Origin of the sequence: Cognatiluteimonas lumbrici, assembly GCF_006476065.1 — a bacterium.
In the GTDB taxonomy this organism is placed as follows: domain Bacteria; phylum Pseudomonadota; class Gammaproteobacteria; order Xanthomonadales; family Xanthomonadaceae; genus Cognatiluteimonas; species Cognatiluteimonas lumbrici.
In genome coordinates this window covers 647,444-702,774 of record NZ_ML636798.1, presented here as the reverse complement: position 1 = coordinate 702,774, position 55,331 = coordinate 647,444, and the positions used below count along the sequence as shown (strand labels likewise).

At 71.0% G+C, this 55,331-nt stretch carries 53 protein-coding genes and 1 pseudogene (2 of these 54 running past the window's edge); 30 read left to right on the top strand and 24 right to left on the bottom strand.

What is annotated here, in order from left to right:
- From E4F25_RS03430 to purB, 4 genes are all read right to left on the bottom strand, one after another.
- Positions 1-329, bottom strand: partial view of a 2-oxoglutarate dehydrogenase E1 component gene (locus E4F25_RS03430; protein WP_140908835.1) — the start only. Its footprint begins 2,497 nt before the window's first position; only the first 329 of its 2,826 coding nucleotides appear in the window; it begins with the start codon at positions 327-329; its stop codon lies beyond the left edge, outside the window.
- A gap of 81 nt (positions 330-410) precedes the next feature.
- Entirely contained in the window at positions 411-908 is a 498-nt protein-coding gene (locus tag E4F25_RS03425; protein WP_140908834.1) for a GNAT family N-acetyltransferase, read from the bottom strand.
- Entirely contained in the window at positions 905-2,131 is a 1,227-nt protein-coding gene (locus E4F25_RS03420; protein WP_407062823.1) for a ribosomal protein uL16 3-hydroxylase, read from the bottom strand. The genes E4F25_RS03425 and E4F25_RS03420 overlap by 4 nt, the downstream gene beginning before the upstream one ends.
- Complete coding sequence (purB, locus tag E4F25_RS03415; protein ID WP_140908833.1) at positions 2,128-3,498, bottom strand: adenylosuccinate lyase; 1,371 nt, start codon at positions 3,496-3,498, stop codon at positions 2,128-2,130. The genes E4F25_RS03420 and purB overlap by 4 nt, the downstream gene beginning before the upstream one ends.
- Before the next feature lie 67 nt (positions 3,499-3,565).
- On the opposite strand from purB, the gene E4F25_RS03410 reads away from it, so the two are divergent.
- Positions 3,566-4,969 carry a class II fumarate hydratase gene (locus E4F25_RS03410; protein WP_140908832.1) on the top strand — a complete coding sequence of 468 codons (1,404 nt, stop codon included), beginning with the start codon at positions 3,566-3,568 and terminating at the stop codon, positions 4,967-4,969.
- 7 nt (positions 4,970-4,976) lie between these two features.
- Here E4F25_RS03410 and E4F25_RS03405 read toward each other — a convergent pair whose 3' ends face one another.
- Genes E4F25_RS03405 through E4F25_RS03380 form a run of 6 tightly spaced genes read right to left on the bottom strand, consistent with a single transcriptional unit; the run spans position 4,977 to position 8,878 of the window.
- Positions 4,977-5,651: a DUF2884 family protein gene (locus tag E4F25_RS03405; RefSeq protein WP_140908831.1), complete on the bottom strand. Its 675-nt coding sequence runs from the start codon at positions 5,649-5,651 to the stop codon at positions 4,977-4,979.
- 12 nt (positions 5,652-5,663) lie between these two features.
- Positions 5,664-6,317 (bottom strand): hypothetical protein, encoded by a 654-nt coding sequence (locus tag E4F25_RS03400; RefSeq protein ID WP_140908829.1) that lies wholly within the window; start codon positions 6,315-6,317, stop codon positions 5,664-5,666.
- Positions 6,318-6,360: 43 nt separating this feature from the next.
- Entirely contained in the window at positions 6,361-7,353 is a 993-nt protein-coding gene (locus E4F25_RS03395) for a hypothetical protein (protein WP_140908828.1), read from the bottom strand.
- A complete protein-coding gene (locus tag E4F25_RS03390; protein WP_140908826.1) occupies positions 7,350-8,228 on the bottom strand; it encodes an ABC transporter ATP-binding protein in 879 nt (292 codons plus the stop codon). Before E4F25_RS03390 ends, E4F25_RS03395 begins: the two co-directional genes overlap by 4 nt.
- On the bottom strand, positions 8,225-8,593 hold the full coding sequence (locus E4F25_RS03385; RefSeq protein ID WP_140908825.1) for a GntR family transcriptional regulator: 369 nt from the start codon (positions 8,591-8,593) through the stop codon (positions 8,225-8,227). Before E4F25_RS03385 ends, E4F25_RS03390 begins: the two co-directional genes overlap by 4 nt.
- Before the next feature lie 3 nt (positions 8,594-8,596).
- A complete protein-coding gene (locus E4F25_RS03380; protein ID WP_140908824.1) occupies positions 8,597-8,878 on the bottom strand; it encodes a hypothetical protein in 282 nt (93 codons plus the stop codon).
- A gap of 211 nt (positions 8,879-9,089) precedes the next feature.
- On the opposite strand from E4F25_RS03380, the gene E4F25_RS03375 reads away from it, so the two are divergent.
- The 5 genes from E4F25_RS03375 to E4F25_RS03355 all read left to right on the top strand — a co-directional run bounded on the left by E4F25_RS03375 (position 9,090) and on the right by E4F25_RS03355 (position 13,044).
- Positions 9,090-10,031, top strand: a complete 942-nt coding sequence (locus E4F25_RS03375) for an FKBP-type peptidyl-prolyl cis-trans isomerase (RefSeq protein ID WP_140908823.1) — start codon at positions 9,090-9,092, stop codon at positions 10,029-10,031.
- Positions 10,032-10,094: 63 nt separating this feature from the next.
- Positions 10,095-10,859, top strand: coding sequence for an FKBP-type peptidyl-prolyl cis-trans isomerase (locus E4F25_RS03370; RefSeq protein ID WP_140908822.1), 765 nt, complete (start codon positions 10,095-10,097; stop codon positions 10,857-10,859).
- Positions 10,860-10,906: 47 nt separating this feature from the next.
- Positions 10,907-12,271 (top strand): UDP-glucose dehydrogenase family protein, encoded by a 1,365-nt coding sequence (locus tag E4F25_RS03365; protein WP_140908821.1) that lies wholly within the window; start codon positions 10,907-10,909, stop codon positions 12,269-12,271.
- A 3-nt stretch (positions 12,272-12,274) separates the two neighbouring features.
- Complete coding sequence (locus E4F25_RS03360; RefSeq protein ID WP_140908820.1) at positions 12,275-12,493, top strand: SlyX family protein; 219 nt, start codon at positions 12,275-12,277, stop codon at positions 12,491-12,493.
- Entirely contained in the window at positions 12,493-13,044 is a 552-nt protein-coding gene (locus E4F25_RS03355) for a DUF2058 family protein (protein ID WP_140908819.1), read from the top strand. The genes E4F25_RS03360 and E4F25_RS03355 overlap by 1 nt, the downstream gene beginning before the upstream one ends.
- A 7-nt stretch (positions 13,045-13,051) precedes the next feature.
- On the opposite strand, the gene metH is transcribed toward E4F25_RS03355, so the two are convergent.
- From metH to E4F25_RS03340, 3 genes and pseudogenes are all read right to left on the bottom strand, one after another.
- The gene (metH, locus tag E4F25_RS03350; RefSeq protein ID WP_140908818.1) at positions 13,052-15,733 is read right to left on the bottom strand and encodes a methionine synthase; all 2,682 of its coding nucleotides are present in this window, start codon (positions 15,731-15,733) and stop codon (positions 13,052-13,054) included.
- On the bottom strand, positions 15,730-16,773 hold the full coding sequence (locus tag E4F25_RS03345; RefSeq protein ID WP_140908817.1) for a homocysteine S-methyltransferase family protein: 1,044 nt from the start codon (positions 16,771-16,773) through the stop codon (positions 15,730-15,732). The genes metH and E4F25_RS03345 overlap by 4 nt, the downstream gene beginning before the upstream one ends.
- A gap of 55 nt (positions 16,774-16,828) precedes the next feature.
- A pseudogene (locus tag E4F25_RS03340) lies at positions 16,829-17,752 on the bottom strand (ArsR/SmtB family transcription factor); the annotation flags it as partial.
- A 105-nt stretch (positions 17,753-17,857) separates the two neighbouring features.
- On the opposite strand from E4F25_RS03340, the gene E4F25_RS03335 reads away from it, so the two are divergent.
- Together E4F25_RS03335 and E4F25_RS03330 are read left to right on the top strand one after the other, a co-directional pair.
- Positions 17,858-19,006 carry an acyl-CoA dehydrogenase family protein gene (locus tag E4F25_RS03335; RefSeq protein ID WP_140908815.1) on the top strand — a complete coding sequence of 383 codons (1,149 nt, stop codon included), beginning with the start codon at positions 17,858-17,860 and terminating at the stop codon, positions 19,004-19,006.
- A 119-nt stretch (positions 19,007-19,125) separates the two neighbouring features.
- Complete coding sequence (locus E4F25_RS03330; protein WP_140908814.1) at positions 19,126-24,165, top strand: NAD-glutamate dehydrogenase; 5,040 nt, start codon at positions 19,126-19,128, stop codon at positions 24,163-24,165.
- Here the strand turns inward: E4F25_RS03330 and E4F25_RS03325 are convergent.
- Positions 24,162-24,632, bottom strand: coding sequence for a BON domain-containing protein (locus tag E4F25_RS03325; protein ID WP_140908813.1), 471 nt, complete (start codon positions 24,630-24,632; stop codon positions 24,162-24,164). The genes E4F25_RS03330 and E4F25_RS03325 overlap by 4 nt on opposite strands.
- Positions 24,633-24,794: 162 nt before the next feature.
- On the bottom strand, positions 24,795-26,657 hold the full coding sequence (locus tag E4F25_RS03320) for an ABC transporter ATP-binding protein (protein ID WP_140908812.1): 1,863 nt from the start codon (positions 26,655-26,657) through the stop codon (positions 24,795-24,797).
- Between the two features lie 107 nt (positions 26,658-26,764).
- Here E4F25_RS03320 and E4F25_RS03315 point away from each other — a divergent pair, with 107 nt between their 5' ends.
- Genes E4F25_RS03315 through E4F25_RS03300 form a run of 4 tightly spaced genes read left to right on the top strand, consistent with a single transcriptional unit; the run spans position 26,765 to position 29,998 of the window.
- A complete protein-coding gene (locus E4F25_RS03315; protein WP_140908811.1) occupies positions 26,765-26,986 on the top strand; it encodes an AbrB/MazE/SpoVT family DNA-binding domain-containing protein in 222 nt (73 codons plus the stop codon).
- Between the two features lie 4 nt (positions 26,987-26,990).
- Positions 26,991-27,422: a type II toxin-antitoxin system death-on-curing family toxin gene (locus tag E4F25_RS03310; protein ID WP_140908810.1), complete on the top strand. Its 432-nt coding sequence runs from the start codon at positions 26,991-26,993 to the stop codon at positions 27,420-27,422.
- 27 nt (positions 27,423-27,449) lie between these two features.
- On the top strand, positions 27,450-29,003 hold the full coding sequence (locus tag E4F25_RS03305; RefSeq protein WP_140908809.1) for a fumarate hydratase: 1,554 nt from the start codon (positions 27,450-27,452) through the stop codon (positions 29,001-29,003).
- A gap of 38 nt (positions 29,004-29,041) precedes the next feature.
- Entirely contained in the window at positions 29,042-29,998 is a 957-nt protein-coding gene (locus E4F25_RS03300; protein WP_140908808.1) for a patatin-like phospholipase family protein, read from the top strand.
- On the opposite strand, the gene E4F25_RS03295 is transcribed toward E4F25_RS03300, so the two are convergent.
- The 6 genes from E4F25_RS03295 to E4F25_RS03270 form a co-directional block, all read right to left on the bottom strand.
- The gene (locus tag E4F25_RS03295; protein WP_407062801.1) at positions 29,995-31,110 is read right to left on the bottom strand and encodes a phospholipase A; all 1,116 of its coding nucleotides are present in this window, start codon (positions 31,108-31,110) and stop codon (positions 29,995-29,997) included. The two genes, E4F25_RS03300 and E4F25_RS03295, sit on opposite strands and share 4 nt — an antisense overlap.
- A 1-nt stretch (position 31,111) precedes the next feature.
- On the bottom strand, positions 31,112-32,494 hold the full coding sequence (locus tag E4F25_RS03290; RefSeq protein WP_140908806.1) for a BON domain-containing protein: 1,383 nt from the start codon (positions 32,492-32,494) through the stop codon (positions 31,112-31,114).
- Positions 32,491-33,756, bottom strand: coding sequence for a phospholipase D-like domain-containing protein (locus E4F25_RS03285; protein WP_140908805.1), 1,266 nt, complete (start codon positions 33,754-33,756; stop codon positions 32,491-32,493). The genes E4F25_RS03290 and E4F25_RS03285 overlap by 4 nt, the downstream gene beginning before the upstream one ends.
- Before the next feature lie 43 nt (positions 33,757-33,799).
- Positions 33,800-34,291 (bottom strand): DUF456 domain-containing protein, encoded by a 492-nt coding sequence (locus E4F25_RS03280; RefSeq protein WP_140908804.1) that lies wholly within the window; start codon positions 34,289-34,291, stop codon positions 33,800-33,802.
- 44 nt (positions 34,292-34,335) lie between these two features.
- A complete protein-coding gene (locus E4F25_RS03275) occupies positions 34,336-34,827 on the bottom strand; it encodes a glycine zipper 2TM domain-containing protein (protein WP_140908803.1) in 492 nt (163 codons plus the stop codon).
- 83 nt (positions 34,828-34,910) lie between these two features.
- Positions 34,911-35,351 carry a cytochrome c gene (locus E4F25_RS03270; RefSeq protein ID WP_246069722.1) on the bottom strand — a complete coding sequence of 147 codons (441 nt, stop codon included), beginning with the start codon at positions 35,349-35,351 and terminating at the stop codon, positions 34,911-34,913.
- Positions 35,352-35,399: 48 nt separating this feature from the next.
- Between E4F25_RS03270 and E4F25_RS03265 the strand changes: the two genes are divergently transcribed.
- Positions 35,400-36,194, top strand: a complete 795-nt coding sequence (locus E4F25_RS03265; RefSeq protein WP_181168190.1) for a tRNA threonylcarbamoyladenosine dehydratase — start codon at positions 35,400-35,402, stop codon at positions 36,192-36,194.
- Here E4F25_RS03265 and E4F25_RS11435 read toward each other — a convergent pair.
- Both E4F25_RS11435 and E4F25_RS03260 read right to left on the bottom strand, forming a co-directional pair.
- Positions 36,175-36,945, bottom strand: a complete 771-nt coding sequence (locus E4F25_RS11435; protein WP_181168189.1) for a TatD family hydrolase — start codon at positions 36,943-36,945, stop codon at positions 36,175-36,177. The genes E4F25_RS03265 and E4F25_RS11435 overlap by 20 nt on opposite strands.
- 5 nt (positions 36,946-36,950) lie before the next feature.
- Positions 36,951-37,145, bottom strand: a complete 195-nt coding sequence (locus E4F25_RS03260) for a DUF6116 family protein (RefSeq protein ID WP_140908802.1) — start codon at positions 37,143-37,145, stop codon at positions 36,951-36,953.
- A 150-nt stretch (positions 37,146-37,295) separates the two neighbouring features.
- On the opposite strand from E4F25_RS03260, the gene E4F25_RS03255 reads away from it, so the two are divergent.
- The 4 genes from E4F25_RS03255 to E4F25_RS03240 all read left to right on the top strand — a co-directional run bounded on the left by E4F25_RS03255 (position 37,296) and on the right by E4F25_RS03240 (position 42,170).
- A complete protein-coding gene (locus tag E4F25_RS03255) occupies positions 37,296-38,045 on the top strand; it encodes a glycine zipper 2TM domain-containing protein (protein WP_140908801.1) in 750 nt (249 codons plus the stop codon).
- A gap of 134 nt (positions 38,046-38,179) precedes the next feature.
- A complete protein-coding gene (locus E4F25_RS03250; protein WP_140908800.1) occupies positions 38,180-39,343 on the top strand; it encodes an acyl-CoA dehydrogenase family protein in 1,164 nt (387 codons plus the stop codon).
- A 2-nt stretch (positions 39,344-39,345) separates the two neighbouring features.
- On the top strand, positions 39,346-39,879 hold the full coding sequence (locus E4F25_RS03245; RefSeq protein ID WP_246069721.1) for a GNAT family N-acetyltransferase: 534 nt from the start codon (positions 39,346-39,348) through the stop codon (positions 39,877-39,879).
- An 8-nt stretch (positions 39,880-39,887) separates the two neighbouring features.
- Positions 39,888-42,170, top strand: coding sequence for a thiamine pyrophosphate-dependent enzyme (locus tag E4F25_RS03240; protein WP_140908799.1), 2,283 nt, complete (start codon positions 39,888-39,890; stop codon positions 42,168-42,170).
- A gap of 24 nt (positions 42,171-42,194) precedes the next feature.
- Here the strand turns inward: E4F25_RS03240 and ygfZ are convergent, their stop codons facing one another.
- Positions 42,195-43,070, bottom strand: coding sequence for a CAF17-like 4Fe-4S cluster assembly/insertion protein YgfZ (ygfZ, locus tag E4F25_RS03235; RefSeq protein ID WP_140908798.1), 876 nt, complete (start codon positions 43,068-43,070; stop codon positions 42,195-42,197).
- Positions 43,071-43,110: 40 nt separating this feature from the next.
- Here ygfZ and E4F25_RS03230 point away from each other — a divergent pair, with 40 nt between their 5' ends.
- From E4F25_RS03230 to lpxK, 13 genes are all read left to right on the top strand, one after another.
- Positions 43,111-43,275 (top strand): DUF1674 domain-containing protein, encoded by a 165-nt coding sequence (locus E4F25_RS03230; protein WP_140910299.1) that lies wholly within the window; start codon positions 43,111-43,113, stop codon positions 43,273-43,275.
- 38 nt (positions 43,276-43,313) lie between these two features.
- Positions 43,314-43,703, top strand: coding sequence for a succinate dehydrogenase, cytochrome b556 subunit (sdhC, locus tag E4F25_RS03225; RefSeq protein ID WP_140908797.1), 390 nt, complete (start codon positions 43,314-43,316; stop codon positions 43,701-43,703).
- Positions 43,700-44,155, top strand: coding sequence for a succinate dehydrogenase, hydrophobic membrane anchor protein (sdhD, locus tag E4F25_RS03220; RefSeq protein ID WP_246069720.1), 456 nt, complete (start codon positions 43,700-43,702; stop codon positions 44,153-44,155). The genes sdhC and sdhD overlap by 4 nt, the downstream gene beginning before the upstream one ends.
- A gap of 5 nt (positions 44,156-44,160) precedes the next feature.
- On the top strand, positions 44,161-45,960 hold the full coding sequence (gene sdhA / locus E4F25_RS03215) for a succinate dehydrogenase flavoprotein subunit (protein ID WP_140908796.1): 1,800 nt from the start codon (positions 44,161-44,163) through the stop codon (positions 45,958-45,960).
- Positions 45,961-46,002: 42 nt separating this feature from the next.
- Positions 46,003-46,788, top strand: a complete 786-nt coding sequence (locus tag E4F25_RS03210) for a succinate dehydrogenase iron-sulfur subunit (RefSeq protein ID WP_140908795.1) — start codon at positions 46,003-46,005, stop codon at positions 46,786-46,788.
- Positions 46,789-46,822: 34 nt separating this feature from the next.
- Positions 46,823-47,020, top strand: coding sequence for an FAD assembly factor SdhE (locus E4F25_RS03205; protein ID WP_140910297.1), 198 nt, complete (start codon positions 46,823-46,825; stop codon positions 47,018-47,020).
- 321 nt (positions 47,021-47,341) lie between these two features.
- Positions 47,342-48,583, top strand: coding sequence for a lipoprotein-releasing ABC transporter permease subunit (locus tag E4F25_RS03195; protein WP_140908794.1), 1,242 nt, complete (start codon positions 47,342-47,344; stop codon positions 48,581-48,583).
- A complete protein-coding gene (lolD, locus tag E4F25_RS03190; RefSeq protein ID WP_140908793.1) occupies positions 48,576-49,271 on the top strand; it encodes a lipoprotein-releasing ABC transporter ATP-binding protein LolD in 696 nt (231 codons plus the stop codon). The genes E4F25_RS03195 and lolD overlap by 8 nt, the downstream gene beginning before the upstream one ends.
- A 71-nt stretch (positions 49,272-49,342) precedes the next feature.
- Positions 49,343-51,700, top strand: a complete 2,358-nt coding sequence (locus E4F25_RS03185) for a DNA internalization-related competence protein ComEC/Rec2 (protein ID WP_140908792.1) — start codon at positions 49,343-49,345, stop codon at positions 51,698-51,700.
- 55 nt (positions 51,701-51,755) lie between these two features.
- Positions 51,756-52,361, top strand: coding sequence for a MotA/TolQ/ExbB proton channel family protein (locus E4F25_RS03180; protein WP_140910296.1), 606 nt, complete (start codon positions 51,756-51,758; stop codon positions 52,359-52,361).
- A gap of 13 nt (positions 52,362-52,374) precedes the next feature.
- The gene (locus E4F25_RS03175; protein WP_140908791.1) at positions 52,375-52,827 is read left to right on the top strand and encodes an ExbD/TolR family protein; all 453 of its coding nucleotides are present in this window, start codon (positions 52,375-52,377) and stop codon (positions 52,825-52,827) included.
- Positions 52,824-54,599 carry a lipid A export permease/ATP-binding protein MsbA gene (gene msbA / locus E4F25_RS03170; RefSeq protein WP_140908790.1) on the top strand — a complete coding sequence of 592 codons (1,776 nt, stop codon included), beginning with the start codon at positions 52,824-52,826 and terminating at the stop codon, positions 54,597-54,599. Before E4F25_RS03175 ends, msbA begins: the two co-directional genes overlap by 4 nt.
- A protein-coding gene (gene lpxK / locus E4F25_RS03165; protein ID WP_140908789.1) for a tetraacyldisaccharide 4'-kinase crosses the window boundary here: on the top strand, positions 54,596-55,331 show its 5' portion. The gene runs 263 nt beyond the window's last position; only the first 736 of its 999 coding nucleotides appear in the window; it begins with the start codon at positions 54,596-54,598; its stop codon lies off the right edge, out of view. Before msbA ends, lpxK begins: the two co-directional genes overlap by 4 nt.

Here is a 55,331-nt window from a genome sequence, read left to right as displayed (position 1 = left end):
CCCAGCGGGTCCAGGTCGGCCCCGAGGTGCCCGCGCGAGCGGTAGGCGGTGATCAGCTTGCCGACCGCGCGGTCGCGGTCGTCGCCGGTGCCGGTGGCGACCGGGGCGACCCCGCGGGCGGCCTCGCGCCCGGCGCGGGCCACGGCCTCGGCGATGGCGGAGTGGGGGACGTCGCCCGCTTCGCGGCCCTTGAAGCCGTCGAACCAGGCCTTCCACTTGGGCCCGACGCTGTCGGGGGCGACCAGATACTGCTCGTACAGGTCCTCGATGTACGCGGCGTTGGCGCCGAGCTGCGAGGACTGCGCAAACTGCTTCAGGGGACTGTCCACTATGGGATCGGCAAGCTCGAAGAGTGGGGGACGGAACGGGCGTTGCAACCTGCAATTATAGCCGGAGGGCGCGCCGGTCGGTCAGGGGGCATGAACCGTCCCGGACCGTGCGGTGCGGTCTTCCGCGGGCCCCAGCCGCATGCCCTGGTGTTCGATCCCGGCCTCCATGAAGCGCGGCCCGTCCTCGACGAAGCCGAGGCGTCGATAGAACCCGATCACGGGCGCCTGCGCATGCAGCATCGGCCGCTCCCAGCCGCGGCCGCGTGCCTCCGCCAGCAGGGCCTGCAGCAGCGCCGCGCCGACGCCATGGCCGCGCCACGCCGGCAGCACCGCCATGCGCCCGATCCGCGCCGGAAGCCCTTCGCCGGGCGGGACCAGCCGCCCGGTGCCGATCGCGTCGCCGGCCTGCGTGCGCGCCAGCACGTGCACGCAGGCGGGGTCGAGCGCATCGTGCTCCAGCGCCACCGGCACGCCCTGTTCGCGCACGAACACGGCATCGCGCACTGCGTGCAGCGCGTCGCGCGCCGCGTCGTAGCCGACGGTGTCCACGCGGAAGGACGCGCCCGCGTAGCCGCTCATTCTTCCTCGTCCGCCGGGAAGCGGTAATGGCCGGCCTCGAGCAGCGCGAACACCGCATCGCGCCCGGCGGGGGACAGCGCGGCGTAGAGGGCGCCGTCCACGGTGGCCGCGCCCGCGATGCGGCGCGCGTCGGCGACCGGCAGGGCGAAGCCCTCGCCGTTGGCGAACAGGCGCGCACCCTTGCGCATGCGCCGCCAGGCCATGCGGCTCAGCGGATGGCGATGCAGCGCGATGCCGGCGTGCTCGAGCTGGTACTCGAGCTCGATCCGCGGCGGTACCGGGCCCGGGGCCACCTCGCCCGGGCTGCGATAGCGGGTGATGAAGCCGCCGAACCAGTCGGAGAGCCGGTCGCGGCCGTCCATGCGCAACAGGTTCAGGGCCTCGAGCACGCGCGCCATCGCGGCGTCGTCGATCTCGTGGGGGTCGGCCGCGGGTGCCAGGTCCGGGTCGCGGTAGCGCAGCGCCTCGTCGGCCTCGGCGGCGAGGGTGTCCACGTAGTCGCCCAGCAACTCGGCGGCGGACGGCGCGCGCATGCCGACCGAGAAGGTCAGGCAGGCGTCCTCGGCCACCCCGTGGTGGGGGACGCCGGGCGGCAGGTAGAGCATGTCGCCGGGCCCGAGCACCCAGTCGTGGGTCGGGCGGAACTCGCGTAGCAGCTTCAGTTCGACGTCGTCGCGGAACGCGAGCGGCGGATTGTCTCCGGCATCGATCTGCCAGCGCCGGTGGCCCTGGGCCTGCAGCAGGAACACGTCGTACTGGTCCACGTGCGCGCCGACCGAGCCGCCCGGCGCCGCGAACGACACCATGACGTCGTCGATGCGCCAGCGCGGCAGGAAACCGAATTGCGGCAGCAGCGCGGCAACGTCGGCATCCCACTTGTCCACGTCCTGCACCAGCAGGGTCCAGTCGTGGTGGGGCAGGGTCGGGAACAGTTCCTCGGGGAACGGGCCGGTGCGCAGCTGCCAGCGGTCGCGTTCGCGGTCGTGCATCACGATCCGCGACAGCGCCAGCTCCTCGCAGGCCAGCCCGGCGAGGTCCTCCGGCGACAGCGGCGATTCGAAGCCCGGGAAGGCGTTGCGCACCAGCAGCGGCCGCTTCTGCCAGTAGTCGCGCAGGAAATCCGCGGGCGGCATGCCCAGCGGCGGCAGCTCGCTGCCGTCCACCTCGATCGACGGGACCTTTGCCGGGACCTTGCGCCGCTGCCTGGCCACGGCCGTGCTCAGGCTTCGCGCGCGAGCCGCGCCGCGAGGCCGGTGTAGTCCGCCGGCGACAGCGCCAGCAGCCGCTGCCTGGCGTCCGCCGGCAGGTCGAGGCCTTCGACGAAGGCGCGCATGGATGCGGCGGTGATGCCCTGGCCCCGGGTCAGCGCCTTGAGCTGCTCGTACGGGTTGGGCAGGCCGTGCCGGCGCATCACCGTCTGCACCGCCTCGGCCAGCACTTCCCACGCGGCGTCGAGGTCGGCCGCCAGTCGCTCCGGGTTGGCCGAGAGCTTGCCCAGCCCCTTCCGCAGCGAGGCGAGCCCGACCAGCGCGTGGCCGAAGGCAGTGCCCAGCGCGCGCAGCACGGTGGAATCGGTGAGGTCGCGCTGCCAGCGGCTGATTGGCAGCTTGGCCGCGAAGTGCTCGAACAGCGCATTGGCGATGCCGAAGTTGCCTTCCGCGTTCTCGAAGTCGATCGGGTTGACCTTGTGCGGCATGGTCGAGCTGCCGACCTCGCCGGCCTTCACCGCCTGGCGGAAGTAGCCGAGCGAGATGTAGCCCCAGACGTCGCGGCACAGGTCCACCAGGATGGTGTCCACGCGCTTCATCGCGTCGCACAGTTCGGCGATGCCGTCGTGGGGTTCGATCTGGGTGGTGTACGGCTGCCAGGACAGGCCCAGGCCCTCGACGAAGCGGCGCGAGAACGCCGGCCAGTCCACTTCGGGGTAGGCGACCACGTGGGCGTTGTAGTTGCCGACCGCGCCGTTGATCTTGCCCGGCATCGGCAGGCCCGCCAGCACCTCGCGCTGGCGCTGCAGGCGCGCGACCACGTTGGCGATCTCCTTGCCGACGGTGGTCGGCGAGGCGGTCTGGCCGTGGGTACGCGAGAGCATCGGCAGCGCGGCGTGCTCGTGGGCCATCGCGCGCAGCGTCGCGATGACGCCGTCGAGTTCGGGCAGCATCACCGCGTCGCGCGCCTCGCGCAGCATCAGCGCGTAGGACAGGTTGTTGATGTCCTCGCTGGTGCAGGCGAAGTGCACGAACTCGAGCGCCGGCGCCAGCGCCGCGTCGTCCTGCAGGCGTTCCTTGATGAAGTACTCGACCGCCTTGACGTCGTGGTTGGTGGTGCGCTCGATCTCCTTGACCCGCGCCGAATCGGCGGTGGAGAAGCCTTCCGCGAGGGCGCGGAGGCGGGCGGCGGTGGCCTCGTCGAAGGGCGCCAGCTCGACGATCCCGGGCTCGGCCGCCAGCGCCAGCAGCCATTCCAGTTCCACCCGCACGCGGGCGTGGACCAGGCCGTGCTCGGAGAACACCGGGCGCAGCGCGTCGACCTTGTCCGCGTAGCGGCCGTCGAGCGGGGAAAGAGCGAGCAGGGCGGCGTTTTCGGTCATCCGCGGATTCTATCCCGACCGGCGCATGCCTCCCACGGGGGTATGCTCGGGCGGGAGGAGCGTGCACATGGCCAGGAAAAACGGATCGAGCGGTGGATTCCGCATCGAACACGACAGCATGGGCGAGCTGAGGGTGCCCGCCGATGCGCTGTGGGGGGCGCAGACCCAGCGCGCGGTCGAGAACTTCCCGATCTCGGGACGGCCGATGCCGCGCGGCTTCATCCGCGCGCTCGGGCTGGTCAAGGCCGCGGCCGCCGAGGTCAACGCCGGGCTCGGCCTGCTGCCGAAGACGCGCGCGACGGCGATCCGCCGCGCTGCGCTGCAGGTCGCGGCCGGGGAGCACGACGCGCACTTCCCGATCGACCTCTACCAGACCGGCTCCGGCACCTCGAGCAACATGAACGCCAACGAGGTGATCGCCACCCTGGCCACGCGCGGCGGCCGCGCCAGGATCCACCCCAACGACGACGTCAACCTGGGCCAGAGTTCCAACGACGTGATCCCGACCGCGCTGCGCGTCTCGGCGCAGCTGGCCGTGGTCGAGGACCTGCAGCCCGCGCTCAGGCACCTGCGCAGGACCATCGAGCGGCGCGCGCGGGGCCTGGGCAAGGTCACCAAGACCGGGCGGACCCACCTGATGGACGCGATGCCGCTGACCTTCGCCCAGGAGTTCGGCGCCTGGGCCTCGCAGCTCGGGTCGGCCGAGGGGCGCATCGCCGATGCGCTGAAGCGGTTGCGGCGGCTGCCCATCGGCGGCACCGCGATCGGCACCGGCATCAACGCCCACCCGCGTTTCGGCAGGGCGATGGCGCAGGCGCTGTCGAAACTGGGGGGCACGAAGTTCGAGCCTGCCGCGGACAAGTTCGAAGGCCTGGCCTCGCAGGACGACGCGGTGGAACTGTCCGGCCAGCTCAACGTGCTGGCGGTGGCGCTGATGAAGATCGCCAACGACCTGCGCTGGATGAATTCCGGGCCGCTCGCCGGCCTGGGCGAAGTCGAGCTGCCGGCGCTGCAGCCGGGCTCGTCGATCATGCCGGGCAAGGTCAATCCGGTGGTCCCGGAAGCGGCGTGCATGGTCTGCGCGCAGGTGATGGGGCACCACGCGGCGGTGACGGTCGCGGGCGCGAGCGGCAACTTCCAGCTCAACGTGATGCTGCCGCTGATCGCGGGCAACCTGCTGGACTCGATCGGCCTCCTGTCGAACACCATGCGCCTGCTGGCGGACACGGTGATCGCGGGCCTGAAGGTGCGCCGCGACAACGTATCGGCGGCGCTCGATCGCAACCCGATCCTGGTGACCGCGCTCAATCCGATCATCGGTTACGAGAAGGCGGCGGCGATCGCCAAGCGTGCGTATCGCGAGGGCAGGCCGGTATTCGACGTCGCGGTCGAGGACAGCGGCCTGCCGGCGGCGGAGTTGCGGCGCCTGCTGGACCCCGGGGCGCTGACGCGTGGCGGGATCCAGGGCTGAGCCCGGGCTAGGCGGCTGCTTCCGCCTCGGCCTCCTCGAGTTCCTCGAGGCAGTCGTCGACATCATCCTGGGTCATGGTCGCGTAGGGCGCGAACTCGGGCAGCGACGCGGCGAGCTGCTGCTGGGTCGCCAGCATCGGCGGCAGCCGCCGGCACAGCACCAGCGCCTCGGCCTTCAGCTTGTCGGCCTCGGCCTCGACCCGCTTCTCCAGGTCCTCGGTGTTGCCCGACAGGATCGAGCCGACCGCGTGGGTGAGCGCGACCTCGGCCAGGCCCACGCCCTTGCCGCCGATGGCGATGCCGGCGTCGGCCACCGCGATCACCTGTTCGCGGTACTGCAGCAGCAGCGCGCGCTGGTCGTCGTCGATCGCCACCGCCTTGCCCTCGATCAGCAGGTCGCCCTGCGGGGTGATCTCGGCCTTGGGCAGCCCGCGGTCGTCGGCGCCGGGTCCGTAGCGCTTGCCGTTGACGCTGACCTGGGGACCCTCGGCGCCGAGCGAGAGGTTGCCCTCGCGCAGTTCCTTGCGCGCCTCCTCGAGGCTGCGGTCGATGGTCCTGGCGATGAAGCCGCGCTCGCGGCTGTCGGCATCGGCACCGGCGTCGGCCGCGGGGCGGTTGCAGCCCGCGAGCATCGGCAGGCCGGCGATCGCCAGCGCGAGGATGGTTGTGCGTAGCAGGTTCATGGCTCCTCCGGGTCAGCGTGCGGCGAATTCGGTGCGGACATCCTGCTCGCATTCCTCGATGTCGCGCTGGTCGAGGGTCGCGTAGGGGCGGAACTGCGGCAGGCTGGCGGCGAGTTCCTGCTGCGCGTCCATCACCTCCGGCAGCTGCCGGCAGATGGCCAGCACCGCCGGCTGCACGTGTTCGGCGACCATCCGCTCGACCTTGCGGTCCAGGGTGCCGGTCATGGCGCGGAAGGCGAGGCTGATCCACGAGCCCTGGACCGCGTCGAGGGCGGCTTCGGCGCTCTTCTCGCCGATCTCGATGCCGGCCAGCGCAATGCCGATGACGCGGCCGCGGTAGGCCAGCAGCTGGCGGCGCTGGCGGGCGTCGACCTCCTGCGCCTCGCCCTCGACCAGGAAATCGCCCTCGGGGGTGATTTCGGCCTTGGGGAGGTCCCTGGTCGCCGCGTCGTGGCGGCCGAAGCTCAGGCTGTTGTCCACGCGCAGGTTCCCGGTCTGCAGTTCATGGCGGGCCTTGGCCATCTCGGCGCGCACTTCCTTGCGCGCCTCGGCCAGTTCCTGGCGGATTTCGTTGCCGATGTCGGAGGGCGCGGCCTGCGCGGCGGGGGCGGCGATCGCCGGCAGGGCCAGGCAGGCGCCGAGGACGGCGGTGCGGAGCAAAGTCATGGTGGTGTCCTGTGTGTTGGTCGGGGGACGGGCGGGGAGGTGCTCAGCCCTCGTCCCGCCACCTGCGCAGGCGGATGGCGCCGAAGATCATGGCGGCGCCGGCGACCGCGCCGATCCACAGCTGCGGGGTGAGCAGCGTCCCGTAGCTGGCCTTCAGCAGCGCGGCACCGGCCAGCGAATCCACGTCCTGCAGGCCGTCGGCGACGGTGAACCAGGCGCCGGGCACCGCGCTCAGCAGCGAGCGGCCGACCACGTTGCTCCAGAACCAGCCCGTGGGCAGGTCGAACAGCTGCATCAGGTCGAACCAGCTGACGAAGATGCCGGCGAACAGCGGGATCATGATCGCCCACAGGAACGGCTTGCCCTTGGCCCAGGCCGAGCACAGCAGCAGCCAGCCGACGGTGGGCAGCGCCCACAGCGCGTACACCGGGAGCACCGCCAGGGTCTGTCCGGCGATGGATAGCGGGCTGGCCGGGCCGAGCACCATGGTGAACGGGTTGCCGCCGTGGACCAGCACGAACAGGCTGATCACCAGCAGGAAGCCGAGCATGGTCAGGAGCGCGGCGCCGATCGCCATCAGCGGCGCGACCACGGTCGCGGTCGCGACCTTCGACAGCACGGTCTGCGCGTCGGACAGCGGCAGCGACTTCCAGAACAGCACGCTGCGGTCCTTGCGTTCGTCGTAGAGCGCGCCGAGGCAGTAGAAGAAGACCACGAACGCGAGCACGATGAACGGCCAGCTCGCGGCCATCATCAGCCCGGCGTCGATGCCGTTGCCGAGCTTCTCCAGGTCGCCGGCATCCATGTCCGCGGAGATCTGCGAGAAGTCGATGCCGTTGAACTGGACGCCATCGACCTGCATGCCGTTGCCGGCGCGGCGCATGGCCATCTCGCCGACGCCGAAGCCCATCAGCGACAGCAGCAGGAACACGCCGCCGGCGATCAGCGGGGCGAGCAGGAAGCCGCCCCGGTGCTCCCAGTACTCGCGGCGCAGGAGCAGCGGGAACTTGTTGGTGGAATGCGCGGTGACGTTCATGCGTAGGTTCCCTTCATGGTGGCGACGAACAGGTCGGCCAGGCCCGGGACGCGGGTTTCGCCGAAGCCCGAGAGTTGCGTGCGCGGCACGCCGTCGAACAGCATCACGGTCTTGCCGAAGGGCAGGGCGCGCTCGTCGATCGGCGAGAGCGCACGCGCCGCCTCGAGCTGGCCGGCGTCCACCAGCACTTCGGTGTAACGCTCGCCGACCTCGTCCATCGGCGCCGACAGCACCATGCGGCCGTCGCGGATGAACAGCACGTCGGTCAGGATGTGCTCGACCTCCTCGACCTGGTGGGTGGTGATGAGGATGGTCTTCTCCTCGTCGAAGTAGTCCTCCAGCAGGCGCTGGTAGAACTGCTTGCGGTAGAGGATGTCGAGGCCGAGGGTGGGCTCGTCGAGCACCAGCAGCCTGGCGTCGATCGCCATCACCAGGGCCAGGTGCAGCTGCACGATCATGCCCTTGGACAGCTCGCGGACGCGGGCGTCCATCTTCAGCTGGGTGTTGGCGAGGAAGCGCTCGCAGCGGGCGCGGTCGAAGCGCGGGTGCACGCCGGCGACGAAGTCGATGGCCTGGCCGACCCGGATCCAGCGCGGAAGCACCGCGACGTCGGCGATGAAGCACACGTCGTTCATCAGTTCGTCGCGCTGGCTGCGCGGGTCGCGGCCGAGCACCGCCAGCTCGCCCTGGAACGGGATCAGGCCGAGGATGGCCTTGAGCGCGGTGGTCTTGCCGGCGCCGTTGGGGCCGACCAGGCCGACGATGCGCCCGGGGGCGATGTCGAAGCTGGCGCCGTCGAGGGCGACCTTGTTGCGGTAGGCCTTGCGCAGTCCGCGCGCGCTGACCACGGCGGAGCGGGTGTCGACGGCGTTCATCGGCTGCCTCCCTTGAGCGGCGCGAGCAGGGCCTGCATGTCCAGGCCGAGGCGCTGGATGCGCTCGAGCACGAGCGGCCATTCCTCGGTGAGGAACCGGTCGCGCTCGCTGGAGAGGAGCTTCTTCGATGCTTCTTCGGTCACGTACATGCCAAGTCCCCTGCGTTTCTCCACGAGGGCCTCGTCCGCCAGTTCCTGGTAGGCGCGCGAGACGGTGATCGGATTGAGCTGGTATTCGGCCGCCACCTGCCGCACCGAGGGCAGGGCGTCGCCGGGCTTGAGCACCCCGTCGAGCATCATCGCGATCACCCGCTCCTTGAGCTGGCGGTAGATCGGTGCGCTGTCGTTCCACTGGACCTGGGCCATGGCTCAGCTCCCGGTGACGCGGCGCAGGCCGCCCTGCGCGAACGAGAAGTAGGGCATCGCCAGCGCGGCCCGGTGGTTGCGGCGCACATGGTCGGCGGCCTTGGCTTCCGTCCGGGCACTGTCGCGGTCGGAGTCGAGCGCCGGCACCTGGTCCGCGTTGGCGGCCACGTGCAGACCCGGCGGCGCCGGTTCGGGAATGGCCGGGTTCCCGGCGACGAGGAGGAGACCGAACACGGCGACGGTCGCTGTGAGCGCCTGGACGGTGTGCTGGAGCTTGCGGTTCATGGTGGTCGTCCTGCTCTGGGGGACTGGTGTTGTATGCAACTATAACACCTAGACACAGGCGGTCAACCCCCGGCTACCCCAACTGATGGCAGGGGTCCCGGCTGGGTCCGGGGGCGCGCCGGGGCTGGATTGCCGGGCGCGCCCCGGGCCGCGACAATAGGCGGCGATCCGCACCACGCCGCGACCGCGCGGCCCACAGGAGTGTTCCCCGATGAAGCCTTTCCTGCGCGGCTCCGCCGCGTTGTTGCTGTCCGTGGCCGGGCTGGCCCTTGCCCCGCGGGCCGTCGCCGCCCAGGACGCGCCGCTGGCCACCGATCGCGATCGCGCCAGCTACGCGGTGGGCGTGGACGTGGGCAGCTCGCTGCAGCCGATCGCGGCCGAGCTCGACCAGGCCGCGCTGGAGCGCGAGATCCGCAAGCTGTTCGACGGCGGCGAGCCGAGCCTGGCGCCGGCCGAGGCGCAGCAGGTGGATACCGCGCTGCGCGCCACCCTGGCCGCGCGCAGCGGCGCGCCCGGCGCGCCCGCGTCGCCGCAGGCGGTGGACCGCGCCAAGGTCGGCCAGCTGGTCGGCGGCTACATCGTCGGCCCCTCGCTGCTGCCGATCGCGGACGAACTCGACGTCGCGGTGTTCATGCGCGGACTGGGCGATGCCGCCGACGGCGGCAAGCTGGCGATGCCGGCCGAGCAGGTGCAGCAGGTGCTGGCGGCGTTCGGCGAGCGCGTGCGCGAGCGCGCCCGCCGGGAAGCCGAGGCGCTGGCTTCGAAGAACAAGACCGAAGGCGCCGCCTTCCTGGCCCGGAACCGCGGCGAGAAGGGCGTGTTCGCGACCGCGTCCGGCCTGCAGTACATGGTGCTGCGCCAGGGCAGCGGCCCGCGCCCGAAGCCCACCGACACCGTGCGCGTGAACTACGAGGGCCGGCTGCTGGACGGCACCGTGTTCGACAGCTCCTACGAGCGCGGCGAGCCGGTGGAATTCCCGCTCTCGGGGGTGATCCCGGGCTGGACCGAAGGCCTCGGGCTGATGCCAGTCGGCGCCAAGTACCGCTTCTGGATCCCCGCCGAGCTCGGCTACGGCGCCACCGGCACGCCCGGCGGCCCGATCGGCCCGAACGCGACCCTCGTGTTCGACGTGGAACTGCTCGCCATCCCGTGATGACCGTGCGTTGAGGGCCACTGCGCGACGGTGGCCTACCGACCGCCCCCCTGGAGCATTCCCATGCATGACCTGAAACGACTGGCCGCGGGCCTGCTGCTGGCGACGCTGGTGCTGGCTGGCTGCAACCGCGACGCCGACGGCGAGGCCGCCGCGAAGGACGCCGCGGCCGCCAAGCCGGCGAGCGCCGATGGCGAGGCGATCCCCGGGCTGCCGACGGAGAAGGACCGGGTCAGCTACATGGTCGGCATGGCGCTGGCGCGCCAGTTCGAGCCGATCCGCGACGAGCTCGACGTGGACGTCGTGGTCAAGGCGCTCAAGACCTCGCTGGAAGGCGGCGAACTGCTGATGACCGAGGAACAGGCGCAGCAGGTCGGCGCCGCGTTCGAGCAGAAGGTGCGCGACGCGCAGGTCGAGAAGATGCAGGCAGACGCGCGCGCCAACGCCATCGCCGGCCAGGCGTTCCTGGCGGAGAACGCGGGCAAGCCGGACGTGCAGGTGACCGAGTCCGGGCTGCAGTATCAGGTGCTCGAGCCGGGCACGGGCCCGCGCCCGTCGCGCGACGACACCGTGCGCGTCAACTACACCGGCAAGCTGCTGGACGGCACCGTGTTCGACGGCAACGCGGGGCAGGGCGGCCCGGTGGACTTCCCGCTCGGCCAGGTCGTGCCGGGCTGGCAGGAAGGCATCTCGTTGATGCCGGTCGGCAGCAAGTACCGTTTCTGGATCCCGCCCGAGCTGGCCTACGGCGAGATGGGCACGCCCGGCGGCCCGATCCCGCCGAACGCCACGCTGGTGTTCGAGGTCGAGCTGGTCGGCATCGAGTGAGCCGACCGGATTGACTCGCACCGATTGAACCAAGGGGAAGCGGCAGGATGCGCGTTGCGATCTTCGGAACCGGTTACGTCGGCCTGGTGACCGGCACCTGCCTGGCGGAAGTCGGGCATGACGTGGTCTGCGTGGACGTGGACGAGGCCAAGGTGGAAGGGCTGCGCCGCGGCGAGGTCCCGATCTACGAGCCCGGGCTCGAACCGATGGTCCGTGCCAACCATGCCGAGGGCCGGCTGCACTTCACCACCGACGCCGCCGAAGCGGTCGCGCACGGGCGCCTGGTGTTCATCGCCGTGGGCACGCCGCCGGACGAGGACGGCAGCGCCGACCTGCAGTACGTGCTGGCGGTCGCGCGCACCATCGGCGAGCACATGACGCGGCCGCTGGTGGTGGTCAACAAGTCCACGGTGCCGGTGGGCACCGCCGACAAGGTGCGCGAGACCATCGCCACCACGTTGGCGGAGCGCGGCGTGGACATCGCCTTCGAGGTGGTCTCGAACCCGGAATTCCTGAAGGAGGGTGCCGCGGTCGAGGACTGCATGCGCCCGGACCGGATCGTGATCGGCGCAGACAGCGACGAGGCGGTCGAGCGGCTGCGCCGGCTGTACGCGCCGTTCAACCGCAACCGCGACCGCATCGTGGCGATGGACGTGCGTTCGGCGGAGCTGACCAAGTACGCGGCCAACGCGATGCTGGCGACCAAGATCAGCTTCATGAACGAGATCGCCAACATCGCCGAGAAGGTCGGCGCCGACGTCGAGCACGTGCGTCGCGGCATCGGCTCGGACCAGCGCATCGGCTGGCACTTCATCTATCCGGGCGCCGGCTACGGCGGCTCCTGCTTCCCCAAGGACGTGCAGGCGCTGGCGCGCACCGCGCAGCAGCACGGCCACGCGCCGCGCCTGCTGGAGGCGGTCGAGGCGGTGAACGCGGCCCAGAAGGGGCACCTGTTCGAACTCGTGCAGCGGCATTACGACGCCGGCGAGGACGAGGGCGTGCGCGGCAAGACCTTCGCGGTCTGGGGGCTGGCGTTCAAGCCCGACACCGACGACATGCGCGAAGCGCCCAGCCGCAGGCTGCTGCAGCAACTGTGGGACGCGGGCGCGCGCGTCCGCGCCTACGACCCCGAAGCCGCGCGCGAGGCGCGCCGCGTGTTCGGCCAGCGCGACGGGCTGGTGTTGTGCGAGTCGGCGGCCGAAGCGCTCGAGGGCGCGGATGCGCTGGTGGTGGTCACCGAGTGGAAGCAGTTCCGCAGCCCCGACTTCGAGCAGCTCGCGCTGGCGCTGCGCGACCGCGTGCTGTTCGACGGGCGCAACCTGTACGACCCGGCCGAAGTCGAGGAGGCCGGACTGGCGTACTACGGCGTCGGCCGCGGGCGCTCCGTCGCCGGCGCGCGCGCGGGGCAGTAGGCAATGGCCGGAGACGCGCTCGAACAGCGGCTGGTGGAACTGGAGACGCGGCTCGCGTTCCAGGAACAGGCGCTGCAGGAACTCAGCGACGCCCTCGCCGAGACCCGGCTCGAGGCCGCGCGCACGGCGGAACTGTTGCGCAACGCCGTACAGGAATTGAAACTCGCGCGCGGCGGCCTGGCCGCCGATCCCGCCAGCGAACCACCGCCTCCGCACTACTGATGAGCGACTCCCTACGCGACCAGCTGCTCGGCCTCGGCTTCAAGCCGCAGCCCAAGCCCGTCCGCAAGCCCGAACGCAAGGGCGAGCGCAAGCCGCCGCGCGCGGCAGCGAAGGCGGCCCCGCGCCCGCCGCGCAAGCCGACGCCGCAAGGCGACATCGACCTGGCCAAGGCCTACGCGATCCGTGCGCAGAAGGAGAAGGAGGAGCGGATCGAGGCCGAGCGCCGCAAGCAGGAGGCCGCGCGCGAGCGGCGCGAGGCGCGCGCGAAGCTGGCCGCGTTCCTGCAGGGCAAGGCGCTGAACGACGCGCAGGCGGAGATCGCGCGGCACTTCGAGTACGGCGGCAAGATCAAGCGCATTCACGTCACCGAGGCGCAGCTCAAGGCGCTCAACGCCGGCGAGCTCGGCGTGGTCCAGCTCGACGGGCGCTACCTGCTGGTGGACGTGGCGACGCTGGACGAAGCCGCGGCGATCTTCCCCGCCTGCGTCGCGCTCCGGGTCGACCCGGACGCCCCGGTCGAGGACGACATCCCCCCCGACCTGGTGTGGTGAGGGCCGCCTACTCCGGGTCGTAATCCAGGTTCGAGGCCAGCAGCCGCTCGGCCTGCTGCAGGCTGACGCCCTTGCGCCGCGCGTAGTCGGCGACCTGTTCCTTGGACAGCCGCCCGACCACGAAGTACTGGCTGCGCGGATGGCTGAAGTACCAGCCCGACACCGCCGCCGCCGGGTACATCGCGAAATGGTCGGTCAGGGTGATGCCGGTGTTCGCGGTCGCGTCCAGCAGTCGGAACAGGGTCTGCTTCTCGCTGTGCTCGGGGCAGGCCGGATAGCCCGGGGCCGGGCGGATGCCGCGGTATTTCTCGGCGATCAGGGCGTCGGTGTCGAGCGCCTCGTCGGCGGCATAGCCCCACAGCTCCTTGCGCACGTGTTGGTGGATGCGCTCGGCCAGGGTCTCGGCGAGGCGGTCGGCCAGCGCCTTGAGCAGGATCGCGTTGTAGTCGTCGTGTTCGGCGCGGAAGCGCTCCAGGTGCGGTTCGATGCCGTGCCCCGCGGTGACCGCGAAGCCGCCGATCCAGTCGCGCACGCCGCTGTCCTTCGGCGCGACGAAGTCGGCCAGGCACAGGTTGGGGCGTTCCGGCGGCTTGTCCGCCTGCTGGCGCAGGAAGTGCAGCACGGTGCCGTCGTCGAGCTGGACGTCGTCGCCGATGGAAGCCGCGGGCCAGAAACCGACCACGGCCTTCGCGGTCAGCCACTTCTCCGCCACCAGCCGGTCGAGCATCTCGCGGGCGTCGGCGAACAGCTCGCGCGCCTGCGGCCCGACGACGTCGTCGTCGAGGATCGCCGGGTACCTGCCGGCCAGTTCCCAGGCGTTGAAGAACGGCCCCCAGTCGATCAGCTCCACCAACTCGCCGAGCGGGTAGTCGTCGAAGACGGTGATGCCGGGCTGCTTCGGCTCCGGCGGCACGTACGCGTCCCAGCCGCCGTCGAAGGCGCGGCTGCGCGCGTGCGCCAGGGAAACGAGGCGCTTGCCGCCTTCCTTGTTGCGGTGGCGCTCGCGGATCTCGGCGTAGTCGGCCTCGTTGGCGGCGACGAAGGCGTCGCGCAACTCCTTCGAGACCAGCGACTGGGCGACGTTGACCGCGCGCGAGGCGTCCTTGACCCAGATCGTCGCCGACTTGTAGTGCGGGTCGATCTTCAGCGCGGTGTGCGCGCGCGAGGTGGTGGCGCCCCCGATCAGCAGCGGGATGGTGAAGCCCTGGCGCTGCATCTCCTTCGCGACGTGGCCCATTTCCTCCAGCGACGGCGTGATCAGCCCGGACACGCCGATCATGTCCGCGTTCTCCGCCTTCGCCGTGTCCAGGATCTTCTGCGCCGGCACCATCACTCCCAGGTCCACGACCTCGAAGTTGTTGCAGGCCAGGACCACGCCGACGATGTTCTTGCCGATGTCGTGGACGTCGCCCTTGACGGTCGCCATCACGATCTTGCCGTTCGACTTGCCGGTGTCCCCGGTGCGCGCCTTTTCGGCCTCGATGTAAGGCAGCAGGTGGGCCACGGCCTTCTTCATCACCCGCGCCGACTTGACCACCTGCGGCAGGAACATCTTGCCGGCGCCGAACAGGTCGCCGACCACGTTCATGCCGTCCATCAGCGGGCCCTCGATCACGTCCAGCGGACGTGCCGCCTGCAGCCGCGCCTCCTCGGTGTCATCGACCACGTACTGGTCGATGCCGTGCACCAGCGAATGGGCCAGGCGCGCGCGCACGTCGCTGTCGCGCCAGGCCAGGTCCTCGACCTTTTTTTCGCCCTTCCTGCCCTTGAAGCGGTCCGCGATCTCGAGCAGGCGCTCGGTCGCGTCCTTCCGGCGGTTCAACACCACGTCCTCGACCCGCTCGCGCAGTTCCGGGTCGAGCTCGTCGTACAGGGGCAGGGCGCCCGCGTTGACGATGCCCATGTCCATCCCGGCGCGGATCGCGTGGTACAGGAACACCACGTGGATCGCCTGGCGCACGGGCTCGTTGCCGCGGAACGAGAACGAGACGTTGGAGACGCCGCCGGAGACGTGGCATAGCGGGAAGCGCCGGCGCAGCTCGCGCGCGGCCTCGATGAAAGCGACGCCGTAGTCGTCGTGCTCCTCGATGCCGGTGGCGATCGCGAAGCAGTTGGGGTCGAAGATGATGTCCTCGGGCGGGAACCCGGCCTGCGTGGTCAGCAGTTCGTAGGCCCGCGAGCAGATCGCGACCTTGCGCTCGGCGGTGTCGGCCTGGCCTTCCTCGTCGAAGGCCATCACCACCACCGCGGCGCCGTAGCGGCGCACCAGCCGCGCCTGGCGCAGGAACTCGGCCTCGCCTTCCTTCATCGAGATCGAGTTGACGATGCCCTTGCCCTGGAGGCACTTGAGCCCGGCCTCGATCACGTCCCAGCGCGAGGAGTCCACCATCACCGGCACCCGCGCGATGTCGGGCTCGGCCGCGATCAGGTTGAGGAAGGCGACCATCGCCGCCTTCGAGTCGAGCATGCCCTCGTCCATGTTGACGTCGAGCACCTGGGCGCCGTTCTCCACCTGCTGGCGCGCGACCGCGACCGCCTCGTCGAAGCGGCCCTCGAGGATCAGCTTCTTGAACCTGGCCGAACCGGTGACGTTGGTGCGCTCGCCGACGTTGATGAAGTTCGATTCGGGCGTGATCTGCAGCGGTTCCAGCCCGCTCAGGCGGGTGTTGCGGGCCAGCACCGCGCTCATGCCGCCTCCGCCAGCGCCGGCACCGCGCGGGGCGGCAGCCCGTCGACCGCGGCCGCGATCGCGGCGATGTGCTCCGGGGTGGTGCCGCAGCAGCCGCCCACCAGGTTGAGCAGGCCGGCCTCCGCGAAGCCGCGCAGGTCCGCGGCCATGTCCCCGGGGGTCTCGTCGTAGCCGCCGAACGCGTTCGGCAGGCCGGCGTTGGGATGCGCGCTGACCCGGGTGTCGGCGACCTGCGCGAGCACGTCCACGTGCTGGCGCAGTTCCTTGGCGCCGAGCGCGCAGTTGAGGCCGATGGACAGCGGCCGCGCGTGGCGCAGCGAATACCAGAAGGCTTCCGCGGTCTGCCCCGACAGGGTCCGCCCCGAGGCGTCGGTGATGGTTCCGGAAATCATGACCGGCACCCGGCCGCCGGCCGCCTCGAACACGTCGTCGATCGCGAACAGCGCCGCCTTGGCGTTGAGGGTGTCGAAGATGGTCTCGACCATCAGCAGGTCGGCACCGCCCTCGAGAAGGCCGGTGGCTGCTTCGCGGTAGGCCGCGGCGAGTTCGTCGAAGGAGGTGGCGCGGTAGCCGGGCCGGTTGACGTCCGGGCTCAGCGACGCGGTGCGGCTGGTCGGGCCGAGCACGCCGACCGCGAAGCGCGGCCGCGAGGGGTCGGCCGCCTCGGCGGCGGCGCAGGCCTCGCGCGCCAGCCGCGCGCCCTCGCGGTTGAACTCCCGGGCCAGCTCCTGCATGCCGTAGTCGGCGAGCGAGATCGTGGTGGAGTTGAAGGTGTTGGTCTCGACCAGGTCGGCGCCGGCGTCGAGGTAGGCGGCGTGGATCGCCGAGATGATCTCCGGCCGGGTCAGCGACAGCAGGTCGTTGTTGCCGCGCTGGTCGTGGCCGGCATCGGCGAAGCGCTCGCCGCGGTAGTCGGCCTCCTCCAGCCCGTGGCGCTGGATCATGGTGCCCATGGCGCCGTCGAGCACCAGGATGCGGCGGGAGAGGGCCGATTCGAGCGCGGCGACGCGGTCGGGGTGGAGCCAGGGAAGGGGGTTCATGGGCGTTTCCGGTTCATCGCGCGCAAGGCGCGCTCCCACAAGGGGGTCAGGGGGATTTGCGGGCGATCAGGGAGATCACTTCGAAGTGGGGTGGCCGCCGCTCGCGGGTGACGGTGCCGGCGGACAGCACCTCCAGCCCGGCCTTCTCCACGAACCGGCGCAGCTCCCTGGCGGTGAAGCCGAGGTTGGCGTGGCCGAAGGCCTCGACCACGTTGCGATGGTCGTGGCGCGCGAGGCTGGACAGCACCAGCTGGCCGCCGGGGCGCAGCACGCGCGCGGCCTCGGCCACGGCCTGCGCCGGCTTGCCGGCGTAGGTGAGCGCGTGCATCAGCACCACCAGGTCGAAGCTGGCGTCCTCGCAGGGCAGGGCATGCATGTCGCCTTCGCGCACCTCTACGTTGGGGAAGCGGCGCAGGCGCTCGGCCGCCGCGGCGACGACGCGCGGGCTGGCGTCGATGCACACGTAGCGCGCCGAGTGCGGGGCCAGCAGCTCGGCCAGCACGCCGTCGCCCGAAGCGACGTCGAGCACGTCCCCGGTCTCGAGCAGCGGCAGCACGGTGCGCGCCAGCGCCTCCCAGGTGCGGCCGGGGGAGTAGTGACGCTCCATGTCGCCGGCCACCGAGTCGGCCCAGTTCTGGTCGGCGGCGCGGGTCGCGAGCACCCCCGGCACGCGCGCGGCGTCCTGGCGCAGCAGCGGGTCGTCGCTGCCGGTGCTGATGGACTGCCACAACGCCCGCTGCGCCGGGTCCAGCGCGGACTCGTCGAAACGGTAGTAGGCCGAGACGCCGGCGCGGCGGTCGCGCACCAGCCCGGCTTCCTTCAGCTTCGCCAGGTGGGTGGACACCCGTGGCTGCGCGAGGCGGGTGATCGCCGACAACTCGGCCACGGTGAGCTCCTCGCCCTCGAGCAGCGCGAGCAGGCGCACGCGGGTGGCGTCCGCGAATACCTTGAGCAGGCCCGACCAGCCTTCCAGGTCCATGGGTATCTCATCATCGCGATGTAGAGATACAGTCTCCGCCGCCCTGTCCCGCGGGTCAAGCGCGGCGCTACAATTGCGGTTTCCCGCCTGACCGGAGTGCGCCGAGTGGAGTTTGGTTTCACCGAAGAGCAGCTGATGATCCAGGACGTGGCCCGGCGGATCGCGCAGGAGAAGATCGCGCCGAGCGCCGAGCACTTCGACCGGACCGGCGAGTTCCCGCTCGACAACATGCGCCTGCTGGGCGAGAACGGGCTGATGGGCATCGAGGTCCCGGCCGAGTACGGCGGCGCGGGCATGGACCCGGTGGCCTACGTGCTGGCCATGGTCGAGGTGGCCGCGGCCGATGCCGCGCACTCGACCATCATGTCGGTCAACAACTCGCTGTTCTGCAACGGCATCCTGACCCACGGCACCGAGGCGCAGAAGCAGAAGTACGTCAAGGCCATCGCCGAGGGCCGCGAGATCGGCGCGTTCGCGCTGACCGAGCCCCAGTCCGGCTCCGACGCCACCGCGATGCGCTGCCGCGCGGTGAAGCAGGGCGACGGCAGCTACATCGTCAACGGCAAGAAGAGCTGGATCACCTCCGGCCCGGTGGCCAAGTACATCGTGCTGTTCGCGATGACCGACCCGGCCAAGGGCGCGCGCGGCATCACCGCGTTCCTGGTGGACACCGCGCGCGAAGGCTTCCACCGCGGCAAGACCGAGCCAAAGCTCGGCATCCGCGCCTCGGCCACCTGCGAGATCGAGTTCAGCGACTACGTCGTCCAGCCCGACGAGGTGCTGGGCGAGGAGGGGCAGGGCTTCAAGATCGCCATGGGCGTGCTCGACGCCGGGCGCATCGGCATCGCCTCGCAGGCGATCGGCATCGCCCGCGCCGCCTACGAGGCCAGCCTGGCCTACGTGCGCGAGCGCAAGGCCTTCGGCCAGCCGATCGGCTCGTTCCAGATGATCCAGGCCAAGATCGCGGACATGAAGTGCAAGCTCGACGCGTCGCTGCTGCTGACGCTGCGCGCGGCCTGGCTCAAGGGCCAGGGCAAGCGCTTCACCACCGAGGCCGCGGTCGCCAAGCTGACCGCCTCCGAGGCGGCGATGTGGATCGCGCACCAGGCGGTGCAGATCCACGCCGGCATGGGCTACTCGAAGGAGATGCCGATCGAGCGCTACTTCCGCGACGCCAAGATCACCGAGATCTACGAGGGCACCAGCGAGATCCAGCGGCTGGTCATCGCCCGGCATGAGACCGGGCTGCGCTGAAACAATGGACGTTCCCGACCAGCCGCAGCCCGCCGTGCGCGCTTCACAGGATCATTGACCCCAGACCACGTGGCCCGTGCAGATTGCGCGGGCCTTCTTGCATCCGGACTCCCACGTTCATGACGACTGCACGCAAATCCCCCCGCAACGCCACCCCGGCGCGCAAGACCGCGCGCGCCGCTTCCCGCAAGCTTCCCTCCGGCAAGGCCGCCGCGGCCCGCCTCGAACCGGTGCTCGCCGCGCTGCGCGAGCGCGCCCCGGCCGCCCGCCAGGCACAGGCCGAGGCCTTCGCGCGCGCCTTCTACCGGCGCATGACGGCCGAGGAACTCGAGCAGCACAGCCCCCAGGGTTGGGCCGCGCTCGCGCTGGATTTCTTCGAGATGGTGCGCGCGCGCAAGCCCGGCACCGCCTCGGTGCGCATCTTCAATCCCGGCCTGGAGCGCGATGGCTGGGAGTCGCCGCACACGGTGATCCAGGTCGCCAACGACGACATGCCGTTCCTGGTCGATTCGGTGACCATGGCGCTGGCCGAGCAGGGCATCGGCGTGCACGTGCTCGGGCACCCGGTGGTGCCGGTAAAGCGCGACAAGGCCGGCAAGCCGGTCGCGCTCGGCGCGGAAGCCGGCGAGGGCGCCGGCAACGAGTCGCTGATGCACCTGGAAGTCGACCGCCAGACGCAGGCGGAGATGCCGGCGATCGAGCAGGCGATCCACAAGGTACTCGGCGACGTGCGCGCCGCGGTCAGCGACTGGGAGGCGATGCGCAGCAAGATGCTGGAGATCGCCGACGACCTCGCCAGCCGCCGGATGCCGGTGTCGGCGGCAGGCCGCAGCGAGGCGCAGGAGTTCCTGCGCTGGGCCGCCGACAACCACTTCACCTTCCTCGGCTACCGCGAGTACGACGTGGTCGAGAAGGGCGACAGCGAGCTGCTGTGCCCGGTGCAGGACTCCGGCCTCGGGCTGATGCGCGGCAAGGACAAGAGCAAGCCGCGCGACCTGCGCACGCTGGCCGCGCACTACATGCCGCAGTCGGGCTCGGTGGATGCGCTGATCCTGACCAAGACCAACGCCCGCGCCACCGTGCACCGCCCGGGCTACATGGACTACATCGGCGTGCTCAAGTTCGACGAGGAGGGCAAGCCGACCGCGGAGCAGCGCTTCCTCGGCCTCTACACCTCCAGCGCCTACAGCCGCCGGCCTTGGGAGATCCCGCTGGTGCGCGAGCGCCACGAGCACGTGATGCGCAGCTCCGGCCTCAATCCGCACGGGCACAGCGGCAAGGCCCTGCGCCACATCCTCGAGAGCCTGCCGCGCGACGAGCTGTTCCAGTCCAGCGAGGAGGAACTGCTGCGCACCGCCACCGGCATCCTCGGCCTGCAGGAGCGCGTGCGCAGCCAGCTGTTCCTGCGCCGCGACCGCTACGGGCGCTTCTGGTCGGCGCTGGTGTACATCCCGCGCGACCGCTTCAACACCGAGGTTCGGCGCCGCATCGAGCGGATGCTGCGCGAGGCGCTCAACGGCGACAGCGTGGACACCAACGTGCAGGTCGGCGAATCGCCGCTGGCGCAGCTGCACATGATCGTGCGCCCGCGCAAGGGCGAGAGCGTGCAGGTGGACGGTCCGTCGCTGCAGGCCGAGCTCGAGGGCATCGTGCGCAACTGGCAGGACGAGCTGCGCGAGGCGCTGGTCGCCGCGCACGGCGAGGAGAAGGGGCTCAAGCTCGCGCACCGCTACGGGCGCGCGCTGCCGGCCGGCTACATCGAGCGGGTGACCCCGGCGGTGGCGGCGGCCGACGTGCTGTGCCTGTCCACGCTGAGGGACGAAGAAGACCTGCGCATCAACCTGTACCGCGCCGCCCGCAACGGCGGCGGGCTGCGCCTCAAGTTCTACCGGCTGGGCCACGACATCCCGCTGTCCGACGCGCTGCCGATGATGGAGAACATGGGCCTGCGGGTGATCACCGAGCACCCGTTCCGGATCGAATTCCCGGGCAGGGACGGCGACCAGGTCGCCTGGATCCAGGACTTCGAGGTCGAGTCGCCGCGCGCGGACCTGGACGTCAACGGCATCGACGCCTCGTTCGAGGAGGCGTTCTCGCGCGTGTGGCGCGGCGACGCCGAGAACGACGGCTTCAACCGGCTGATCCTGGGCGCCGGCCTGACCTGGCGCCAGGTCGCGATGCTGCGCGCCTACGGCAAGTACATCCAGCAGGTCGGGGTGCCGTTCTCGCAGAGCTACGTGGAGGAGACCTTCAACCGCTACCCGCTGCTGGCGCGGCTGCTGGTGGAACTGTTCGAGGCGCGCTTCGACCCGCGCACCGGCAACGAGTCGAAGGCGGAGGTCAGGCGCGGCCAGGAGGCGCTGCAGCAGCAGCTGTTCGGACTGGCGGCCGACGAGCCGACCCGCGCCGTGCTGCAGGGCGTGGTGGACGCGCGCGCGGGCAACCGCGAGCGCCAGGTCGAGGCGACCCGCGCCGCGCTGCTGGGACTGCTCGACCGCGTCGCCAGCCTCGACCAGGACCGCATCCTGCGCAGCTTCATCGGCTGCATGGACGCGACCCTGCGCACCAGCTACTACATCGACTACAAGCTCGACGACGCCGGCAACGCGCTGCGCGCCGACGGCGGCCCGGCCGACTACCTGGCGTTCAAGATCGACTCCGGGCGCGTGCCCGACGCGCCCAAGCCGCGCCCGTACCGCGAGATCTGGGTGTGCGGCCCGCGCGTCGAGGGCGTGCACCTGCGCTTCGGACCGGTCGCGCGCGGCGGCCTGCGCTGGTCCGACCGCCGCGAGGACTTCCGCACAGAGGTCCTGGGCCTGGTCAAGGCGCAGATGGTCAAGAACACCGTGATCGTGCCGGTCGGCTCCAAGGGCGGCTTCTTCTGCAAGCAGCTCCCCGACCCGGCGGTGGACCGCGATGCCTGGCTGGCCGAGGGCAAGGAGTGCTACCGGCGTTTCATCAACGGCATGCTCGACATCACCGACAACCTGGTGGACGGCGAGGTCGTGCATCCGGGCAACGTGGTGCGCCACGACGGCGACGATCCCTACCTGGTGGTCGCCGCGGACAAGGGCACGGCCAGCTTCTCCGACATCGCCAACGCGATCTCGCAGGCGCACGGCTTCTGGCTGGACGACGCGTTCGCCTCCGGCGGCTCGGTCGGCTACGACCACAAGGGCATGGGCATCACCGCCCGAGGCGCCTGGGAGTCGGTCAAGCGCCACTTCCGCGCGCTCGGCCGCAACTCGCAGAAGGAGGACTTCACCGCGGTCGGCATCGGCGACATGTCCGGCGACGTGTTCGGCAACGGCATGCTGCTGTCGAAGCACATCCGGCTGGTGGCGGCGTTCGACCACCGCCACGTGTTCATCGACCCGGATCCGGACGCGGCGGTCGGCTTCAAGGAGCGGCAGCGCCTCTTCAAGCTGCCGCGCTCGTCCTGGGCCGACTACGACGCCAAGCTGATCAGCAAGGGCGGCGGCGTGTTCCCGCGCAGCGCCAAGTCGATCAAGCTGTCGCCGGAAGCCAAGGCCGCGCTGGGCATCGACGCGTCGGTCGACGCGATGAGCCCGGCCGAACTGATGAGCGCGGTGCTGAAGGCGCCCGTGGACCTGCTGTGGAACGGCGGCATCGGCACCTACGTCAAGGGCTCGTCGGAGAGCCACGCCGACGTCGGCGACCGCGCCAACAACGCCCTGCGCGTCAACGGCAACGAGTTGCGCTGCAGGATCGTCGGCGAGGGCGGCAACCTCGGCTTCACCCAGCTCGGCCGCATCGAGGCGGCGATGAACGGTGTGCTGCTGAACACCGACTTCATCGACAACTCGGCCGGCGTGGACACCTCCGACCACGAGGTCAACATCAAGATCCTGCTCAACGGCCAGGTGCAGGCGGGCAAGCTCAAGCTGGAGGAGCGCAACAGGCTGCTCGCGTCCATGACCGACGAGGTCGCGGCCCTGGTGCTCAACGACAACTACCGCCAGAACCAGGCGATCAGCCTGATGGAGCGGATGAGCGTGTCGCGGCTGGGCTCCAAGCAGCACTTCATCCGCACCCTGGAGGCCGCAGGCCAGCTCGACCGCGCGATCGAGTACCTGCCCACGGACGCCGAGTTCGCCGAGCGCAGGGCGCGCGGCGTCGGCCTGACCCGGCCGGAGCTGGCGGTGCTGCTGTCCTACTCGAAGCTGGTGGCCTACCAGCAGCTGCTCGACTCCGACGTGCCCGAGGATCCGTACCTGTCCAAGGAGCTGGTGCGCTACTTCCCGGAACCGCTGCAGCAGAAGTACGCGAAGCAGATGCAGGACCTGCGGCTCAAGCGCGAGATCATCGCCACCGCGGTGACCAACTCGACCATCAACCGCATGGGCGCCACCTTCCTGCTGCGCATGCAGGAGGACAGCGGGCGCACCCCGGGCGAGGTCGCCAAGGCGTTCACGATCACCCGCGAGACCCTGGACGCGCGCGAGCTGTGGGCCGGGATCGACGCGCTCGACGGCAAGGTGCACGAGTCGGCGCAGGTGGACGCCCTGCAGGTGATCTGGAACCTGCAGCGCTCGTTCACCCGTTGGCTGCTGTCGCGGCCGGGCGCGATCCCCGACATCACCAGCGCGGTGGAGCGCTACCGCGACGGCTTCCAGGCCATCCGCGCGGGCGAGGGCATCCTGCCCGCGTCCATGCGTCCGGGCTACGAGGACAGCATCCGCGAATGGAAGCAGAAGGGCATGCCGGCCGGCCTCGGCGGGCAGCTCGCGGCGCTTCCGTACATGGAGCCGTGCGCCGACATCATCGAGCTGGCGCGCGAGCGCAAGCTGAAGCCGGTGGAAGTGGCGAAGACCTACTTCCGCCTGGCCGAGGCGCTGAACGCGCCGTGGCTGCAGCGGCAGATCGACGCGCTCAAGGTCGACGGCCGCTGGCACGCGGTCGCGCGCGGCGTGCTGCGCGACGAGCTCGGTGCGCAGCTGCGGGTGCTGACCGGGCAGGTGCTGTCCACGCCGGGGGCGAACGCCGACGCCAAGGTGGAGCGCTGGCTGGCGCGCGACGACGCCTCCCTGCGCTTCACCATGGCCATGCTGGCCGAGCTGGCGGCGCAGAAGTCCATGGACTACCCGACCGCGTCGGTGGCGGTGCAGCGCCTGTCGCAGCTCGCCTCGCGCGGCTAGCGCCAGTTGGGGGTGCGCACCGCCTCGCCGGCCTGGCCGAACGAGGCGGTGCCATCGTCCACCCGGATCGCGTTGCGCACGTCGCTGACTCCGGTGGCGTCGGCGGCGATGTCCTCGGCGCGGTGCTTCATGCGCCGCTCGGGGACGTTGCCGGTGAGCGTGGCGACCCCGCCCTCGACCATCACCAGGATCTCGCTCGCGTCCACGTGGGCGTCGTCGGTGAGCCGTCCGATGATGTCGTCGGCGATGCGTTCGTCGGAACGCACGTAGCCGCGCGGGCCGCGCCCCCGGTAGCCGCGCGGGCGCTCGCCGCCGTGGCGCGGGCGCGGCGGGCCGTTGAAGTCGCCGTAGCCGCCCAGGCCGTCCTGGCCGTAGGTGTAGGCGTTGTTGGAGCGGTCCGGGCCCCATTCGCGGTTGGTCGCGGAGGGCAGGCCGTCGTACAGGCGGGATTTTTCGCGGCGGTTCATTGGCGGGCTCCGGGAGGCATGCGTGGCAAGCCTAGGTGTCGGCGCGTAACGGGGGTGTGGCGGTGGTAAGGCGGCCGCTGCGCGGCCTGGAAAGTCGGCCGCTTCGCGGCCTGTGAGCGGGCGGCGCAGCCGCCGACTCACCAGCGAGCGCAGCGAGCGACTTCACCTGTACCCGGCCGCCTGGAGCTCGAACAGCTCGGCGTAGCGGCCGCCGGCGGCCATGAGCTCGTCGTGGGTGCCGGACGCCTCGAGCCGGCCGTCGGCCAGCACCAGGATGCGGTCGGCCATGCGCACGCTCGAGAAGCGGTGCGAGATCAGCACCGCGGTGCGCTGCTCCGACAGCTCGCGGAAGCGCCGGAACACCTCGAACTCCGCGCGCGCGTCCAACGCCGCGGTCGGCTCGTCCAGGATCATGACCTGCGCGTCGCGCATGTAGCCGCGCGCGATCGCGATCTTCTGCCACTGGCCGCCCGACAGGTCGACGCCGGTGCGGAAACGGCGTCCCACGAGCTGGTCGTACCCCAGCGGCAGCGAGGTCGCGACCGCGTCGGCGCCGCCGCTGTGCGCCGCGCGCTCGACCCGCGCGCGGTCGTGCATGGCCTCGACCTGGCCGACGCCGATGTTCTCGGCCACGGTCAGGTGGTAGCGCACGAAGTCCTGGAAGATCACGCCGATGTTGGCGCGCAGGTCCTCGAGGTCGTAGTCGCGCAGGTCGCGGCCGTCGAGCAGGATCCGGCCCTCGTCGGGGTCGTACAGGCGCGCCAGCAGCTTGACCAGCGTGGTCTTGCCGGCGCCGTTCTCGCCGACCAGCGCCAGCACCTCGCCCGCTCGCAGTTCGAAGTCGAGCCCGCGCAGCGCCCAGCGCGCGGCATCGGGATAGCGGAAGCCGACGTTCTCGAACACGAAGCCGCGGGTGATCGGCCTCGGCACCGGGACCGCGTCGGGGCGGGTGCGGATCTCGGGCTCGATCTCGAAGAACGAGTACAGGTCGTCGAGGTACAAGGCCTGGCCCGCGACCTGCGAAAAGCCGACCAGCAGCCCCTCCAGCAGCTGGCGCAGGCGCCGGAAGCTGCCGGCCAGGAAGGTCAGGTCGCCGATGCTGAAGTCGCCGCGCACGGTGCGCCAGGCGATGTAGGCATAGGCGACGTAGTAGCCGAGCGTGCCCAGCGCCGCCAGCAGCGTCCCCCAGAGCGCGCGCTTTCCCGCGAGCGCCTTGTTGGCCAGGTAGAACTTCTCCGAGAGCTCGCGGAAGCGGGCGATGAAGAAGCGGTTGAGGTCGAAGATCTTGACCTCCTTGGCGGTCTCCACGCTGGCGCCCATCTGCCGCAGGTACTCGAGCTGGCGGCGCTCGGGCGTCCACGCGTGGTTGAGGCTGTAGTTGAGCGTGTTGAAGTGCGATTCGCCGAGGAAGGCGGGCAGCAGCGCGACCGCCAGCAGCACGATCAGCCATGGCGCGTAGAGCAGCAGGCCTGCGGCGAAGCTGGCCACGGTGACCACGTCCTGTGCCTGGCCGAACAACTGGCCCATCAGGCTCATCCGTCCCATGGTCTGGCGGCGGGCGCGCTCGAGCTTGTCCTGCAGCTCGGCGTCCTCGAAGTCCTCGAGGTCGAGCGTGGCCGCGTGCTCCATCAGCCGCATGCTGACCGCGTTGGTGAAGCGCTCCGCGAGCAGCCCGTCGCTGTAGGCGACCAGCCGGCCGGTGAGGTCGGAAGCGATCGCCAGCGCGAACTCCAGCAGCAGCCATCCGAGCAGCGGTTGCAGGGTGCCGCTGGCCCAGGCCGTGGCGAGGTCGGTGGCGACGCCGGCGCCGACCAGGCGCACCGCCTCGTCGATGATCAGCTTGCCGATGTAGAGCATCGCCACCGGCATCAGCGCGCGCAGCAGGCGCAGCCCCAGGCTGGCGAGGGTCAACGGCCGGCTGGTGGCCCAGATGTCGCGCAGGAAGGGCGGCAGGTTGCGCAGCGCGCCGACACGCTCGCGCAGGCTCGGACGGGGCGTGGCGGATGGCGGGGACGCTGGTGGCATGCCGGCACGATCATTCCAGATCGCGCGTGATGCCGCCTGCGGCAGGGCCATTGCGGGCTGCCCGTGGCGGGTATAACATAGGTTATAACCACCTGCCCGGAGCCGCCATGAAGCTCAAGATCACCACCATCGGCAATTCGGCCGGCGTCATCCTGCCCAAGGAACTGCTGGCCCGCCTGCGCCTCGGGAAGGGCGACGAGCTGTACGCGCTGGAAACGCCGGACGGGATCCGGCTGACCGCGTTCGACCCGGAGCTGGCGGCGCAGATGGAAGTGGCCGAGGAGGTCATGCGCAAGCGCCGCACCCTGCTTCGCAAGCTGGCGGAGTAGGGCGATGGTGTCCTGGATCGATCGGGCCCTCGCGTTGGCAATCCATGAGCGCCAGCTCGCGGAGCACGGCGGCGGAAGCGGCATCCGCGACGAGGGAATGCTCGAGTCGGCGCTTGCCCGCCCGCAGCAGCTGCACGCCTACGGCGATCCGCCGCCGGATGTCGCGGACCTTGCTGCCAGCCTCGCTTTCGGCCTGGCGCGAAACCACCCGTTCGTGGACGGCAACAAGCGCACGGCGGCGGTAGCTTGCGAAACCTTCCTGTTGCTCAACGGGTCCACGCTCGAAGCCGACGACCTGGAGCTCTACCCGGTGTACCTCGCGCTCGCCGAAGGCACCCTGTCCGAAGCCGACTTCGCCGCCTGGCTGCGTCCGCGGTTGCAAGCGAAGCCGCGTGGTACCGCGGTGCACGAACCCCGGGCGCGTTACGCGCGATAAAATGCCGTTTTCCGCAGCAAGCCCGCCATGACCGTCCTGCAGACTCCGCAAGCCAGCCGCGTCCCCACTGCCATCCGCCAGGAGGACCTGATCCAGTCCATCGCCGACGCGCTGCAGTACATCTCGTACTACCACCCGGTGGACTACATCCGGGCGCTGTCGGCGGCGTACGAGCGCGAGGAGTCGCCGGCGGCCAAGGACGCGATGGCGCAGATCCTGATCAACTCGCGCATGTGCGCGGAGGGCCACCGGCCGATCTGCCAGGACACCGGCATCGTCACCGTGTTCCTCGCGATCGGCATGGACGTGCGCTGGGACGACGCCACCATGGGCGTCGAGGACATGGTCCACGAGGGCGTCCGCCGCGCCTACAACCACCCGGACAACAAGCTGCGCGCCTCGGTGCTGGCCGACCCGGCCGGCAAGCGCATCAACACCAGGGACAACACGCCGGGCGTGGTCAACGTCAAGATCGTGCCGGGCAACAAGGTCGAGGTGATCGTCGCGGCCAAGGGCGGCGGCTCCGAGGCCAAGTCGAAGTTCGCGATGCTCAACCCGTCCGACTCGATCGTGGACTGGGTGCTGAGGACGGTGCCGACCATGGGCGCGGGCTGGTGCCCGCCGGGCATGCTCGGCATCGGCATCGGCGGCACCGCCGAGAAGGCGATGCTGCTGGCGAAGGAATCGCTGATGGAGGAGATCGACATCCAGGAGCTGCAGGCGCGCGGGCCGCGCAACCGGGTCGAGGAGCTGCGCCTGGAGATCTTCGACAAGGTCAACGCGCTCGGCATCGGCGCCCAGGGCCTGGGCGGCCTGACCACCGTGCTGGACGTCAAGATCAAGGATTACCCGACCCACGCGGCCAACCTGCCGGTGGCGATGATCCCCAACTGCGCGGCCACCCGGCACGCACACTTCACCCTCGACGGCAGCGGCCCGGTGGCGCTGGACCCGCCGTCGCTGGAGGACTGGCCGAAGCTCACCTACAGCCCGCGGAACGCGCGCCGGGTGGACCTGGACACGGTCACCCGCGAGGACGTCGCGGGCTGGAAGCCGGGCGAGACGCTGCTGCTCAACGGCAGGCTGCTGACCGGGCGCGACGCTGCGCACAAGCGCATCGTCGGCATGCTCGACAAGGGCGAGTCGCTGCCGGTGGACCTGCGCGGGCGCTTCATCTACTACGTCGGCCCGGTGGACCCGGTGCACGACGAGGTCGTCGGCCCGGCGGGCCCGACCACGGCCACGCGCATGGACAAGTTCACCGGCCAGGTGCTCGAACAGACCGGCCTGCTGGGCATGGTCGGCAAGGCCGAGCGCGGCCCGGTCGCGCGCGAGGCGATCCGCAAGCACGGGTCGGCCTACCTGATGGCGGTGGGCGGCGCGGCCTACCTGGTGTCGAAGGCGATCCGCGCCGCGCGCGTGGTCGCGTTCGAGGACCTGGGCATGGAGGCGATCTACGAGTTCACGGTGCAGGACATGCCGGTGACCGTGGCGGTGGACGCCAACGGCGACTCGGTGCACGAAACCGGCCCGCACGAGTGGCAGGCGCGCATCGGACGGATCCCGCTGCAGGTGCTGTAGCCGCATAATCGACCCTCCATGGAGCGTGGAGGGGTGCCATGAAGGCGCGACGGATCCTTTCGATGGACGGCGGCGGCATCCGCGGCCTGGTGACCTGCCGCTGGCTGGCGGGCGTCGAGGACGTGCTGCGCGACGCCGGCAAGCCTGGCCTGCTGGCCGGCTTCGACCTGCTGGCCGGAAGCTCCACCGGCGCGATCATCGCCTGCGGCCTCGGCATCGGCCTGTCGCCCACCGACATGGCCGCCCTGTACCGCGAGCACGCCCCGACCATCTTTCCGGGCATCGCCAACCGGCTGTGGTCGCGCGCCGGTCGCCTGCTGACCCAGGGACCTTCTGCCCCGAAGTACGACGCCAGGGGGCTGGAGAAGGTGCTGCGCAAGGTGTTCGGCGACACCACCCTGGGCGAGTCGAAGCTGCCGCTGATGGTCACCAGCTACGACACGATCTCGCGCAAGCCGGTGATCTTCAAGAGCTTCAAGGCCTCGCACGCCGGGCTGCCGATGTGGGAGGTGTGCCGGGCGTCGTCGGCGGCGCCGACCTATTTCCCGGCGCACGCGATGACCGTGGAAGGCCGCAAGCGGGCGCTGATCGACGGCGGCGTGGTCGCCAACAACCCGACCGCCTGCGCGATCGCCGAGGCGCTGCGCAAGGACGCGCGCGCCGACAAACCGCGCGACCTGGTGGTGCTGTCGGTCGGCAGCGGCGAGCACACCCGCAGCATCGACCTCGCCTCGGCGCGCGAGTGGGGCCCGCTGGAGTGGGCGGTGCCGATCATCGACGTGCTGTTCGACGGCAACAGCGAGTCGGTGGACTACATCGCGCGCCACCTGGTCGGCGACGCCTATTTCCGGATGCAGGTGGAACTGCGGATCGGCATGGACGACCTCGACGACGTCAGCGCCACCAACATGGCAGCGCTCGAGGCCACCGCCCGCGACTACCTGCTGCAGCCGGCCACGCGCCGGCAGCTGCGCAAGCTCGCCGCGCTGCTCTAGAACCACTCCATGAGGGAAATGCCGAGTCCGATATACGTCGCCCGGTGGTTGTAATCGATCAGGCTCTCGCCGTAGCCGTCGAAGACCTGCACGTGGCCGCGGAAGTTGTGGTGCAGCGGGAACGCCCAGTCGAACTGGGCGGCGCCATGCGAGCGGTCGCCGGCGCGCAGCGAGTGGCGCAGCGCCAGCGAGAACTGCTGCCCGCTTGGCAGCACCCGCACCAGGGTCAGGTCGCCGCGGCCCATGTAGTCGGAGATGTCCGGGTTGTCGTCGTCGCCGCCCTCCGGCACCCGGATCCACGGCCGCAGCATCAGCGCCCAGCCGTCGCGGTCGAGGCCGACGTTGAAGATGATCCGGTTCCAGCTGCGCGACAGCGGGTCGGCGCGGCCGTTGGACTGGTGGTTGATGCCGACCGCGAACAGCCGTCCCTTCCAGCCGAGCAGGCCGTAGCCGGTGCGGAAGGCGAGCATCACCTCCGGCTCGTAGTCGGTCTCGCGGAACGGGCGCGACTGCTCGCCGTTGAATATCTGCCAGCGCGAGCTCTGGGTATAGGCCATCCACAGGTCGCCGTTGTCGCCGAACAGGTTCTCGACCGCCTTGGTCTTGAAGCTCACCTGGAACTTGGTCTCGAACACGTCCAGCAGCTGGTCGTCGGCGACGCTGTTGTCCGGGGTGGGCGAGAACGGGCGCTCGTTGGGTCCGCTGCTCCAGAACACCGGGAACAGGTACACCGGTTTGTAGGCGCGGAAGTTGAACAGGCCGAGCTTGGAATCGCGCGCCAGTTCCCAGCGGCTGTCCAGCAGCGAGCCGCGGCCGGCGTTGGCGATCGCGGCCTGCACGCCCGGGTCGGCGGCGCCGCGCGCATCGCGCCGGAACAGGCTCGGCGCGCCGGGCGCCTCGCGGGCCGCGGCGGCCTCGGCGTCGGCGCGGGTGGTGGCCTCGGGGCCGCGCTGCATGGCCGCGTCGTAGCAGGCGAGCCGGGTCGCATCCACCTCGATCGCCACGCAGGCCTCGATTCCCGGACGCGCTTCCGACGCCTCCTGCGCCGGCGCGGCGAAGGGCAGCAGGAGCAGGACCAGCATCAGGCGGGCAGGGCGCGTCATCGCGTGCATGCTAGCGCGGCGGGGGCGGCTCGGGCAGCGGCTTCGGGTCGGTCTCCGGCGAGGCCAGGTTGTCCTCGTCGTGCGCGCGCTGCGCCGCGGCGAGCTGCTCGTCGATGTCGGTGTTCACCGAGGTGTCGCCGCAGGGTTCCTGCGGCAGCGGCGGGATCGCGACCGGCCCGGTCTCCTCGCGGTGGTAGCGGACGGTTTCCGGGCCATGCACGCCGGCGGCCCCGAACACCGCCTTGACCGCGCGCAGGGCCTCGCTGCGGGTCTTGCCGAGGTCGTTGCGGCGCTGGTCGATCCAGCCGTAGTAGCGCAGGTCCAGACCCTTGGTGTTGTAGCCGTCGACCACGCACGAGGGCGCCGGGTCGGCGAGCACGCCCTCGACCCGCGCGATCGCCGCGAGCCCCATCTCGCGCGCGTCGCGGATCGACTGCGCCGGGTCGATCGGGAGCACGAAGTCGAAGCGCCGGCGCGCGTTGGCGCTGTAGTTGAGCACCACCGACTTGAACACCAGCGAGTTGGGCAGCGAGAGCTGGTTGCCGTCCAGGGTCATCAGCAGGGTTGCGCGCGAGGTCAGCGCGATCACCTTGCCCTCGTACTTGTCCACCACCAGGTGGTCGTCGGGCGCGAACGGGCGGCGCAGGCTCAGCAGGATGCCGGCCATGTAGTTCTCGGCGATGTCGCGGAAGGCGAAGCCGACCACCAGGCCGATCACGCCGGCCGAGCCGAGCACCGCGCCGACCAGGGCGGTCGCGCCGAGCAGGTTGAGGGCCAGCACCAGACCGAGGATCACCACCAGCGCCTGCACCAGGCGCCGCACCAGCGCTTCGAGGTAGGGGTTGTCGCGGTGCCGCCGCAGCCAGCCCATCGGCCGGTGCGCGAGCGCGCGCCCGAACAGCACCGAGAGCCAGATGATCGCGATCGCCACCACCAGCAGCGGGATCGCCGCCACCAGCCGCACCAGCCGCGCCTGCACCTGTTGCAGGGCGGAGTTGATCCGGGGCGCGAGCGCCGCGCTGAGTTCGATCTCGTTGACCACCTCGGCGACGCCGTCCACCTGGTTCGCGAGGTTGGCGGCGCGCTCGCGGTCGGCGTCCTCCAGGACTTCGCCGCCGAGGGTCACGCTGCCGGCGTTGACCGCGACCGTGACCTGCTGCAGGTCGGGGTGGCGCACCAGGCGCGCGGTCACCGCGGCCGCGATGCGTTCGTCGTCCTCCTCGCCGGCGCGGATCTCGGCCTCGACGCGCCCGGCCTCGGGCACCACCGCGTCCGGCGCCTGCGCCGGCGCGAGCTCGGAGACGGGAGTGCCTTCGACGGCGTCCTGCGCGACTGCGGGCAGCGCGCACAGCAGGAGGAGCGGAAGCAGCAGCCCCGGCAGCCAGGGCCTCACAGCTGCGAACGGATCGGCTGCACGAACCTTTCCTTGAGCTTCTCGGTCCACGGACGGTTCTTCCAGGTCTCGTAGGTGTAGCGCGTGGTCGGCACCAGGTCCTTCTCGAAGACCTCGGTCATGCGCTCGGCGAATTCCCGATCATAGACGTTGAGGCTGGCTTCGTCGTTGAGGCGGAACGAGCGCAGGTCGAAGTTGGTGGAGCCGACCGAGACCAGTTCGCGGTCCACGATCATCATCTTGTTGTGGAACATCGTCGGCTCGTACTCGTAGATCTCGATGCCGGCGAGCAGGAGCGGCCCCCAGCCGGACTTGGACGCCAGCCGCGCGGCGTCGGAGTCGGTGTTCCTGCCCGGCACCAGCACCCGGATCGCCACGCCGCGGTGGCGGGCCGCGACCAGGGCCTTGGTCACCAGTTCGTCGGGGATGAAATAAGCGGCCGCGAGGTCGATGCTGTGCTCGGCGGCGGCGATCGACATCAGGTACATCAGGTGCATGCTCTCGCTGCCGCCGGCGGGCGAGCTGATGAACATGTGCGCGTCCATGTCGCCGGCGCGTTCGAGCGCGGGGAAGTAGGCGGCGCCGTTGAGCAGTTCGCCGGTGGTCTTGATCCAGTTGTCGTTGAACGCCGACTGCACCTGCGCCACCACCGGGCCCTCGATGCGGAAATGGATGTCGCGCCAGTGGTCCGGGTCCTGCGCGTGGCCCTGCCACGGGTCGCCGATGCCGACGCCGCCGGTGAAGCCGACGCGCCCGTCCACCACCAGCAGCTTGCGGTGGGTGCGGTTGTTCATGCGCGCCAGGTTGTACCAGTGCAGCGGCCGGTAGCGGACCACGTGCACCCCCGCGTCCTCCATCTCCTTGAGCTGCGACTGGTCCATGCTGGCACTGCCGACCCAGTCGATGGTGACGTTGACGTTGACCCCGGCGCGCGCGCGCTCGCTGAGCGCGTCGGCGAACCACTGGCCGACCTCGCCCTCCCAGTAGATGTAGGTCTCGAAGGTGATCGTGTGCTGCGCCCCGCGGATCGCCTCCAGCATCGCCGGGAAGATCTCGGCGCCGTTCTGTAGCCCGGTGACGTGGTTGCCGGGCAGGATCGACGGCCCGAGCAGGACCCCCATCTCGCGCCGGAACTGCGGATCGGACACCGGGTAGCGATGCTCGATCTTGCGTTCGAGCTGCTTGGTCGGGGTGGCGAAGTTGAGCGCGATGACCACCAGCAGGCCGGTGACCAGGGCGGTGGCGACGATGGTCCATGTCATGCGCTTGCGACTCCAGCCTTGTGTCCAGCGCCAGGGCATCCGCTCAGTTCCACCACGACCAGGCGAAGAGGCCGAGCATGGCCAGCGCCAGCATCAGCTTGAGCGCGATCCCGAACACGATGCCCAGCCAGGTGCCGAAGCCGACGCGGGTGGCGTGGCCGACCCCGCTCCGGTCCAGCCGGCGACGGTGCACCAGTTCGCCCGCGACCGCGCCGATGAACGGGCCGACGAACAGCCCGAGCGGGCCCATGAACAGCGCGAACGCGGTGCCGACCACCGCGCCGATGACCGCGAGCCGGCTGGCGCCGACGCGCTTGGCGCCCACCGCCGCGGCCCAGAAGTCGACCGCGACCGAGAGCAGCGTCAGCACGCCCAGCGCCACCAGCGTGCCGACGCCAACCTTGGCGAAGCCGCCGGCCCAGGCGGCCAGCAGCATGCCGAAGAACACCAGCGGCAGGCCGGGTAGGGCGGGCAGGATGATGCCCGCCAGCCCGACCAGCACCAGGATGCCCGCGATCACGTACCAGACCGTCATCCATGATCCCCCTAGACCGGCGCTAGACCGGCGCGGGCTTCAGGTTAGCGCAGCCAGGCCCTGCCGTTGTACACGCGGACGTAGGAGCCTTCGCGGATCCCGCCGAGGTCGCTCTGGCTGACCACCGTGGTGCGGCCGTCGGTCAGGCGCACGTGCACGTTGTAGGTGGCGTTGTTGGACTGCACGCGATTCTGGATCGCGTTGCCGGCGACCGCGCCTGCAACCGCGCCGGCAACGGTGGCGGTGTTCTTGCGGCCCTCGCTGTCGGTGCGGTCGTCGGCGATCTCGCGCGCCGCGGCGGCGCCGACGATGCCGCCGAGCACGGCGCCGGTGGCGTTGGGCACGCTGCTGCCGCCGCTGGAGACCATCTCGATGCGGGTCACGGTGCCGCAGTCGTAGCAGGTGCCGCCGGTCGGCGGCGGGCCGTAGCTGTCACCGTAGCCGTAGCCCGGCGAGGTGGTGGCGCAGCCGGTGGCCGCGAGCGCGGCGAGCAGGGCGGAGGCGCCGATCAGGCGAAGGGGAGTGCGCAGGGCCATGGGGGATCTCCTTGGTAGGAACACCCCCATCTTGGAAAGAGCAATGTGAACCCGCTGTTTACCCCTGTGGGAGCGACGGAAGGTCAGTTGCGGAAATCCTGGTGGCAGGCCTTGCAGTCCGCGCCGACCTGCTTGAGCACGTCGCCGACGCCGGCGCAGGACAGGGGCGGCCGCGCCAGCGCGCCGTCGAGCGCGGCGCGCAGGTCGGCGGCGTGGGCCGCGAAGCGCTTGTCCTCGGCCCAGTCGGGGCCGAACGCGGGCTCGATGTCGCCGGCCATGGTGCGCAGGGCCTGCAGGTGCGGCAGCACGTCGGAGGCCGTGCATCGGCTCTGCTCGACGCTGGCGCGGAGCGCGCCGACGTGCGCGCCCATCACGTGCATCACGCTCTCCGGGAAGTGGTCCTTGCGGGCCTCGAGCGCGCGCAGCGTCATCACCGTGGCGACGACGCCGACCGCGAGGCCGACCAGGAACAGGAAGAAGTAGCGGGCGGCGGCGTTGCCCGGGCGCGGTGCCGGTGCGTTCAAGTGCGGTTCCCCGGTGTGGCGATGGCCGGGAACGTTAGCATTGTCGCCATGGATCCGTCATGGCTCGAACGTTTCGCCGGCATCGACCGGCTGTATGGCGCCGGCGCCGTGGCGCGGCTGTCGCGCGCGCGGGTGGCGGTGGTCGGCCTGGGCGGCGTCGGGTCGTGGGCCGCGGAGGCGCTGGCGCGCAGCGCGGTCGGGCACCTCAGCCTGGTGGACGCCGATGACCTGTGCCTGTCCAACACCAGCCGCCAGCTTCCGGCGCTCGCCGGGCAGTACGGACGCAACAAGGCACAGGCGATGGCCGAGCGCTGCCGCGCAATCAATCCGGCGATCGACGCGGTGCCGGTGGAGGCGTTCCTGACCCCGTCCAACCTCGAGGCGCTGCTCGGCGACGGCTTCGACCTGGTGCTGGACGCCTGCGACAGCTTCCGCACCAAGGTCGAGGCGATCGCCTGGTGCCGCCGGCGCAAGCAGCCGATCGTGACCGTGGGCGCGGCCGGCGGCCGCACCGACCCGACCCAGGTGCGGGTCCGCGACCTGTCGCGCACCGAGCACGACGCGATGCTGTCGCTGATCCGCAAGAAGCTGCGCGGGGAGTTCAACTTCCCGAAGAACCGCGACCGTTATTTCGGCGTGCCGGCGGTGTACTCGCTGGAGAACGTGAAGTACCCGCAGGCCGACGGCAGCGTCTGCGGCGTGCGCCCGAACCTGGACAGGGACGCCGCCCTCAAGCTCGACTGCGGCGCCGGCCTCGGCGCCGCAACCCACGTCACCGGCGCCTTCGCCTTCGCCGCCGCCGCCAAGTCCCTCGAGATCCTGCTCAAGCGCCGGGCAGGTTGAAGAGGCGTTCGGCGTTGGCCGTGGTGGCGGCGGCGATGGCTTCGGGGGGTTCGTCGCGGAGTTCGGCGATGGCTTCGAGCACGGCGGTGAGGTGCGCGGGTTCGTTGCGCTGGCCCTGGCGGCGGCAGTCGGGCTGGTCGGGGGAGTCGGTCTCCAGCAGCAGCCATTCGATCGGCATCTCCGCGACCAGGCGGCGCAGGCGCTTGGCGCGGGCATAGGTCACCGGGCCGCCGATGCCGAGCAGGAAGCCGCGCTCCCACAATTGCTCGGCCTGCTGGCGGCTGCCGGAGAAGCTGTGCACCACGCCGCGCAGCCCGTCGAAGCGGCGCAGGGTGAGGATCACCTCCTCGACCGCGCGGCGCGCGTGCACGATCACCGGCAGGCCGGTGTCGGCGGCGATGGCGAGTTGCGCTTCGAAGTAGTCGGCCTGCTGCTTCCGGTCGAGGCCGTCGACGTAGTAGTCGAGCCCGCACTCGCCGACGGCCAGCGGCCGTTCGCGGCGGATCCACTCGCGCAGTTCGTCCAGGTGTTCCGGCCGGTGCTTCGCCAGGAACAGCGGGTGCAGCCCGTAGGCCGGGAACAGGCCCGGGTGCGAGGCGCAGGTCGTGCGCAGCCCGGGCCAGCCCGCCGCGTCGATGCCTGCGACCAGCTGGCGAGTGACGCCGGCCGCGCGCGCCCGCGCCACCACCTCCGCGCGGTCCGCGTCGAAGCCGGCGTCGTCGATGTGGGTGTGGGTGTCGACCAGCAGCACGGCGTTCAGCGCGGCTTGCCGCGGTCCTTGCGGTTGGCGAGCAGCAGGGTGCCGATGCCGAGCAGGATCTCGTCCACGAACGGGAGGGGATCGGGGAAGAACAGGTTGACGACGAACAGGCCCGCAGCCAGCAGGAACAGCTTCGGATAACTGAGCCGCGACAGCCAGCGCATCACCGGGGCAAGCAGGGGACTGGGCATGGGACCTCCGTGGTTGCCGCAACGCTAGCAGACACCGGGGAAGGCGATCGTGTTCACGCTTTGCTCATGCTGCCAGCAGCGGTTCAGGCGGGCGGTGCTGCAATCCGGGCCGAACGATACGTGCGGCCCCGCCGCACCCAGGAGGCGACGATGAAGAACAACACCCTAGCGATTGCCCTGGCCGCGCTGCTGGTCGGCGGCGTGGCCGTCGCGGCCTTCCAGAACAACCGTGGCGACGCCGCGGGTCCCGGCATGTTCGGCGGCGGCCTCGAGTACGCCTCGGTGGTCGCGGTGGAGCCGGTGACCGAGCCGCGCGAGCAGTTCGCGCAGGTGCTCGGCAGCGAGGCCATCCGCGAGACCAGCACGACCTCCACCCCGCGCCAGGTCTGCAACGACGTGGTCGTGGCCGAGCGCCTGCCCGAGCGCGATGGCAACGTCGGCGGCACCGTGGCCGGCGCCGTGATCGGCGGCCTGGTCGGCAACCAGATCGGCGGCGGCAACGGCCGCAAGCTGGCGACCGTCGGCGGCGCCGTGGCCGGCGGCTACATCGGCAACCGGGTCGACCGGCGCCACGTCGGCGGCCAGGTGGTCAACCGTACCGAGACCCGCTGCCACACCGAGACCGCGACCTCGAAGGCCACCCACGTGGTCGGCTACACCGTGACCTACCGCAACCCGGACGGCACCACCGGCACCATGCGCACCGACGAGAAGCCGGGCGAACGCATCTCGCTGGGGACCGAGCAGGTCCCGGTGGCCTACGACGTGACCTACGAGTACGACGGCCGCCAGCGCACCGTGCGCCTGCCCGAGCGCCCGCTCGAGGACCGGCTGCCGGTGGTGGACGGCGAGGTCATGACCCGCGTCGCGGCGACGGAGTCCGGTACCACCAACCTGTAAAACCGGCCTTTGCTGTGGGAGCGGCGGGAGCCGCGATCGGAACCCGGCGTTCCATCGCGGCTTCTGCCTCTCCCACAATGCTTTGGCTGGCTACAATGGCGGTTTCCGCGTCCCAGAAAGGAACCCGCACCGCCATGGCCCTGCACCCGTACGACCTGTTCGACGTCCGCTCCCTGCTCAGCGAGGAGGAGCGCGCAGTGCAGGACTCCGTGGCCCGGTTCACCGACGAGCGCGTGCTGCCGATCATCGGCGACGCCTTCGACCAGGGCCGGTTCCCGAAGGAACTGGTGCCCGAGATCGCGGAGATGGGCCTGCTCGGGTCCTCGCTGCCGGAGGAGTACGGCTGCGCCGGCCTCAACGGCGTCAGCTACGGCCTGATCTGCCAGGAGCTGGAGCGCGGCGACAGCGGCATCCGCAGCTTCGTCAGCGTGCAGTCCTCGCTGTGCATGTACCCGATCTACGCCTACGGCACCGAGGAGCAGCGCAAGCGCTGGCTGCCGGACATGGCCGCGGGCAAGGTGATCGGCTGCTTCGGCCTGACCGAGCCGCACGGCGGCTCCGACCCGGCCAACATGAAGACCCACGCCAGGCGCGACGGCGGCGACTGGGTCCTCAACGGCTCCAAGATGTGGATCACCAACGGCAACCTGGCCGACATCGCCATCGTCTGGGCGCAGACCGACGACGGCATCCAGGGCTTCGTGGTCGAGAAGGGCATGGCCGGCTTCAGCGCCCAGGAGATCAAGCACAAGATGAGCCTGCGCGCCTCGGTGACCAGCGCGCTGTTCTTCGACAACGTGCGCGTGCCGGAGGCCAACCGGTTGCCGAACGTCAAGGGCCTGAAGGGGCCGCTCGGCTGCCTCACCCAGGCCCGCTACGGCATCACCTGGGGCCCGGTCGGCGCCGCCATCGCCTGCCTCGACGAGGCCTTGAACTACAGCAAGGAGCGGATCCTGTTCGGGCGCCCGGTGGCCGCGACCCAGAGCGCGCAGCTCAAGCTGGCCGACATGGCCCGCCGCATCACCGCCGCGCAGCTGCTGGTGCTGCAGCTCGGCCGCCTGAAGGATGCCGGGAAGATGGCCCCGCAGCAGGTGTCGCTGGCGAAGTGGAACAACTGCCGGATGGCGATCGACATCGCGCGCCAGTGCCGCGACCTGCTTGGCGGCGCCGGCATCACCACCGAGCACGCCGCCATCCGCCACGCGCTCAACCTGGAATCGGTCATCACCTACGAGGGCACCGAGACCGTGCACCAGCTGGTGATCGGCCGCGAACTCACCGGCATCAACGCATTCTGATCGTGGAAATCGAAACCGATCGCCTGCTCCTGCGCCTGCCGCAGGCCGGCGATTTCGACCGCTATGCCGAGACCCTCGGCAACGAGGACGCGGCGCGTTACATCGGCGGCACGCAGTCGCGTGCCGGCGCCTGGCGCCGGTTCCTGCAGATGCCCGGCGCCTGGGCGGTGCAGGGCTTCGCGATGTTCTCGGTGGTCGAGAAGGCCAGCGGCCTGTGGGTCGGCCAGTGCGGCCCGTGGCGCCCGGAGGGCTGGCCCGGCAACGAGGTCGGCTGGACCTTCCATCCGGACGCCTGGGGCAAGGGCTACGCCACCGAGGCGGCCACCGCGGCCATCGACCACGCCTTCGACGCGCTCGGCTGGGACCGCGTCATCCACTGCATCGATCCCGCGAACCTCGCATCGCAACGCGTTGCCATGCGCCTGGGTTCGCGCAACCTCGGCCCCGGCAAGCTGCCGGCGCCGTACGAGGATTCACCCACCGACATCTGGGGGCAGTCGCGCGAGGAATGGCAAGCGCGGCGCGCCAACGCCTGAGAGGAACCATGTCCAAGGTCGCCAATCCCATCCCCGCGCGCATGCGCGGCCTCAACCGCGCCGAGATCTGCGACGTCAATTTCCAGGAGTTCGTGCGCGACTGGAACGGGACGCCCGGCGCCTCGCCCGCAGCGGGCGAGGCGGTCCTGGACGGCAGCGCACTGGATGCGCGCGGCTTCCGCGAACTGTTCGAGTCGCAGCTCATCTCGCGCCACCTCGACCTGATGGCGCGGGTGCTGCGGGTGCAGAACAAGGTCTTCTACACCATCGGTTCCAGCGGCCACGAAGGCAACGCGATGGTGGCGCGGCTGACACGGCATACCGACCCCGCGTTCCTGCACTACCGTTCCGGCGGCTTCATGGCCGAGCGCTTCCGCAAGTTGCCGGGCACCGATGGTAAACCGCGTGATCCCATCATGGATTCGGCGCTGTCGTTCGCGGCTTCGAAGGAAGACCCTGCCTCGGGCGGCCGCCACAAGGTGTGGGGCAGCAAGCCGCTGTGGGTGCTGCCGCAGACCTCGACCATCGCCTCGCACCTGCCCAAGGCCTTCGGCACTGCGGTCGCGATCGAGCAGGCCCGGCGCATCGGCCACGCGCTGCCGGTCCCGGGCGACAGCATCGTCGTCTGTTCCTTCGGCGACGCCTCGAGCAACCACGCCACCGCGCAGACCGCCTTCAACGCCGCTGCCTGGACCGCGTACCAGAAGCTGCCGGCACCGGTGCTGTTCGTGTGCGAGGACAACGGCATCGGCATCTCGGTGAAGACCCCTGACGGCTGGGTCGCGCGCAACTTCCGCGACCGCCCGGACCTGGACTACTTCGCCGCCGACGGCCTCGACCTGGCCAGCGGCTACGGCGACGTGCAGCGGGCGGTCGAGCACTGCCGGCGCACGCGCAGGCCGACCTTCCTGCACCTGCGCACCACCCGGATCATGGGCCACGCCGGCACCGACTTCGAGATCGAGTGGCGCTCGATCGAGGAACTGTGCGCGGTCGAGGCCACCGACCCGCTGCTGCGCTCGGCCGCGATCGCGCTCGAGTCCGGGCTGATGTCGAAGGACGAGATCCTGGCGCTGTACGAGGACACCCGGAAGAAGTGCTTCGCCGCCGCCGAGGAGGCCGACCGCCGCCCGCGCCTGTCCACGCTGGAGGAGGTGGTGGCACCGCTGGCGCCGTATAGCCCGGACGCCGTGGCGAAGGAAGCCGCGCGCGCCGACTACGCCAAGCGCCGCGAGGAGGTGTTCGGCGGCAAGGACAAACTGCCCGAGAAGCAGCCGCCGCGGCACCTGGCGATCCAGATCAACAACGCCCTGCACGACCTGTTCGCCAAGTACCCCGAGACGCTGCTGTTCGGCGAGGACGTGGCCCAGAAGGGCGGCGTGTACACCGTCACCAAGGGCCTGCAGAAGGCCTTCGGCCCGCGCCGCGTGTTCAATACGCTGCTCGACGAGACCGTGATCCTCGGCCTCGCCCAGGGCTACGCCAACATGGGCCTGCTGCCGCTGCCCGAGATCCAGTACTTGGCCTATTTCCACAACGCCTGCGACCAGATCCGCGGCGAGGCGGCCAGCCTGCAGTTCTTCAGCAACGGTCAGTACCGCAACCCGATGGTCATGCGGATCGCGTCGCTCGGCTACCAGAAGGGCTTCGGCGGCCACTTCCACAACGACAACTCGATCACCGCGCTGCGCGACATCCCGGGCCTGGTGGTCGGCTGTCCGAGCCGCGGCGACGACGCCGCGACCATGCTGCGCACGCTGGCCGCGCTGGCGAAGGTGGACGGGCGCGTTTGCGCGTTCCTCGAGCCGATCGCGCTGTACATGGCCAAGGACCTGCACGAGCCGGGCGACGGCGGCTGGCTGACCGAGTATCCGTCGCCCGACCAGGCGATGCCGCTGGGCGAGGGCCGCGTCTATGGCGAGGGCAACGACGACCTCGTGGTCTTCACCTTCGGCAACGGCGTGCCGATGAGCCTGCGCGCGGCGAAGCGGATCGAGGAGAAGCACGGCTGGAAGGTGCGGGTCGTGGACCTGCGCTGGCTGGTGCCGCTCAACGAGGCCTTCATCCGCGAACAGGCGGCGAGCGCGAAGCGCATCCTGATCGTGGACGAAGGCCGGCGCAGCGCCGGCGTGGGCGAGGGCATCATCACCGCGGTGGTGGAAGGCGGCTTCGGGGCGCGCCCGTTCCGGCGCGTGGTCGGCGCCGACACCTTCACCCCGCTCGCCGGCGCCGCGTTCCTGGTGATCCCCAGCGAAGACGACATCGTCGCCGCCGCGGATTCGCTGGCCTGATTCCGGACTGCGGCTTGTGGAGGATCAGCGCGCGAGGCCGTCCAGCAGCGGTCGCTCGCGCACAGGCGCGCCTGCGACCTGCAGGTCGCCGGGCTCGCGCTCCAGCGGCATGACCGCCAGCGCCAGCGTCCCCGCGGCACTCACCACGGTGCCGATCGCGCGGTCCCCGGCCCGGACTTCGCTGCCGGCCTCGAACGGCGTATCGCCCTCCAGCAGCACCAGTCCCCGCTTCGCCTTGCCCAGGAAGTGCGTGCGCGACACGATTTCCTGGCCCGGATAACAACCCTTCTTGACGCTGAAGGCCCGCAGGCGCTCCAGCGAGAGCTGCTGCGGCGTCCACTGTTCCGCCTGCGACGGCGGCAGGCGCGGCAGCCCGTGCCGCAGGTCGAACGCGTCCCAGCGCGCGACCGCTGCCGCGTCCTCGACGCCGCGCTCGCCCGAAATCCGCAGGGTCCTGCCACCACCTTCTCCGCCCATGTCCAGCAAGGCTTCGGTGGGAGCCGCCATGGCGGCGAGTTTCTCCATGGTTGCTTGGGAATCGGGGAAAGGCTCGCCGCCATGGCGGCTCCTACCCAAGGCTCCGGAGATCACCGCATCCCCCGGCACCGAAATCGCCACCTTGCTGCGGAACACGAAGCGCTGCAGCGCCGATGCGAATGCGTCCGGTTCCGCGTCGTGCAGCACCAGCCACGCGGTTTCCGGGTCGCGCACCAGCAGCGCGAACAGGGCGATGACGCGGCCCTTCGGGGTCAGCCAGCCGCTCCAGTGCCACTGGCCCGGCTGCAGCGGGCGCAGGTCGGACATGAACTGTGCCTGCGCAAACGCAAGCGCGTCGCGGCCTTCCAGCACCACCAAGCGGTGGCGGGGGAGGGCGAACCAGGGCTGCGGCTTGTCCGGCATCGGCGCGGGGACTTAAACTTGAGGGGACGTGAACACCCCGATGATAGGCGAAACCGTTCTTCCACCCGAGCCCGGCGAGGCCGGGGCCGAGGCAGGCACGCCCGCGACCGACGCGGTGCCCGCGCAGGAAATCGGCGGCCGCGAAGGCCCCGATCCCACCCGCTACGGCGACTGGGAAAAGAACGGCCGCTGCATCGACTTCTGACGTCCGACGACGTCGTACAACGCAAAGGACGAGTGCCGATGGCGACCCGCGAACGTCCCCTGTCACCGCACCTGCAGGTGTACCGGTGGCAGATCACCATGACCATGTCGATCCTGCACCGTGCCTCCGGCATCGTGCTGACCGTCGGCGCGTTCGGGCTGGCCTGGTGGCTGCTGGCGCTGGCCGCCGGCGGCGAGGCCTACGAGGCCGCCGCCGCCTGCCTGGCCTCGCCGCTGGGCAAGCTGTTCCTGTTCGGCTTCTCGCTGGCGCTGGTGTACCACCTGCTCAACGGCATCCGGCACCTGGCCTGGGACGCCGGCTTCGGCTTCGAGATCCCGGAGTTCTACGCCTCCGGCTGGACCGTCGCGGTGCTGACCGTGGTGTTCACCCTGGCGATCTGGTTCTTCGCCCTGGGAGCAGGCGCATGAGCAACATCGGCACCGCGGGCGATCCGCGCCGCAGCGATCGCAACGGCACCCGGCTGGACGAGCTGCGCACTCCGCTCAAGCGTGCGCGCGGCCTCGGCTCGGGCAAGTCCGGGACCGGCCACTGGTGGTGGCAGCGCGTCACCGCGGTGGCGCTGGTGCTGCTGACCGCCTGGCTGGTCGGGCTGCTGGTGTCGCTGGTCGGCGCCGACCTGGCGCAGGCGCGCGAGACCATCGCCCGGCCCTGGAACGCGGTCGCGCTCGCCGCGCTGGTGATCGCGATGTTCTGGCACGCCAAGCTCGGCATCCAGGTGGTGATCGAGGACTACGTCCACACGCGCGGCCTCGAGGTCGCGCTGCAGATGCTGGTCACCATCGCCTGCGCGCTCGGCGCGCTCGCCTGCCTGTATGCGCTCGGTCATGTCGCGATGACCGCCGTCACGACCGCCAGCTGAACGCCATGACCAAGACCACTCCCGCCTACAAGATCACCGAACACAAGTACGACATGATCGTCGTCGGCGCCGGCGGCGCCGGCCTGCGTGCCACGTTCGGCCTCGCCCACAAGGGCCTGCGCACCGCCTGCATCACCAAGGTGTTCCCGACCCGCTCGCACACCGTGGCGGCGCAGGGCGGCATCTCCGCCGCGCTCGGCAACATGGGCCCGGACGACTGGCGCTACCACTTCTACGACACCATCAAGGGCTCGGACTGGCTCGGCGACCAGGACGCCATCGAGTACATGTGCCGCGAGGCGATCCCCGCGATCATCGAGCTCGAGCACCAGGGCGTGCCGTTCTCGCGCACCGAGGACGGCAAGATCTACCAGCGCCCCTTCGGCGGCATGACCACCGAGTACGGCAAGGGCACCGCGCAGCGCACCTGCGCCGCCGCCGACCGCACCGGCCACGCCATCCTGCATACGCTGTACCAGCAGTCGCTGGCGCACGAGGCCGAGTTCTTCATCGAGTACTTCGCGCTCGACCTGGTCATGGACGAGCACGGCGCCTGCAAGGGCGTGCTCGCGCTGGACATGAGCGAGGGCACGCTGCACCTGTTCCGCGCCCACGGCACGGTGCTGGCCACCGGCGGCTACGGCCGCGCCTACTTCAGCTGCACTTCGGCCCACACCTGCACCGGCGACGGCGGCGGCATGGCGCTGCGCGCGGGGCTCGGCCTGCAGGACATGGAGTTCGTGCAGTTCCACCCGACCGGCATCTACGGCGCCGGCTGCCTGATCACCGAGGGGGTCCGTGGCGAGGGCGGCATCCTGCGCAACGCCAGCGGCGAGCGCTTCATGGAGCGCTACGCGCCCAATGCCAAGGACCTGGCCTCGCGGGACGTGGTCAGCCGCTCGATGACCATCGAGATCCGCGAGGGCCGCGGCGTCGGCGAGCACAAGGACCACATCCACCTCGACCTCACCCACCTGGACCCGAAGGACATCCACGAGAAGCTGCCCGGCATCGCCGAGAGCGCGCGGATTTTCGCCGGCGTGGACGTGGAGAAGCAGCCGATCCCGGTGATCCCGACTGTGCACTACAACATGGGCGGCATCCCCACCAACTACCACGGCGAAGTGGTGCAGCTGCGCGACGGCAATCCGGACGCGGTCGTCCCCGGCCTGTACGCGATCGGCGAGGCCGCCTGCGTTTCGGTGCACGGCGCCAACCGCCTGGGCTCGAACTCGCTGCTCGACCTGGTGGTGTTCGGGCGTGCGGTCGCCGAACGCGCCGCCGAGACCATCCGCCCGGGCATGCCGCACGGCCGCCTGGCCGCGGACGCCTGCGACAAGGCGCTGGCCAACCTCGACCAGGTCCGCCACGCCAACGGCGACACCCCGACCGCGGTCATCCGCGACCGCATGCAGCGCACCATGCAGGCCGATGCCGCGGTGTTCCGCACCCAGGAAACGCTGGCCGAGGGCGTCGAGCGCATCCGCGCGATCCGCGAATCGTTCGCCGACGTCAAGGTCAGCGACCGTTCGCTGGTCTGGAACTCGGACCTGGTGGAGACGCTCGAGCTGCAGAACCTGCTCGGCCAGGCGCTGGCGACCATCGTCGCCGCCGAGAACCGCAAGGAATCGCGCGGCGCGCATGCGCGCGAGGACTACCCGGAGCGCGACGACGACAACTGGATGAAGCACAGCCTCACCTGGGTCGACGATGCCGGCGCCACCCGCATCGACTACCGCCCCGTGCACATGTACACGCTCGACGACGAGGTCGAGGTCGTGCCGCCGCAGAAGCGGGTTTATTGAGGTTCGGATCGCGGCGCGAGCGCCGCTCCTACAGGAACGATCATGGCCGAGTTTGCACTTCCGAAGAATTCCAGGGTCCGCCCGGGCCGGCGGTTCGCCGCGCCCGAGGGCGCCAGGCGCACGCGCACCTTCAAGATCTACCGCTGGAGCCCGGACGACGCCGAGAACCCGCGCACCGACACCTACGAGGTGGACCTGGACAAGTGCGGGCCGATGGTCCTGGACGCGCTGATCAAGATCAAGAACGAGGTCGACCCGACCCTGACCTTCCGCCGTTCCTGCCGCGAAGGCATCTGCGGCTCGTGCGCGATGAACATCGACGGCGTCAACACGCTGGCATGCACCCGCGCGATCGAGGACTGCGGCAAGGCCGAGGTCCCGGTCTACCCGTTGCCGCACATGCCGGTGGTCAAGGACCTGGTCCCGGACCTGACCCACTTCTACGCGCAGTACGCCTCGATCAAGCCCTGGATCCGCACCCAGAGCGCGCCGCCGCCGGACCGCGAGCGGCTGCAGTCCAAGGCCGACCGCGCCAAGCTCGACGGCCTGTACGAATGCATCCTGTGCGCGTGCTGCTCGACCGCCTGCCCGAGCTACTGGTGGAACGGCGAGAAGTACCTGGGCCCGGCGATCCTGCTGCAGGCCTACCGCTGGATCGCCGACTCGCGCGACGAGGACACCGGTGCGCGCCTGGACGACCTCGAGGATCCGTTCAAGCTGTACCGCTGCCACACCATCATGAACTGCACCCGCACCTGCCCGAAGGGCCTGAACCCGGCCAGGGCGATCGCGAACATCAAGCAGCTCATGCTGGAGCGCCGTGGCTGAGGACCGGAGCCTGCGCTGGCGCTGCCGGCGTGGCATGCAGGAACTCGACGTGCTCCTGCTGCGCTGGCTCGACCGCCACCACGCGGCGGCTTCCGAGACCGAGCGCGGCAGTTTCCTAAAGCTGCTGGACACCGAGGACGACAAGCTGTGGCGCTGGTTCCTCGGCCACGAGCGGTCCCCCGATGCCGACGTCGACGCACTGGTGCAGCGCATCCGCAGCCTTCCGCCTTGAGTGGCGTCCCTCGCGCTGGGTGAGCGGCGCGCTGTGCCTGCTGGCCGTGCTGGCGCCGCTGGCGGTGCTGGCTTCTGAAATGCCTCGCCGTGCCGCCTGGCCGCTGGCCGTGCTCGCCCTTGGCTGGGGCGGGCGACGGGCGTGGCGGGAGTGGCACCGGCCCCGCCTGATCCTCGACTGGCCGCCGCCCGAAGGCACGACCGTGCAATGGCGGGGCCCGCTGCTGTTCGTGCGCGGGCCGGGCCTGCGCCTGGCCTGGTGGCCGGACACGCTGGACGCGGCCACACGCCGCGAACTGCGGCGCCGTGGCACCATACGCCGATGTTCAAACCCGTCCCCGTCGCCATCGGCCTGCGCTACCTCCGCGCCAAGCGCCGCAACGGCTTCATCTCCTTCATCTCCATGGCGTCGATCCTCGGCATCGCGATCGGCGTCGCCGCGCTGATCACCACGCTCGCGGTGATGACCGGATTCCAGCGCGAGATCCGCGACCGCATGCTGCAGATGGCCGCGCATGCCACGGTCACCGCCGACGGCGAGGCGATGGAGAACTGGCAGCAGGCGATCGCCGTCGCGCGCAGCGACGACCGCGTCGCCGGCGCGGCGCCGTACATCGAGACCCAGGCGCTGATCCAGGGCACGCGCCGGCAGCCGGCGATCGTGCGCGGCGTGGATCCGGCCGAGGAGGGCAAGGTCTCGGTGCTCGGCGAGAAGATGACCCAGGGTTCGCTCGACCAGCTCACGCCCGGCAGCTTCAACATCGTGCTCGGCGCCGAGCTCGCGTTGTGGCTCGGGGTCGGGGTGGGCGACGACGTGATCGTGACCACCTCCTTCCAGTCCACGCCGATGGGCGGCATCCCGCAACTCAAGCGCTTCACCGTGAGCGGGATCTTCGAGGCCGGCTACCAGGAATTCGACAAGGGCCTCGCGGTGACCAACCTGCGCGACATCCAGCGGGTGACGCGGATGGGCGACGGCGTCACCGGGGTGCGCCTGCGCATGCACGACATGGACCGGGCCTTCGAGGTCGCGCGCGACCTGGCGCTGCGCCTGCATGGCCCTTACCGGGTCAGCGACTGGACCCGCGACAACGCCAACATGTTCCGCGCGCTCAAGATGGAGAAGACGGTGATGGCGATCCTGCTGTCGCTGATCATCGCCATGGGCGCGTTCAACCTGGTCAGCTCGCAGGTGATGCTGGTCACCGACAAGCAGGCCGACATCGCGATCCTGCGCACGCTCGGGCTGCCGCCTGCCGGGGTGATGCAGGTGTTCATGGTGCAGGGCTCGCTGATCGGCGTGATCGGCACCGTGCTCGGGGTGATCGGCGGCATCGTGCTGACCCTCAACCTCGAGCACATCCTGCGCGCGATCGAGGCCGTGCTCGGGGTGCAACTGCTGCCCGAGGACGTCTACTACATCACCGGCCTGCCGACCGAGCTGCGTTCCGCCGACATCACCGCGATCGCGCTGGTGGCGCTGGCGATGGCGTTCGCGGCCACGGTCTATCCGGCATGGCGCGCGGCACGGACCGCGCCGGCGGAGGCGCTGCGCTATGAATGACGCCGTGATCCGGGCCGAGGGCCTGGGCAAGACCTACGCCGAGGGTACGCTGCGCACGCCGGTGTTCGACGGGCTCGACTTCGCGGTGGCGCCGGGCGAGACCGTGGCCATCGTGGGCGCGTCCGGCGCCGGCAAGAGCACGCTGCTGCACCTGCTGGGCGGGCTGGACACGCCCACTTCCGGCGAGGTGCACGTGGCCGGTCAGCGGATGAGCGCGCTCTCGGACGCCGAGCGCGGCCGCCTGCGCAACCATGCGCTCGGCTTCGTCTACCAGTTCCACCACCTGCTGCCCGAGTTCACCGCGCTCGAGAACGTGATGTTGCCGGTGCTGCTCAACGGCACCACGGTGCCGGACGCCGCGCAGCGCGCGCGCGATCTGCTGGAGTCGGTCGGCCTCGGCCACCGGCTCGAGCACAAGCCGGGCGAACTGTCCGGCGGCGAGCGCCAGCGCGCGGCGGTGGCGCGCGCCCTGGTCAACCGCCCGGCCTGCGTGCTCGGCGACGAGCCCACCGGCAACCTCGACGAGAAGACCGCGGCGCACGTGTTCGGGCAGATGCTCGAGCTCAACGCCGCGCACCGCACCAGCCTGGTGATGGTCACCCACGACCGCGGCCTGGCGCGGCGGCTCGGGCGCGTGCTGGAACTGCACGAAGGCAAGCTGCGCGAGATCTCGCCCGCCGACCTGTAGGAGCGCCGCTCCTACATCAGATACCGGTTTTGCCGACGGCAACCGCCGCGTCGCGTTGCCACGCTGTGGCCATGCCTTCCGCGCCGCCACCCGCGCCGTTCGGGCCGGCCGCGGCGGCCGCGCTGGTATCGGGCGTCGCCGCCTGCCTGCAGCTGCCGTCGCTGCCGGGCGCCTGGCTGTTCGCGGCCTTGCTGCCGGCGGGGCTGCTGGCCTGGGCGATGCGCCGGCGCGGGCGCCTGCTCGGCCCCTTGCTGTGCGGGGTGGCGCTGGCCGGGCTGCACGCGGGGTACGTGCTCGGCGCGCGCCTGCCCGCAGCGCTGGAAGGCCGCGAACTCGAAGTCGCCGGCACGGTGCTGGAATTGCCGCGGCGCGATGCCGCGCGGGTGCGCTTCCGCTTCCGCGTGGACGATGCGCCGTCCGGCACGGAGGCCTTGCGCGGCAAGCTGCTGCAGCTGTCCTGGTATTTCGACGGCGACGACCGCGTGTCGCTGGCGCCGGGCGAGCGCTGGCGCCTGCGCCTGAAGCTGCGCGCGCCGCATGCGCTGCGCAATCCCGGGACCCGCGACGGTGAGCGGCGCGCACTGGCCGAGCGCATCGCCGCGACCGGCTACGTGCGCGATCCCGGGCTGGCGCGGCGGCTGTCGCCGGCGCGCGGCATCGACGCGTGGCGCGACCGCATGGGCGAGCGCATCGCGGCCACGGTGGACGCCGGCGCCTCGCGCTTCGTGCGTGCGCTCGCGCTGGGCGACACGCGCGCGCTCGACACCGCCGACTGGCAGGTGCTGCGCGCGGCCGGGCTGACCCACCTGATCGCGATCTCCGGTTTCCACGTCGGACTGGTTGCCGGGTTCTTCGCGCTGCTGGCCAAGGGGCTGTGGCGGTGCCTGCCGCGCCTCGGCCGCTGGTTGCCGCGACCGCAGGCGGCGGCGCTGGGCGCGTTGCTGGGTGCGCTGGGCTATGCCGCGGTGGCCGGTTTCGCGCTGCCGACGCTGCGCACCGCGCTGATGGTCGCGGTGCTGGTGCTGGCGCGCCTGCTGCGGCGGGCGCAGCGCACCGTTGATGCGCTGGCGCTGGCCGCGATCGTCCTGCTGCTGGCCGATCCGCTGGCGGCGCTCACCGCCGGGTTCTGGCTCAGCTTCGCCGGCGTCGCCTGGCTGCTGTGGTGCCTGCCGGCGACGCCGCCGCGCTCGCTGGGCGGCGTGGTGCGCGGATTCGTCGACGCACAGGCGGTGGCCACCATCGGCCTGTTGCCGGTGGCGGTGGCGCTGTTCGGCCAGGCCTCGGCGGCGGGGCCGCTGGCCAACCTGGTGGCGATCCCGTGGTGGAGCCTGGTGGTGGTGCCGCTGTCGTTGCTGGGCACCGCGCTGGAAGCGGTGCATGCCGGGGCCGGCGCCTGGTGCTGGCGGCTGGCGGCGGCGTGCTTCGAGCTGTCGTGGCCGTTGTTCGACTGGCTGGCGGGGACGCCGCTGGCGCTGTTCTGGCTGCCGCGTCCGGCGTGGTTCGCCCTGCCGTTCGCGCTGGCGGGCGGGTTCTGGCTGCTGTTGCCGCGCGGGGTGCCGGGCAAGCCGCTGGCGCTGCTGCTGTGGCTGCCGCTGCTGTGGCCGCAGCGCGGGCTGCCACCGCCGGGCCACGCTGAACTGTGGGTGCTGGACGTCGGCCAGGGCTTGTCGGTGCTGGTGCGCACTTCCGGCCACGCCCTGCTGTACGACATGGGCGCGGCGCGCGCGGGCGGCTTCGACGCCGGCGCCGACGTGGTAGTGCCGGCGCTGCACGCCCTGGGCGTGCGCCGGCTCGACGCGGCGGTGGTCAGCCACGGCGACAACGACCACGCCGGCGGCTTCGCGGGCGTTGCGCGCGCGTTCCCGCCGGGCATCGTGCTGGCGCCGCCGGGGATGCCCTCTCCAGTCATGCCTCCCACAACCGGGCATCGCCACTGTGTCGCGGGGATGCACTGGACCTGGGACGGCGTCGAGTTCCGGTTCCTGCATCCCGCGCGGCACTTTCCCTATCTCGACAACGAATCCAGCTGCGTGCTGCGGGTCGAGGCCGGCGGACGCGTGGCGCTGCTGCCCGGGGACATCGGCGAAGTCGTCGAGGGGATGCTGCTGCGCGCGCAGGGCCTGGCGCTGCGCACGGACGTGGTGCTGGTGCCGCACCACGGCAGCGGCAGCGGATCGGCGCCCGGCTTCGTCGCGGCCACCGGTGCGCGCTGGGCACTGGTGTCGGCCGGCTACCGGAACCGGTTCGGGCATCCGAAGCCGGAGGTGGTGGCGCGCTGGCGGGGGCAGGGCGCCGCGGTGGTGGCGACCTTCGACAGCGGCGCGCAGCGGGTGCTGCTGGGGCGGGGCGGGGTGCGGCTGGAGGGGGAACGGGACGTGCATCGCAGGTTGTGGGATGCAGTCGCGGCTTCCGCCGCCCCCACAAGGTAAAGGGCGGGGTCCGGCTCTACAGTATCCTTGGCGGGAATCGCTTCGGAGGATGCGCGTGCTTGAACTGGTGAAGGCGGGCGGCTGGCCCATGATCCCGCTGTTGCTGCTCTCCGGGGTCGCGCTGGCGATCATCGTCGAACGCTTCTGGACCCTGCGCCGGGTCGCGGTGCTGCCCCCGGGGCTGTCCGACGAGGTCCGTGCCTGGGTCGCGGGCGGCGGCGCGCTGGATCCGGGCCACCTCGAGCAACTGCGCGAGACCTCGCCGCTGGGCGAGCTGATGGCCGCCGCGCTCGACGTGCGCGGGCGTCCGCGCGAGCAGGTGCGCGAGCGGATCGAGGACACCGGACGCCACCTGGTGCACCGCATGGAGAAGTACCTCAACACGCTCGGCACCATCGCCGCGGCCGGGCCGCTGCTGGGCCTGTTCGGCACCGTGGTCGGCATGATCCAGATGTTCCTCGGGATCCTCGACCACGGGGTCGGCGACGTGAACCAGCTTGCCGGCGGCATCGGCAAGGCGCTGGTGTGCACCGCCACCGGCATGATCGTGGCGATCCCGGCGCTGATGTTCCATCGCTACTTCCGCGGCCGCATCGCGGGCTACATCGTGGACATGGAGCACGAGGCCGCCCGCCTGGTCGACGTGCTGGACGCGCGCTGAGGGTCCGCCGCCGATGCGCATCCGCGACTTCCGCGCCGACGACAGTCCGCAGATCGACCTGGTGCCGCTGATCGACGTGGTGCTGTGCCTGATCGTGTTCTTCGTGGTCACGACCACCTTCGACACGCGCTCGGTGCTCAAGCTGCAGCTCCCGCACGCGCGCGGCGAACCGGCCGAGGCCCAGGCCGAGGTGCTGGAGGTGCTGGTCAACGCCGACGGCCGCTACTTCGTCGGCGACCGCGAGGCGCTGCGCAGCGACGTGGATACGCTCAAGCGCACCATCCTCGACGTCGCCGGCGAGGACCGCGAACGCGGCGTGCTGCTGCGCGCCGACGCCCGCAGCGAGCACCAGGCCGTGATCACCGCGCTCGACGCGCTCGGCCAGCTCGGCTTCCGCAACGTCAACCTGGCGACGGCGCCGGAACCGGCCGTGGCCGATCGCGCCGCGACGGGGCCGGCGCCATGAGCGCCACCGACGCCGCCAGCCCCCGCCCGGGCGCCTGGCCGGTCTACAGGCGGCTACTTGGCTATGCCGGCCGCTACTGGCCGCTGCTGGTGGCCTCTTCCATCGGCATGGTGGTCGAGGCGCTGGCCGGCGGCGCCTTCGTCAAGCTGATGGATCCGCTGGTCAACCGCGGCTTCGTCAACCCGGAGCCCAGGATGGCGGTGCTGCTGCCGCTGGCGATCATCGCGCTGTTCGTGATCCGCAGCCTCGCCACCTACGTCACCGACTACGGCATGGCGCGCACCGGCCGCAGCGTGGTCCGCGACCTGCGCGAACAGGTGCTGGCCAAGTACCTGCGCATGCCGAGCCGGCACTTCGACACCGAGTCGGTGCCGGCGATGGTCAGCCGCCTCAACTTCGACACCGAGCAGGTCACCCAGGCCGGCACCGACGCCGCCAAGGCGATCGTCACCGACGGCCTGACCATCGCCTTCCTGCTCGGGATCATGGTCTACACCAGCCTCAAGGTGACCTTCGCGATGCTGCTGATCACGCCGCTGATCGGCGTGCTCGTGTGGTACGTGGGCAAGCGCTACCGCCGCATCAGCCGCGGCATCCAGGAAGGCATGGGCCACCTCGCGCAGTCGGCCGAGCAGTCGCTGGCCGCGCAGCAGGACGTCAAGGTCTACGGCGCCCAGGGGTTCGAGCGCAAGCGCTACGCCGGCCTGGTCAACCGCATGCTGCGGCTGAACATGAAGGTCGAGACCACCCGCGCCGGCAGCTCCGCGCTGGTGCAGATGCTGGCGGCCTCCGCGCTGGCGGCGATCGTCTGGGTGGCCACGCGCGAGGCCCTGCAGGGGCGCATCGACGCCGGCGAGTTCGTGCAGCTCATGACCGCGATGATGGCGATCATCCCGTCGCTGCGGCGTGTCACCAACGTGCAGGCGGTGATCGGGCGCGGCGTGGCCGCCGCCGAGCGGCTGTTCGCGGTGCTCGACAGCGAGGAGGAACACGACGCGGGCAGCGTTCCGCTGCAGCGCGCGCGCGGCGAGCTGGTGTTCGACCGCGTCAGCCTGCGCTACGCCGAAGGCGACGGCGATGCCCGCTATGCGCTGCGCGACATCAGCTTCAGCGCGCGGCCGGGCACGGTCACCGCGATCGTCGGACGCTCTGGCAGCGGCAAGACCAGCCTGGTGCGGCTGGTGCCGCGCTTCTACGAGCCGAGCAGCGGACGCGTCACGCTCGACGGCGTGCCGCTGCGCGATTACCGGCTGGCCGACCTGCGCCGCCAGGTCGCGCTGGTCGGCCAGCGGGTGATGCTGTTCGACGACAGCGTCGCCGCCAACATCGCCTACGCAAGCGAGGCCACCCCGGAGGAACTGCGCGCGGTGGCCGAGGCCGCCAACGCCTGGGAGTTCATCGAGCGCCTGCCGCAGGGCCTGGACACGCCGATCGGCGAGAACGGCGCGCTGCTGTCCGGCGGCCAGCGCCAGCGCCTGGCGATCGCGCGCGCGATGCTCAAGGACGCGCCGATCCTGATCCTCGACGAGGCCACCGCCGCGCTCGACACCGAGTCCGAACGCCTGGTGCAGGACGCGCTCGACCGGCTGATGCCGGACCGCACCACGCTGGTGATCGCGCACCGCCTGTCCACCATCGAGCACGCCGACCAGGTGCTGGTCCTCGACCAGGGCGAGTTGGTGGAGCAGGGCAGTCATGCCGAGCTGCTCGCGCGCGGCGGCCTGTACGCGCACCTGCACCGGATGCAGTTCCGCGACACGGGGACCGCATGAGCGCCGGCCGTGCACCCCCGGCCTGGTGGTACGACGCCGGGCGCGAGCCGCCGCTGGCCGCGCGCGCGCTGTCGCGTTTGTACGGCGGCGTGATCGCGGTGCGCCGCGGCCTGTACCGGCGTGGCGCGCTGCGCAGCCAGCGCGTCGGCGTGCCGGTGGTGGTGGTCGGCAACATCGTCGCCGGCGGCAGCGGCAAGACGCCATTGGTGGTCGCGCTGGTCGAGCGCCTGCGCGGCGCCGGCTTCACCCCGGGGATCGCCACCCGCGGCTACGGCCGCGAGCAGCCGGGCACGCCCGTGTGGGTCGAGCCGCGCACGGACGCCGCGCTGGCCGGGGACGAACCGCTGCTGCTGGCACGGCGCACCGGCGCCAAGGTGCGTGCGGACGCAGACCGCGTCGCCGCCGCCCTTGCCCTGGTCGCGGCCGGCTGCGACATCGTGGTCTGCGACGACGGCCTGCAGCACTACCGGCTCGCGCGCGACGTCGAGATCGAGGTGCTGGACGCGCGCCGCCGCCACGGCAACGGCCGCCTGCTGCCGGCCGGGCCGCTGCGCGAACCGCTGGCGCGCGCCTCGGAGTGCGACTTCCACGTGGTCAACGGCGGCACCGCCGGCGAGCTGGACACGCGCTTCGGCGAGTGGGCGATGCGCCTGCACCCGGGCCAGGCGTTGCCGCTGCTCGGCGGCCGGCCGCGCCCGCTGCAGGCCTTCGCCGGGCAGCGCGTGCACGCGG

What these genes read in the sequence shown, in the direction of transcription:
- E4F25_RS03425 (WP_140908834.1), bottom strand. Translation starts at nt 908, where the DNA reads ATGAGCGGCTACGCGGGCGCGTCCTTCCGCGTGGACACCGTCGGCTAC.
- purB (WP_140908833.1), bottom strand. Translation starts at nt 3,498, where the DNA reads ATGACCGAAAACGCCGCCCTGCTCGCTCTTTCCCCGCTCGACGGCCGC.
- E4F25_RS03410 (WP_140908832.1), top strand. Translation starts at nt 3,566, where the DNA reads ATGGCCAGGAAAAACGGATCGAGCGGTGGATTCCGCATCGAACACGAC.
- E4F25_RS03405 (WP_140908831.1), bottom strand. Translation starts at nt 5,651, where the DNA reads ATGAACCTGCTACGCACAACCATCCTCGCGCTGGCGATCGCCGGCCTG.
- E4F25_RS03400 (WP_140908829.1), bottom strand. Translation starts at nt 6,317, where the DNA reads ATGACTTTGCTCCGCACCGCCGTCCTCGGCGCCTGCCTGGCCCTGCCG.
- E4F25_RS03395 (WP_140908828.1), bottom strand. Translation starts at nt 7,353, where the DNA reads ATGAACGTCACCGCGCATTCCACCAACAAGTTCCCGCTGCTCCTGCGC.
- E4F25_RS03390 (WP_140908826.1), bottom strand. Translation starts at nt 8,228, where the DNA reads ATGAACGCCGTCGACACCCGCTCCGCCGTGGTCAGCGCGCGCGGACTG.
- E4F25_RS03385 (WP_140908825.1), bottom strand. Translation starts at nt 8,593, where the DNA reads ATGGCCCAGGTCCAGTGGAACGACAGCGCACCGATCTACCGCCAGCTC.
- E4F25_RS03380 (WP_140908824.1), bottom strand. Translation starts at nt 8,878, where the DNA reads ATGAACCGCAAGCTCCAGCACACCGTCCAGGCGCTCACAGCGACCGTC.
- E4F25_RS03375 (WP_140908823.1), top strand. Translation starts at nt 9,090, where the DNA reads ATGAAGCCTTTCCTGCGCGGCTCCGCCGCGTTGTTGCTGTCCGTGGCC.
- E4F25_RS03370 (WP_140908822.1), top strand. Translation starts at nt 10,095, where the DNA reads ATGCATGACCTGAAACGACTGGCCGCGGGCCTGCTGCTGGCGACGCTG.
- E4F25_RS03365 (WP_140908821.1), top strand. Translation starts at nt 10,907, where the DNA reads ATGCGCGTTGCGATCTTCGGAACCGGTTACGTCGGCCTGGTGACCGGC.
- E4F25_RS03360 (WP_140908820.1), top strand. Translation starts at nt 12,275, where the DNA reads ATGGCCGGAGACGCGCTCGAACAGCGGCTGGTGGAACTGGAGACGCGG.
- E4F25_RS03355 (WP_140908819.1), top strand. Translation starts at nt 12,493, where the DNA reads ATGAGCGACTCCCTACGCGACCAGCTGCTCGGCCTCGGCTTCAAGCCG.
- metH (WP_140908818.1), bottom strand. Translation starts at nt 15,733, where the DNA reads ATGAGCGCGGTGCTGGCCCGCAACACCCGCCTGAGCGGGCTGGAACCG.
- E4F25_RS03345 (WP_140908817.1), bottom strand. Translation starts at nt 16,773, where the DNA reads ATGAACCCCCTTCCCTGGCTCCACCCCGACCGCGTCGCCGCGCTCGAA.
- E4F25_RS03330 (WP_140908814.1), top strand. Translation starts at nt 19,126, where the DNA reads ATGACGACTGCACGCAAATCCCCCCGCAACGCCACCCCGGCGCGCAAG.
- E4F25_RS03325 (WP_140908813.1), bottom strand. Translation starts at nt 24,632, where the DNA reads ATGAACCGCCGCGAAAAATCCCGCCTGTACGACGGCCTGCCCTCCGCG.
- E4F25_RS03320 (WP_140908812.1), bottom strand. Translation starts at nt 26,657, where the DNA reads ATGCCACCAGCGTCCCCGCCATCCGCCACGCCCCGTCCGAGCCTGCGC.
- E4F25_RS03315 (WP_140908811.1), top strand. Translation starts at nt 26,765, where the DNA reads ATGAAGCTCAAGATCACCACCATCGGCAATTCGGCCGGCGTCATCCTG.
- E4F25_RS03310 (WP_140908810.1), top strand. Translation starts at nt 26,991, where the DNA reads ATGGTGTCCTGGATCGATCGGGCCCTCGCGTTGGCAATCCATGAGCGC.
- E4F25_RS03305 (WP_140908809.1), top strand. Translation starts at nt 27,450, where the DNA reads ATGACCGTCCTGCAGACTCCGCAAGCCAGCCGCGTCCCCACTGCCATC.
- E4F25_RS03300 (WP_140908808.1), top strand. Translation starts at nt 29,042, where the DNA reads ATGAAGGCGCGACGGATCCTTTCGATGGACGGCGGCGGCATCCGCGGC.
- E4F25_RS03295 (WP_407062801.1), bottom strand. Translation starts at nt 31,110, where the DNA reads ATGCACGCGATGACGCGCCCTGCCCGCCTGATGCTGGTCCTGCTCCTG.
- E4F25_RS03285 (WP_140908805.1), bottom strand. Translation starts at nt 33,756, where the DNA reads ATGACATGGACCATCGTCGCCACCGCCCTGGTCACCGGCCTGCTGGTG.
- E4F25_RS03280 (WP_140908804.1), bottom strand. Translation starts at nt 34,291, where the DNA reads ATGACGGTCTGGTACGTGATCGCGGGCATCCTGGTGCTGGTCGGGCTG.
- E4F25_RS03275 (WP_140908803.1), bottom strand. Translation starts at nt 34,827, where the DNA reads ATGGCCCTGCGCACTCCCCTTCGCCTGATCGGCGCCTCCGCCCTGCTC.
- E4F25_RS03265 (WP_181168190.1), top strand. Translation starts at nt 35,400, where the DNA reads ATGGATCCGTCATGGCTCGAACGTTTCGCCGGCATCGACCGGCTGTAT.
- E4F25_RS03260 (WP_140908802.1), bottom strand. Translation starts at nt 37,145, where the DNA reads ATGCCCAGTCCCCTGCTTGCCCCGGTGATGCGCTGGCTGTCGCGGCTC.
- E4F25_RS03255 (WP_140908801.1), top strand. Translation starts at nt 37,296, where the DNA reads ATGAAGAACAACACCCTAGCGATTGCCCTGGCCGCGCTGCTGGTCGGC.
- E4F25_RS03250 (WP_140908800.1), top strand. Translation starts at nt 38,180, where the DNA reads ATGGCCCTGCACCCGTACGACCTGTTCGACGTCCGCTCCCTGCTCAGC.
- E4F25_RS03240 (WP_140908799.1), top strand. Translation starts at nt 39,888, where the DNA reads ATGTCCAAGGTCGCCAATCCCATCCCCGCGCGCATGCGCGGCCTCAAC.
- ygfZ (WP_140908798.1), bottom strand. Translation starts at nt 43,070, where the DNA reads ATGCCGGACAAGCCGCAGCCCTGGTTCGCCCTCCCCCGCCACCGCTTG.
- E4F25_RS03230 (WP_140910299.1), top strand. Translation starts at nt 43,111, where the DNA reads ATGATAGGCGAAACCGTTCTTCCACCCGAGCCCGGCGAGGCCGGGGCC.
- sdhC (WP_140908797.1), top strand. Translation starts at nt 43,314, where the DNA reads ATGGCGACCCGCGAACGTCCCCTGTCACCGCACCTGCAGGTGTACCGG.
- sdhD (WP_246069720.1), top strand. Translation starts at nt 43,700, where the DNA reads ATGAGCAACATCGGCACCGCGGGCGATCCGCGCCGCAGCGATCGCAAC.
- sdhA (WP_140908796.1), top strand. Translation starts at nt 44,161, where the DNA reads ATGACCAAGACCACTCCCGCCTACAAGATCACCGAACACAAGTACGAC.
- E4F25_RS03210 (WP_140908795.1), top strand. Translation starts at nt 46,003, where the DNA reads ATGGCCGAGTTTGCACTTCCGAAGAATTCCAGGGTCCGCCCGGGCCGG.
- E4F25_RS03205 (WP_140910297.1), top strand. Translation starts at nt 46,823, where the DNA reads ATGCAGGAACTCGACGTGCTCCTGCTGCGCTGGCTCGACCGCCACCAC.
- E4F25_RS03195 (WP_140908794.1), top strand. Translation starts at nt 47,342, where the DNA reads ATGTTCAAACCCGTCCCCGTCGCCATCGGCCTGCGCTACCTCCGCGCC.
- lolD (WP_140908793.1), top strand. Translation starts at nt 48,576, where the DNA reads ATGAATGACGCCGTGATCCGGGCCGAGGGCCTGGGCAAGACCTACGCC.
- E4F25_RS03185 (WP_140908792.1), top strand. Translation starts at nt 49,343, where the DNA reads ATGCCTTCCGCGCCGCCACCCGCGCCGTTCGGGCCGGCCGCGGCGGCC.
- E4F25_RS03175 (WP_140908791.1), top strand. Translation starts at nt 52,375, where the DNA reads ATGCGCATCCGCGACTTCCGCGCCGACGACAGTCCGCAGATCGACCTG.
- msbA (WP_140908790.1), top strand. Translation starts at nt 52,824, where the DNA reads ATGAGCGCCACCGACGCCGCCAGCCCCCGCCCGGGCGCCTGGCCGGTC.